This is a genomic window from Arenibacter arenosicollis, from assembly GCF_014397245.1.
Taxonomy (GTDB): Bacteria; Bacteroidota; Bacteroidia; order Flavobacteriales; family Flavobacteriaceae; genus Arenibacter; species Arenibacter arenosicollis.
This window is the reverse complement of sequence record NZ_JACLHY010000027.1, coordinates 1-57671: the sequence shown is the minus strand read 5'-3', so window position 1 is coordinate 57671 and position 57671 is coordinate 1. Positions and strand designations below refer to the sequence as shown.

32 protein-coding genes (1 of these 32 running past the window's edge) are annotated in these 57671 nt (G+C 39.4%); 20 read left to right on the top strand and 12 right to left on the bottom strand.

Annotated elements, in window-relative coordinates:
- From H4O18_RS19070 to H4O18_RS19010, 13 genes are all read left to right on the top strand, one after another.
- Window positions 1–563, top strand: the 3' portion of a protein-coding gene (locus H4O18_RS19070) for a DUF3823 domain-containing protein (protein ID WP_187587618.1). Its footprint begins 130 nt before the window's first position; the window shows 563 of its 693 coding nt (coding positions 131–693); the start codon falls outside the window, past its left edge; the stop codon is at window positions 561–563.
- A gap of 91 nt (window positions 564–654) precedes the next feature.
- The gene (locus H4O18_RS19065) at window positions 655–1689 is read left to right on the top strand and encodes a glycoside hydrolase family 43 protein (RefSeq protein ID WP_187587616.1); all 1035 of its coding nucleotides are present in this window, start codon (window positions 655–657) and stop codon (window positions 1687–1689) included.
- Between the two features lie 227 nt (window positions 1690–1916).
- Complete coding sequence (locus tag H4O18_RS19060; protein WP_187587614.1) at window positions 1917–2996, top strand: cellulase family glycosylhydrolase; 1080 nt, start codon at window positions 1917–1919, stop codon at window positions 2994–2996.
- Window positions 2997–3059: 63 nt separating this feature from the next.
- Window positions 3060–4241 carry an aldose epimerase family protein gene (locus tag H4O18_RS19055; RefSeq protein WP_187587612.1) on the top strand — a complete coding sequence of 394 codons (1182 nt, stop codon included), beginning with the start codon at window positions 3060–3062 and terminating at the stop codon, window positions 4239–4241.
- 72 nt (window positions 4242–4313) lie between these two features.
- Window positions 4314–5225, top strand: a complete 912-nt coding sequence (locus tag H4O18_RS19050) for a glycoside hydrolase family 43 protein (RefSeq protein WP_246474450.1) — start codon at window positions 4314–4316, stop codon at window positions 5223–5225.
- A 64-nt stretch (window positions 5226–5289) separates the two neighbouring features.
- Complete coding sequence (locus H4O18_RS19045) at window positions 5290–6429, top strand: glycerate kinase (RefSeq protein WP_187587608.1); 1140 nt, start codon at window positions 5290–5292, stop codon at window positions 6427–6429.
- Between the two features lie 48 nt (window positions 6430–6477).
- Entirely contained in the window at window positions 6478–7707 is a 1230-nt protein-coding gene (locus tag H4O18_RS19040) for a Tm-1-like ATP-binding domain-containing protein (RefSeq protein WP_187587606.1), read from the top strand.
- 41 nt (window positions 7708–7748) lie between these two features.
- The gene (locus tag H4O18_RS19035) at window positions 7749–9257 is read left to right on the top strand and encodes an MFS transporter (protein ID WP_187587604.1); all 1509 of its coding nucleotides are present in this window, start codon (window positions 7749–7751) and stop codon (window positions 9255–9257) included.
- 61 nt (window positions 9258–9318) lie between these two features.
- Window positions 9319–10179: a phosphoenolpyruvate hydrolase family protein gene (locus H4O18_RS19030; RefSeq protein WP_187587602.1), complete on the top strand. Its 861-nt coding sequence runs from the start codon at window positions 9319–9321 to the stop codon at window positions 10177–10179.
- Window positions 10180–10186: 7 nt separating this feature from the next.
- Window positions 10187–10597: a cupin domain-containing protein gene (locus H4O18_RS19025; RefSeq protein ID WP_187587600.1), complete on the top strand. Its 411-nt coding sequence runs from the start codon at window positions 10187–10189 to the stop codon at window positions 10595–10597.
- A gap of 81 nt (window positions 10598–10678) precedes the next feature.
- Window positions 10679–14020: a PVC-type heme-binding CxxCH protein gene (locus H4O18_RS19020; protein ID WP_187587598.1), complete on the top strand. Its 3342-nt coding sequence runs from the start codon at window positions 10679–10681 to the stop codon at window positions 14018–14020.
- A gap of 17 nt (window positions 14021–14037) precedes the next feature.
- A complete protein-coding gene (locus H4O18_RS19015; RefSeq protein WP_187587596.1) occupies window positions 14038–14757 on the top strand; it encodes a ThuA domain-containing protein in 720 nt (239 codons plus the stop codon).
- 95 nt (window positions 14758–14852) lie between these two features.
- Window positions 14853–16928 (top strand): CehA/McbA family metallohydrolase domain-containing protein, encoded by a 2076-nt coding sequence (locus H4O18_RS19010; protein ID WP_187587594.1) that lies wholly within the window; start codon window positions 14853–14855, stop codon window positions 16926–16928.
- A gap of 76 nt (window positions 16929–17004) precedes the next feature.
- Here H4O18_RS19010 and H4O18_RS19005 read toward each other — a convergent pair whose 3' ends face one another.
- The 4 genes from H4O18_RS19005 to H4O18_RS18990 form a co-directional block, all read right to left on the bottom strand.
- Entirely contained in the window at window positions 17005–18333 is a 1329-nt protein-coding gene (locus tag H4O18_RS19005; protein WP_187587592.1) for a vanadium-dependent haloperoxidase, read from the bottom strand.
- The gene (locus H4O18_RS19000) at window positions 18330–21875 is read right to left on the bottom strand and encodes a VCBS repeat-containing protein (protein ID WP_187587590.1); all 3546 of its coding nucleotides are present in this window, start codon (window positions 21873–21875) and stop codon (window positions 18330–18332) included. The genes H4O18_RS19005 and H4O18_RS19000 overlap by 4 nt, the downstream gene beginning before the upstream one ends.
- A gap of 711 nt (window positions 21876–22586) precedes the next feature.
- A complete protein-coding gene (gene amaB, locus H4O18_RS18995; protein WP_187587588.1) occupies window positions 22587–24113 on the bottom strand; it encodes an L-piperidine-6-carboxylate dehydrogenase in 1527 nt (508 codons plus the stop codon).
- A 2-nt stretch (window positions 24114–24115) separates the two neighbouring features.
- The gene (locus H4O18_RS18990) at window positions 24116–25024 is read right to left on the bottom strand and encodes a DUF1338 domain-containing protein (protein ID WP_187587586.1); all 909 of its coding nucleotides are present in this window, start codon (window positions 25022–25024) and stop codon (window positions 24116–24118) included.
- A gap of 71 nt (window positions 25025–25095) precedes the next feature.
- On the opposite strand from H4O18_RS18990, the gene H4O18_RS18985 reads away from it, so the two are divergent.
- Window positions 25096–25983 carry a LysR family transcriptional regulator gene (locus H4O18_RS18985; RefSeq protein ID WP_187587584.1) on the top strand — a complete coding sequence of 296 codons (888 nt, stop codon included), beginning with the start codon at window positions 25096–25098 and terminating at the stop codon, window positions 25981–25983.
- Here the strand turns inward: H4O18_RS18985 and H4O18_RS18980 are convergent.
- The 4 genes from H4O18_RS18980 to H4O18_RS18965 form a co-directional block, all read right to left on the bottom strand.
- Window positions 25980–29306: a VCBS repeat-containing protein gene (locus H4O18_RS18980; RefSeq protein WP_187587582.1), complete on the bottom strand. Its 3327-nt coding sequence runs from the start codon at window positions 29304–29306 to the stop codon at window positions 25980–25982. The genes H4O18_RS18985 and H4O18_RS18980 overlap by 4 nt on opposite strands.
- A 112-nt stretch (window positions 29307–29418) precedes the next feature.
- Complete coding sequence (locus H4O18_RS18975) at window positions 29419–30939, bottom strand: RagB/SusD family nutrient uptake outer membrane protein (protein WP_187587580.1); 1521 nt, start codon at window positions 30937–30939, stop codon at window positions 29419–29421.
- Between the two features lie 32 nt (window positions 30940–30971).
- A complete protein-coding gene (locus H4O18_RS18970; protein ID WP_187587578.1) occupies window positions 30972–34049 on the bottom strand; it encodes a SusC/RagA family TonB-linked outer membrane protein in 3078 nt (1025 codons plus the stop codon).
- 300 nt (window positions 34050–34349) lie between these two features.
- A complete protein-coding gene (locus H4O18_RS18965) occupies window positions 34350–36044 on the bottom strand; it encodes a transcriptional regulator (protein ID WP_187587576.1) in 1695 nt (564 codons plus the stop codon).
- Between the two features lie 246 nt (window positions 36045–36290).
- Between H4O18_RS18965 and H4O18_RS18960 the strand changes: the two genes are divergently transcribed.
- From H4O18_RS18960 to H4O18_RS18945, 4 genes are read left to right on the top strand one after another with little or no spacing between them, the layout of a single operon-like run.
- Window positions 36291–38312, top strand: a complete 2022-nt coding sequence (locus H4O18_RS18960) for an MGH1-like glycoside hydrolase domain-containing protein (protein WP_187587573.1) — start codon at window positions 36291–36293, stop codon at window positions 38310–38312.
- An 11-nt stretch (window positions 38313–38323) separates the two neighbouring features.
- A complete protein-coding gene (locus tag H4O18_RS18955; protein ID WP_187587571.1) occupies window positions 38324–41353 on the top strand; it encodes an aminotransferase class III-fold pyridoxal phosphate-dependent enzyme in 3030 nt (1009 codons plus the stop codon).
- Between the two features lie 21 nt (window positions 41354–41374).
- Window positions 41375–44518, top strand: a complete 3144-nt coding sequence (locus tag H4O18_RS18950) for a glycoside hydrolase family 2 TIM barrel-domain containing protein (protein ID WP_246474448.1) — start codon at window positions 41375–41377, stop codon at window positions 44516–44518.
- Between the two features lie 58 nt (window positions 44519–44576).
- Window positions 44577–45887 (top strand): APC family permease, encoded by a 1311-nt coding sequence (locus H4O18_RS18945; RefSeq protein WP_187587567.1) that lies wholly within the window; start codon window positions 44577–44579, stop codon window positions 45885–45887.
- 168 nt (window positions 45888–46055) lie between these two features.
- Here H4O18_RS18945 and H4O18_RS18940 read toward each other — a convergent pair whose 3' ends face one another.
- Window positions 46056–46517, bottom strand: a complete 462-nt coding sequence (locus H4O18_RS18940; protein WP_187587565.1) for an Lrp/AsnC family transcriptional regulator — start codon at window positions 46515–46517, stop codon at window positions 46056–46058.
- A gap of 156 nt (window positions 46518–46673) precedes the next feature.
- On the opposite strand from H4O18_RS18940, the gene metE reads away from it, so the two are divergent.
- A complete protein-coding gene (gene metE, locus H4O18_RS18935) occupies window positions 46674–48998 on the top strand; it encodes a 5-methyltetrahydropteroyltriglutamate--homocysteine S-methyltransferase (RefSeq protein ID WP_187587563.1) in 2325 nt (774 codons plus the stop codon).
- A 272-nt stretch (window positions 48999–49270) separates the two neighbouring features.
- Here metE and H4O18_RS18930 read toward each other — a convergent pair whose 3' ends face one another.
- A complete protein-coding gene (locus tag H4O18_RS18930; RefSeq protein ID WP_187587561.1) occupies window positions 49271–50176 on the bottom strand; it encodes an amidohydrolase family protein in 906 nt (301 codons plus the stop codon).
- 635 nt (window positions 50177–50811) lie between these two features.
- Between H4O18_RS18930 and H4O18_RS18925 the strand changes: the two genes are divergently transcribed.
- Complete coding sequence (locus tag H4O18_RS18925; RefSeq protein ID WP_246474446.1) at window positions 50812–52482, top strand: response regulator; 1671 nt, start codon at window positions 50812–50814, stop codon at window positions 52480–52482.
- 248 nt (window positions 52483–52730) lie between these two features.
- On the opposite strand, the gene H4O18_RS18920 is transcribed toward H4O18_RS18925, so the two are convergent.
- Together H4O18_RS18920 and H4O18_RS18915 are read right to left on the bottom strand one after the other, a co-directional pair.
- A complete protein-coding gene (locus tag H4O18_RS18920) occupies window positions 52731–56918 on the bottom strand; it encodes a PAS domain S-box protein (protein WP_187587559.1) in 4188 nt (1395 codons plus the stop codon).
- 188 nt (window positions 56919–57106) lie between these two features.
- Window positions 57107–57514, bottom strand: a complete 408-nt coding sequence (locus H4O18_RS18915; protein ID WP_187587557.1) for a response regulator — start codon at window positions 57512–57514, stop codon at window positions 57107–57109.
- Window positions 57515–57671: the final 157 nt, after the last annotated feature.

Below are 57671 nucleotides of genomic sequence, written 5' to 3'. Positions count from 1 at the left end.
TTGCACGGAACCAAGTTAGGTTTCAATTATGGCAACCGGGTTATGCATTAACTGCGCCAATAGATGTTGCCATTGCTCAAGAAGGTAGCTTTAGTAGCCGTTTGTTTACAGGGGACTACAAACTGTCTTTTGTTCCTGGACAAGGTCCATTTAAGACCCCTTCCGATACCTTGTTTTTCTCTTTAACAGGTGATAAGGCTATGGACATTGAGGTTACTCCTTATCATATGATAAGGAACGCCCAATTCTCCCATGCTTCAGGGACCATTAATGCAAGCTGTAGTGTAGAACAAATTATTTCCGGAGCAGATGCAAAGGCTGTAGAAAGGGTTACATTGATTATTAACAGAACTCAATTCGTTGATGCCAATAGTGGAGGGGAAGGAAGTATGGCCCAGGAAGATGCTGCCGATATTTCCAATATGAGCAATATTAGTATGTCGGTAAATATACCCAGTGATCCAAAGAAACCGGATCAAAGTTACATTTTTGCACGTATTGGTGTTAAAGTTGCCGGAATTGAAGACATGATATATAGCCAAGTACAGAAAATAGAATTTTAATCTTTTTAAATAAACCCCTCGGAAATCATAAATTTTCGAGGGTTCTATTAGAATAATATTCCGTTGTTGAGCAAGATAAAAGAAAACCTAGATGGGAACACTTAAAATAACATATTTATTATCGTTTTTTCTTCTTTTCACTATTTCGGTGTTTTCACAAGACAAAACATTTACCAATCCCTTATTGCCCTCTGGGGCCGATCCTTTCAGTACCTATCACAATGGATATTACTATTACACAAATACTTTACAGAACCGTTTGGTACTTTGGAAAACTAAAAATTTAGCGGCTCTTGACAAGGCTGAAAGTATTATTGTTTGGACACCACCGGAAGGAACGGATTACTCCAAAGAGATATGGGCTCCGGAAGTTCATTTAATAAACAACAAGTGGTATGTCTATTTTGCCGCGGATGATGGTGATAATAAGAACCATCGAATGTATGCATTGGAGAATTCGTCTAAAGATCCCTTTAAAGGAAAATGGGAATTTAAAGGTAAAATTTCGGCTAAGACAGACAAGTGGGCGATTGATGGTAATGTATTCAACCATAAAGGGCAGTTATATATGATCTGGTCTGGATGGGAAGGTGATACCAATGGTCAACAGGATATTTTCATTGCCAAGATGAAAAACCCTTTGGAGATAGATGGGGAAAGGGCGAAAATTTCTTCACCAACATATGAATGGGAAAAACACGGGGATTTGGATGATCCCGATCTTCCCCATGTTAATGTAAATGAAGGGCCACAATTTTTGGCACACAAGGATCGAATTTTCATTGTTTTCTCGGCAAGCGGCTGCTGGACCGATAATTACAGTCTTGGACTTTTGTCATTTAATGGAGGTGACGATTTATTGGATGCTACGGCTTGGGAAAAATTGGAGGAACCAATTTTTACTCAGGCTCCACAAAATGGTGTGTATGCTCCTGGACATAATTCATTTTTTAAGTCTCCGGATGGTAAGCAGGATTGGATTTTGTATCATGCCAATTCTAAATCTGGGCAGGGATGTGGTAGATTTCGCTCTCCAAGAATGCAAAGATTGTATTGGGATACCAGTGGAATGCCATATTTGGGACCACCGTTGCCCGAGAATGTAATTCTAGAAATACCCAAGTAGTAATGCTTTTAAAACGGAAAAAAAATTGTTGAGTTGAGTTAGTTTCTTAAATTATCGGGTCTCTCATACGGCCCGGTAATTTTATCAAATGAAGTGTGCTATACAAAGTTCTGTTTCTATTTTAAAATAGTCATGCTGAAGTATAAAACCATTCTTAACTCCATACATAAAAATAATTCCTTCCAATTCCTAATGGGAGTATCATCAAAACCAATAAAAATTAGCAGATGAAAAAAATAGTACTGATAGTTTCCGCCCTAATCATATCTTATACAGGGATATCACAAGAAGATGTTTTAACCAAGAATAAATGGTCTGTTGAAAAGGCCACGGAATGGTATTCACAACAACAGTGGATGACCGGTGCCAATTTTAATCCCAGTACTGCCATTAATCAATTGGAAATGTGGCAAGAGAGTACCTTCGACGCTAAAACAATAGATCAGGAATTAGGCTTTGCAGAAGGTATCGGGTTCAACACCATGAGGGTGTATCTTCACAGCTTGGCATACAAAGCTGACCCTAAGGGATTTAAGCAGCGTATGGATGCCTATTTGAAAATAGCGAGCAATCACGGTATCAAAACAATTTTTGTTTTTTTTGATGATGTATGGGGCAAAACTCCTAAAATCGGAAAACAACCAGACCCTGTTCCTGGAACCCATAATTCTGGATGGGTACAGGATCCCGGTGACCCGTCATCAACGGAAAAGGAAAACTTCCCCGCACTTGAGGTTTATGTCAAGGATATCCTCAAAACCTTTGGCAATGATGACCGGATTGTCATGTGGGATCTTTACAATGAGCCTGGCAATACGGGAAAACTAACTAGTTCAATGCCGCTGTTAAAGAACGTATTTATATGGGCTAGGGAAATCAACCCTAGTCAGCCTTTAACTGCAGGCTTATGGGCGTGGGATTTTCAAGAACTCAACGCTTTCCAAGCCTTGAATTCTGATATATTGACGTATCACAACTATGAGGATGAAAAACACCATCAACATATAATCAACCTTTTAAAATCCCATGGTAGACCAATGGTCTGCACCGAATATATGGCACGGACCAATAATAGCCGTTTCTCCAATATTCTACCAATTTTAAAAAGAGAAAATATCGGTGCCATCAACTGGGGATTAGTAGCAGGTAAATCCAATACAAAATATGCTTGGAACACCCCGATCAAGGATGGAGGGGAACCAATTGAATGGTTCCACGAAGTTTTTAGAAAGGATGGCACACCATACAGACAGGATGAGGCAGATTTGATTAAAAAATTGAATAAGGAGGTTAATAAGAAAAACTAGCATATAGTAAGGGTCACAAATGCCCATTGTATATGTATGGATATTTCAATAAAATTTAAATAAATGAAGCAAATAAAATGTAGTCGGATCTTGGTTATGTTAGCTGTAATAGCGTTGATGGCTTGTAGGGATGCCAATAAAAAGGGGATAATTCCGGAAACAGCCAAAACAAATTTGCATACACCAATGGAAAGCGCTTTACAACAAACTAATTTTGACACCATCATTGATGGCAAGGCGGTAAAGCTATTTTGGCTGGAAAACAAGGATTTGAAAATGGCCATTACCAACTACGGAGGTAGGATCGTGGCTCTTTGGACTCCCGATCGAGATGGCAATTTTGTAGATGTTTCCATAGGTTATCCCAGCGTTAAGGACTACGTGGAATCTGCCGAATCCTACTTTGGAGCTACAATAGGCCGGGTAGGCAATAGGATTGCAAAGGGCAAATTTTCTTTGGATGGCACCGAATATTCTGTGGTACCGAACAATAATGAGAATGCCCTTCATGGTGGGGAGCACGGATTTCAGGATAAGGTTTGGGATGCCGAACAACCTGATACTAAAACTCTGATCCTGAGATATACTTCCCCCGATATGGAAGAAGGGTTCCCTGGGAATTTAACAGTAAAGTTAACTTACTCGCTAACTGATACCTGGGCTGTTAGAATAGATTACGAAGCCACTACCGATAAAACCACAGTTGTAAATTTGACCAATCATACCTATTTCAACCTCAATGGAGAGGGAAGTGGAAGTATCCTAAACCATTCATTGCAACTTTATGCAGATAAATTTACACCTGTAGATCAAGGACTGATACCTACAGGGGAATTGAGAGATGTAAAGGGAACACCTTTCGATTTTAAAGTTGCCCATACTATTGGTGCACGCATAGAGGAGAAGGATCAGCAATTGACATTCGGTGGGGGGTATGACCATAATTTTGTTTTAAATGGCACCAAGTCCAATGGTATGAACCATGCCGCTACTGTGGTAGGGGATAAATCTGGCATTGTGATGGATGTATACACCCGGGAGCCTGGAGTACAATTTTACTGCGGCAATTTTATGGCTTCGGATAACACGCTAAAATCTGGCGCCAAAGACGATTTTAGGACGGCCTTTTGTCTGGAAACACAGCATTTCCCAGATTCTCCCAACCAACCTGATTTTCCTTCGATTACTCTTCGTCCAGGGGAAGTTTACCATACTGTTTCAGAATATAAATTTAGCGTTAAATAGGTTTTGAGAGCATTCTGTATAATTTTAGTTTCAATTGTTTTTTGGGGAGCTAATGCCCAAAAGTTTATGGATATGGATTCCAGTCAAATCTATTTGGCAGATCCTACTATTTTTTATTATGACGATACTTATTATTTGTATGGCACTACTGGCGATCCCAAAAGGGGTAAGGATAAAGGTTTTTTGGTTTACACTTCCAAAGATTTATCGAAGTGGTCGGGACCAAATGGAGCCAAGAACGGCTTGGCCTTGCAAAAAGGTGATGCTTTTGGGGAAATAGGATTCTGGGCACCACAAGTATTTAAATACAATAATCTTTTTTATATGGCCTATACCGCAAACGAACATATAGCCATGGCCATAAGTAATAGCCCATTAGGTCCCTTTAGGAGCACTTCAAAAAAAGATTTGGAAGCTCCTGTAAAACAAATAGACCCTTACATATTTTTTGATGACGATGACAAAAAATATTTATATCATGTACGCCTTAATAAGGGCAATAGGATTTTTGTCGCCGAATTAAACGACGACCTAATGAGTATAAAACCAGAAACATTAAAAGAATGTATTTCCGGCGAGCTCCCATGGGAAAACACCCAAAATACCAACTGGCCAGTAACCGAAGGTCCCACAGTTTTAAAACACAAGGGACTCTATTATTTGATTTATTCGGCAAACGATTTTAGAAATCCCGATTATGCCGTTGGCTATGCCATAAGCGAAAGTCCTTTAGGTCCTTGGAGAAAAACAGACGATAGTCCAATAATACATAAAGATTTTTTTAATGAGAACGGCACCGGTCATGGAGATGTATTTATAGATAACAAAGGAGACATGCAATATGTTTTGCATACCCATTTCAATGACACTCTAACCCAACCACGAAGAACTGCAATTGTAAAAATAAAATTTATAGAAGAAAAAGTCAGGCCGGATTATTTGATAACAGAAAAAGACGGGTTCAGATTTCTAATAACCGAATAGACAGGGTATGCAATGATAAATTATGCTAAATGAAAATGATTAATAAGAAACAAACCCAAAGAAAATGAATATCGTTGTTGCTCCTGATTCATTCAAAGAATGTTTATCGGCTAAGGAGGTTGCCTCAAATATTGCCTTAGGAATTAAGAAGGTACTGCCGGGTTCGCTAATCCATGAAATCCCCATATCGGATGGTGGGGAAGGAGTTCTGGACGCCCTTCTGAACGGGGTTGGAGGTAAAAGAATTATCGTTCCTGTGTTTGATCCGCTGATGAGACCAATCAAGGCACAGTATGGGATTTTGAAAGATAAAAAAACGGCGGTTATCGAATTGGCGAAGGCTTCCGGTTTGGAATTGCTGAAGGAGAATGAAAAGAACCCATTAAATACATCAACATTTGGTTCAGGGCAAATGATAAAGGATGCCCTTAATAGGGGGTGTAATAAATTTATCATCGGTATTGGCGGAAGTGCCACCAATGACGGAGGAACTGGAATGGTCAGGGCACTTGGGGCCAAATTTACGGATAACAAGGGGGACGATATTCCAGAGGGGGGTGGTAGTCTAAATCAATTGAACACCATAGATCTGACTTATTTTGATAAAAGAATTCAAAGTTGCGAGGTGGTGGTTGCTTGCGACGTTTCCAATCCCCTAACCGGGCCGAATGGTGCCTCTATAGTTTATGGAGGTCAAAAAGGGGGTAGCAAAAAAGATCTGCAAATATTGGATACTAACCTTGCCCATTATGCTTATTGCATTGAGACAACATTGGGAATCGATATCGACCAGATTCCGGGAGCTGGAGCGGCCGGAGGTACTGGTGCAGGATTAATGGCGTTTTTAAAAGGGAAGCTTGTAAATGGGATTGAATTAATTCTACGCACTCTTAAAATTGAAGAGTATTTAAAGGAGGCCAACTTGGTATTTACAGGAGAAGGTAAGATTGATGGACAAACCTTACAAGGCAAGACCATATCCGGGATCGCAGCTTTGGCAAAAGAACACAAGGTCCCCGTAATCGTGATTACTGGAAAAATTGGTGCGGATATAGAGGGTGTTTATGATTTGGGGGTAAATGCAGTGTATTCGATTATTAACCAGCCAATGGAATTAAAAGAAGCTATTAAGCATGCTCCCGAACTTATTCAGGAATCCGCAAAAAATATAATGGCCACCATTAATTGTTTTAATAGAAATTAAGGGCTTCATATTTTTAGAACAACAATGTACAAACACAGTAATACAAATATGCAAAAAGAAAGAAGTGTCATAATGGTTGGTTGTTTCGATACCAAAGGGGAAGACTTCGGATATCTGTATAGCTGTCTTGCGGAGTTGGGGTTGAATGTAATTACCATTAATACAGGGATAATGGGGTCTACTGATTTCTTTCCGGTAAATTTTGAGGCTAAGGAGGTGGCTTTAAGTGGTGGAAATACCCTGACCGATCTTAGGGAAAATAAAGATCGTGGAAGTGCTATTGAAGTCATGGGAAATGGTGCTGCCGCTATTGTTGAAGATCTTTTCAACAAGAAAAAAGCCCATGGCATAGTAGGAATGGGCGGCGGCGGCGGGACTTTTATAGCACTTAAGGCCATGCAACCTTTACCTTTCGGATTTCCAAAATTTTGCATCAGTACCTTGGCAACCAAAGATTTGTCCATACACATAGGCATTAAGGATATCACCTTGATGCCATCTGTTGTTGATGTGGCCGGGTTAAATAGTATCAGCAAGGTAGTAATGCGCCAAGGGGCGGCCGCGATTGTGGGAATGATTAAAGTCTCTGGGTCGACTGATGAAAGACAGAGCAAATCCATAGCTCTTAGTGTTTTTGGAAACACTACACTTTGTGTAGATAAATGTTCGGAATTACTAAGGGCTAAAAATTATGAGGTGTTGGCATTCCATTCCGTCGGTGTAGGAGGTAGGACGATGGAGGGATTGACTATAGATGGATGTATCGATGCTATATTGGATATTACTACAACTGAATTGGCCGATGAACTTTGCGGCGGAATTTGTAGTGCGGGGCCGGATCGCTTAACAGCTGCGGCCAAAATAGGAATTCCACAGATCGTGGTACCGGGATGTTTGGACATGGTAAACTTTGGTCCTTTGGAAACCGTTCCAGAAAAATATAAGGACAGACAATTATTTAGTTGGGCCCCAGATGTAACCCTTATGCGGACCAATGAACAAGAGAACAGAATATTGGGAAAGACTATAGCCGAAAAGATAAATAAGTCCATGGCTCCTGTCATTGTTTTGCTTCCTATGGGAGGCCTATCAAAAATTGGTGGGCCTGGAGAAGTATTTCACAATCCGGCGATAGACCAGGAATTGTTCGGTTCCCTAAAAAGTCATGCAAATAAAAATATCAAAATATTGGAGGTAAACTCAAATATCAATACCGAGAGTTTTGCCACACAGGCGGTAGAATCCTTAATGGAAATTCTAAGGGATCAAAAGAATTAGACAGCGTTAGAATAGCCGACAACATATACTTAATATATATAATGATGGATGTAAATAATATTAACAGAAATCGCTTATTATGGGCGAGTTTTTTTACTATCGTAACCGGTGGAGTTGGCTTTGCTGTACGTGGAGCAATTCTAGTAGATTGGGGGAATCAGTTTGGATTTACCATGACCGAATTGGGCTCCATTACGGGAGGTGGATTTGTTGGTTTTGGTGTAATCATTATTCTCTTTAGTCTTATTGTGGACAGGGTAGGTTATAAGCCTTTACTTATTTTGGCTTTTGTAATGCACTTTTTGTCCTTAGTTGTCACCGTCGCAACTGTATATGTGTTTGAAGCCATGGGACGGGAAGCTGCATATTGGTGCCTATATTGGGGCACGTTTCTATTTGCTGTAGGGAATGGTATATGCGAGTCGGTTGTAAATCCCCTTGTAGCAACACTATACCCAAAAAACAAAACGCACTACTTGAATATTTTACACGCTGGTTGGCCAGGAGGAATGATTGTAGGAGGTTTATTGTCCATTGCCTTTCATAGCTTGGTTTCTTGGGAGATTTTAATGAGCTTCTTTCTAATTCCCGTGCTTATTTATGGCTTTATCATACTTAAGGAAAAATTTCCAATTTCGGAGGCAAGGGCAGCAGGAGTTGGCTTTAGCGAAATGTTTCGTCAACTGGCTTCCCCTTTATTAATTTCTTTGTTGATCTTGATGATGTTGGTAGGTTATGTAGAATTGGGTACTGATAGTTGGATACAGAATATAACAGGTAATATTCTTGAAAATCCAACTAAAGGGGTTTTGTTATTTATATATACATCGGCCCTCATGTTCGTACTTAGGTTTTTTGCGGGACCTATAGTCCATAGAATATCACCTTTAGGATTGCTCTTTGCATGTTCTATACTCGGAGCTATAGGACTGTATATCCTAGGAAACTCCACTTCGGGACTTGTAATGGTATTCGCCGTAACTATTTACGGAATAGCGAAAACTTTCTTTTGGCCCACTATGCTCGGTGTTGTCGGGGAACGATTTCCAAGGGGAGGTGCTGTAACCATGGGTATTGTTGGTGGAGTGGGAATGTTATCTGCAGGTCTCTTGGGGGGACCTGGTATTGGATATAAGCAAGATTACTTTGCTTCCAACAAAATTAAGGTGGAGTCTAATGAATCATATGACCGTTATAAGGCGGAACAGGAAAATGGATTCTTGTTCTTTAGCCCAATTAAAGGATTGGACGGTAGTAAAGTCGCAATCTTAAGGGATAATGGAGAGCAGTTGAATGCAGATATCAAACGTTGGGAAAGCACTGGAAAGGGATTAAGTGACAACGCCAATCTGAGTAATTTGAAAAACTGGTGGGACAATGCCCAGACCAAGGTCAAAATAGACAAGGTGCCTGTGGAACAGGCTGGTTTTTATGGTGCCGGAAGAGCATTGGTGATAACGGCGTTGATACCCTTAACGATGGCCCTAGGCTATCTATTCCTTATACTTTATTTTAGAAAGCGGGGCGGATATAAACAAGTCGAAATTTAAGAATACTAAACAATAGATTTTAAACATAAATAAAAATAAACTAATACTAAAATAGAATTTTATGCCAAATCCATGGACGGGGAAAGGAAACCCCTACACAAAACAAGAAGTTAGAGAAAGGTTGCAAGCAGTTGTAAATCAAAAAAAAGCCATTATTGCGGCCGGTGCAGGAACCGGGATCAGTGCCAAATTCATAGAGAAAGGTGGTGCGGATTTGATCATCATCTACAACTCGGGCAGGTTTAGAATGTCTGGTCACGGTTCAACTGCAGGGATGATGGCCTATGGGGATGCCAATGCTGTGGCCATGGAAATCGGGGAGTTCGAGGTACTACCTGTAGTGGAGGAAATTCCTGTAATATGTGGGGTTCACGGAAGCGACCCACGAAGAAGGATGTGGCACTTTTTGGGAAAAGTAAAGGATATGGGCTTCTCCGGAGTGAATAATTTCCCAACCCATTCCATTATCGATGGCCATTTTAGAAATGTTCTTGAAGAAACTGGAATGAGTTTTCAAAAAGAAGTGGACATGGTGGATCTAGCTACTAAAATGGACCTATTCTCAATCGTATATGTCGGCAAACCGGAAGAGGCCGTACAAATGGCCGATGTGGGTGCCGATGCCATAATTGCACATGTTGGGACAACCGTAGGGGGATCCATCGGGGTTACCAGTGCCACCGCCTCCATGGACGATGCCCTGGAGCGTACCCAAAAAATTGTCGACGCCGTTAAGAGAGCAAATCCCGACACATTTTTATTGGCCCACGGCGGACCGATCAATACCCCTACCGATGTAAAATACGTACTGGAACATTGCAAAGGCCTGCACGGCTTTGTAGGGGCATCCTCTTTGGAAAGAATGGGGATAGAACAGTCATTGACCAATCTGACTAAGGAGTTCAAGGGATTGACCCTATAGTTTGTTTATGGAAAGGAATTGGAAATTCATCAAGGAAAAAGACCAGATGTTCGAAAGGGTCTTCGGGCGAGACCATCACTGGCATTATCATCCCGAAATTATAAAACAGGCCGGCTCCTATATGGTAAAGGTGGTGATGCAAGAAGGCGGGGGACATAATTTTCACGTACACCCCGAAATGCACGAAATTCTTTACGTTTTAAAAGGCACGGCAGAACAATGGATCGAGGATGAAATGCAGCTATTGAAAGCAGGTGAATCAGTTTACATAGGGGCCAATGTGGCACACGGTACTTTTAATGCCGGTCAAGGAGAACTGGAATTTTTGGCCATATTGTCCCCACCCGAAGGGTGGGAGGCCGGCACCGTGGATGTAAGTAAAAACACACCTTATTCGGAATATCGTCCAAGAATCTGATGGACCAAAATAGCAACACTGTCGTGAAGCCCTTCCATTTTGGCTCGGCGACAGTAATTTATAATATTAAACTTTAAAAAAATGAAAAATATAACCGCTTACCTTTCATTGTTATTTTGTGGAATGGTAGTATTATCGAGCTGCTCCGGAGAAAAGGAGCCACCCCCGCCATTGACCTATACGGGTGAGAACCCTAGGGTTCAGAATCCGTTAAGTCCCGAGGATAGCCAAAAGCACATTCAGCTTCCGGAAGGTTTCAAAGCGGAGCTATATGCCGCAGAGCCCAATATTATCAACCCAATAGCCTTTACCTGGGATGAAAGGGGCAGGCTATGGGTGGTACAGTCCAAGGATTACCCCCATGGACTTGCCAATGATGTTGGAGGCGATCGGATCACTATCTGTGAGGACACTAATGGAGATGGCAGGGCCGATAAATTTACCGATTTTGCCACCGAACAAAATCTAACAACGGGAATTACATTGGTAAAAGGCGGTGCCATTGTGTCGCAAGCTCCCAATATGGTTTTCCTGGAGGATACCGATGGGGACGACAAAATGGACAAAAGGACCGTGCTCTTCGATGGTTTCGGAACCTGGGACACCCATGCGGGGCCCTCCAATCTGCGCTATGGGCTCGATAACATGATCTGGGGTTCCGTGGGGTATTCGGGCTTTGAAAACCAGTTTCAGGGCAAACCGGTAGAATTCAAGATGGGGGTCTACAAGTTTGCCAAGGACGGTTCCTATTTCGAACCCGTGGGCCAGTTCAACAACAATACCTGGGGACTCGGTTTTAACGAGAATTTCGAAATATTCGGATCTACCGCCAACAACAACCACTGCTGTTATGTCGGGATTCCTTTGAAACACTATGATTATTTAGACAAACTGCCCTCATGGGCGATAAATGCGGATTTTATACAAGGGCACTATGAAATTACTCCTGCAGATACCATTCCCCTACAGCAGGTAGATGTCCGTGGCGGATATACCGCCGCCTCCGGGGCCAATTTTTATACGGCAGGAAATTATCCGGAAGAATATAGAAATCAAATGTATGTTAGCGAACCTACCGGACATTTGGTACATATTGCAAAAATTGTTAAGGATGGGGCAGGGTACAAGGAGGTCGATGGTGGCAATATATTTGCCAGTACAGATGCCTGGACCGCTCCGGTTTTCGCGGAGACAGGTCCGGATGGGAATTTATGGGTGGCGGATTGGTACAACCCCGTAATCCAGCACAACCCGGACAAGCGCGGAATGGATAACCAGATCTGGAACGCGGACAAGGGAGAGGGCAACGCCCATTTAAATAACCTGCGCGATTACGGGCACGGAAGGATTTATATCATTACCCATGAGGATGGCGATGACCCCGATGTTACGAGCTTGGATCCCGTAGATGGCAAAGAACTTTTGGAGGCTTTGGAAAGCGATAATATGTTCTGGCGGACGACCGCTCAGCGTTTGATCGTGGAGAACAAGAAGGTGTCCCTAATCCCGGATTTGATCAATATGGCCAGCAACACCGATAATGACAAAGGCGGCCTCAATGCCGGCGCCTTGCACGCCCTGTGGACCTTAAAAGGATTGGGGGCACTCAATGGTTCCAATACTGCCGCCATTGAGGTAGTTATAAAGGGCTTGACCAATAGTTCCTATGGTGTAAAACGGGCCGCACTGGCCTTATTGCCCCAAACAAAGGAAAGTAGTGAAAGTTTGGCTTCGTCCGGACTTGTAAGCAGTCCGGATCCCCAGATCAAGTTGGCCGCAGTGCTCCGAGCAGGGGAATTACCGGAATCGAATGCCCTGTATACCGAAATAGAAAAATTGTCCAAGGACAATGCCAGCATTTCTGACAAATGGCTGAATGCCGCGCTAAAGATCTATTTCAGGGAATCAAACTTCGAGTTGGTAGACCCTGCATCGGTTGAAATGATAGTACCCTCGGCGGAAGAGAAAAAAACCACTTGGAACTATACCAATGAAAAACCTTCCGATAACTGGACGAAATTGGAATTTGATGATTCCGATTGGAAAAAAGGAACAGCCAAGTTTGGAGGGGAGGATGTTAATGAGGTGAATACCAAATGGAGCAGCTCCGATATTTGGATGCGACAGGAAGTGATCATTACAGATGAAATATCGGAACCTGTAATCAAAATAACCCATGACGACGATTATGAGGTTTTTGTAAATGGTCAACTTTTGATGTCGGAAGCGGGTGCCAGCGAATCCTACAAGTACATAAAGCTCGATAGCGACAAAGGTGATCTGTTTAAACAAGGAAAGAACTTAATTGCGGTCCACTGTGTGAATACCGGTGGAAATCAACACATTGACCTGGGCATTGGCAAGGTAGGCAAGGTAGAGGCCGATGTAACCTTCGTCCTAAATACCGTAAATCAGGAGATGGCCTTTGATAAAAAGACTCTTCATGCCACAGCGGGTCAGACCGTAGAGATAGTCTTGAACAATAAAGATCAGATGTCCCATAATTTGGTGGTCATCCAACCTGGCAGTTTGGATACTTTTGGGGCCATGGTAGATGGGTTATTGAAGAATCCCGAAGCGGAAAAAATGGGCTATGTGCCTAAATCGCGATATGTACTTGGAGCAACGGATATGTTGACACCGGGCGTCACAGGGTCTGTAACCTTCAAACTTCCAGATACTCCCGGTATATATCCCTATGTCTGTACTTTTCCCGGGCATTGGCGAATGATGCAGGGGGTGATCATAGTAACAGCCCCTGGATCCTATATTTCCGAGAATAAAGAAGCTCTAAAAATAGCTGCAATGGGCGGGGGCGGTTCCCATGACTTCCTAAAGTTTTTTGGTATCGCGGATGGAAAAATCCTTAGTGAAGGAGGCAAGAACACGTTTATGTACACGGAAAATTCAATGGAATTGGGAACCTTACTCCCAACGACTAATATACTGGTATTGAGCAACAACAAACCTTTGGACAAAAATACCAGAAATACCATTATGTCCCGTGTAAACGCGGGGAAAATGAATATACTTATCTACCATCCAAGTACCTGGTACAATTGGGAAGACTGGCCGGAATACAATAAAACCTTGGTTGGCGGGGGCTCCAGGTCCCATGAGGACCTTCAGGAATTTGAAGTAAGGGTCCTTAAGCCGGATCATCCCATAATGAAAGGGGTGCCCTCCAAATTCAGGATCGTGGACGAACTGTACCGTTGGGAAAAGGACCCCGGAGCGGAAATAGAAGTTCTAGCGGTAAGTAGGGGCTTAAAATCCGGAGAGGAATATCCCACGGTCTGGATCGTAAAACATCCCAAGGCCAAGATTGTCGGGAATACTTTGGGCCACGATGAAAGGGCCCATGGATTAAAAGCCTATCAGACCATCCTAAAAAATAGTTCGGACTGGGTTGCCAACAAATAAAGAAAACAATAAGAAATATGAAAAAAGCAGGAATTTTATTAATGTTACTGTTCATTGCCTTTAACGGAACAGCTCAAGATGGAAATTATATCTCCAAGAAAAAGAACGCCAAGAAAATTGTGGTAATGGGTGGTGGTGGTTCCCACGATTTCCTAAAATACTTTGGTATTGCCGATGGCAAAATACTAAGTAAAAAAGGAAAGAATACAGTCAATTATACCGAGGATAATAAAGAATTGGGAAAACTTATCGGTGATACGGATGTTCTTATGTTGACCAATAATAAACCCTTGGATGCAAACGTTAAAAACACGATTTTCCAAAAGGTAAATGCTGGTAATTTAAATCTTTTGATTTATCACCCCAGTACTTGGTACAATTGGAAGGATTGGCCAGAATACAACCAGGAGTTGGTTGGCGGTGGCTCCAGATCACACGAAGAACTCCAAGAATTTGAAGTCAGTGTAATTAAACCAGATCATCCTATAATGAAAGGAGTGCCATCCAAGTTTAGAATTGTGGATGAGTTATATCGCTGGGAAAAAGATCCTAATGCAGAAATAGAGATATTGGCAGTAAGCAGAGGGTTAAAATCTGGTGAAGAGTATCCCACGGTTTGGATCGTTAAACATCCCAAAGTAAAAATCGTTGGCAATACTCTGGGCCATGACGAAAGGGCACATGACCATGAAGCATACAAAGCCATATTAAGGAATAGTTTAGAGTGGCTAAATTAAAACATAAAATGCACTGGTCCCGATTCATCGTCGGGACTTTTTTTTAATATAGATATTGAACGGGCTAATCGAAATAAACAAAAACATCACCACATATGAAATTTTTCCTAATTAAAGGTTTACTCTTATTTGGCCTAGTTATGAATGCTCAGATACCAGTGGTATTCCCGGAAAATCCCTATGAAAACAGTACAATCATAGCCTTGAATAAAAGTGATCTTATAGTCACTTGGCCATTGGACAATGGGAATAATTGTCAATTGGCTATCAACTTGAACGAAGAAGAGCCCCTAATTCGGTCTATTGCCATGGGCAAGAATAATCAATTTAAGGCCATTTCTTCAAATGTGGATCCTGTTTTCCTTTTAAATATCGGAAGTCGTACTTTGAAACCTGAGAATGGTTGGACTATCTTTTTTGATAAGGTACCTACCCGCCCTTATACTTCCCATGTTTTAAATATCAACAAAAGGGAGGCAATCATTACTAAAAATGGAAATAGAACTATTATAAGTATTGGGGATATAAGCGCTCCAAATTTTGAAGGTTCCTTGGAAATAACTATCTATAATGGAATTCCACTTTTTAATATTGCAGCCGTAATTTCAACACAAAAAGATTCAACAGCAATCCTTTATGATGCTGGGCTTATAACGGATAAACCTTGGAACAATATTTCCTTTGCCAATATAAAGGACGAATTTGTGCAAGCTGAAAATATTATTAATGCCAGTACAAACACAGCCGTAAAATACCGTACTATTATTGGCCATGGAAATGAGGGTTCTATTGCTGTCTTTCCACCTCCACATCAATATTTTTATCCTCTTGATGAAGCATTTAATTTAAAATCCGTTTGGCATGGTCCACATTATAGAAATATGGTTTCCAAATACGGTATGGGAATAAGACATGACCCTGAGGGCGATCACAGATATGTTCCATGGTTCAATGCTCCTCCAGAAAGCGAACAGCGACTAAATTTCTTTTGTCTTATTGGTGAAGGGCAGGCCGATAGTTTGTTGGAAGATGTGAAAAAGTATACCCACTCGGACCAATATGTTCCTTTAAAAGGACATAGGACGATGGCAAGCCATTTTCATAATGAATTTATTATGAACGTTGTAATGAAGAATGAGGTCATGCCAGCAGCCCCGGAATTTGTAGAAGTATTTAAAAAAATGGGAGTCGATATCGTTCATTTGGGAGAGTTCCACTACACCGCCCATCCTAAAGGACCAGATGAAATACGTTTAAAGGAATTGAGTGCCCTTTTTGAACAATGCGAGAGATTGTCCGATGAGGATTTCCTCTTATTGCCAGGTGAAGAGCCCAACGAGTTTCTCGGTGGACATTGGATGGCCATATTTCCAAAACCTGTCAACTGGATAATGTCCAACAAAAACAATAAACCTTTTGTTTCCGACGACAAGGTATACGGAAAAGTATATAGAATTAAAGACAAAGTGGAGATGCAACATTTATTGGAGTTGGAGAATGGATTGGTATGGACTGCCCATCCTCGAATTAAAGGATCTACAGGATATCCTGATGCTTACAAAAATGAAGATTTCTTCAAATCCCAACATTTTTTAGGAGGTGCCTGGAAACCCATGCCGGCTGATCTATCCTCTCCCAAATTAGGAACAAGGGTACTGGATCTTTTGGACGACATGAACAATTGGGGAGACAAAAAGAAAATTATTGCCGAGGCCGATCTTTTTACAGTGACTTTGGAAAATGAGATGTATGCCCATATGAACATCAATTATTTACAATTGGATACCCTCCCCAAATTTAAGGATGGTTGGGCCCCTGTTCTTAATACAATGACCACTGGGAAGTATTTTTCAACCACAGGCGAAGTTTTAATTCCTAATTTTAGTCTTAACGGCAAAGGGTCAGGAGAATCTGTAAAATTGAATGCTGATGGCGAGGCAAAAATTCACCTGAATATAGATTGGACATTCCCCCTCAATTTTCTGGAAGTAGTATCTGGTGATGGCCAAACAGTATTTCGGAAAAGAGTGGATTTAAGCAAAACCGGGGCCTTTGGTTCAGAGGAATTTCAACTTTCCCTTAACCTCGGAAATAGAACATGGGCTAGGGTAGAGGTCTGGGACATAGCCGCCAATGGAGCATTTACACAGACTATATATTTTTCCAAATAAGATACCTAATGCTTCTGGCTTTGGATTTCGATTAAGTGTTCAATCCAAAGGATCCACTATTTTAAACATTGGAAAACTACCCTTTGTTTTTTCTTGTATTAAGATTGTTGACGAAGAATTCTCCAATCGCATACCCTTCATCCTGTCCATTGGCTATGGCGGGCATATAATGAATTCCGCCGTAAAATCTACTGATCGCCGCTTCTTCGGCAGCTTTTTTGAACGAACTAAAATTACGTGTAGGCAATCCAAATTCTTCTTCAGTAGAATCTGCAAAAGCAAAATTATCCCCGAACATCTTGGTCAGCATTATTGCCGCACTGGAGGATACAACACTGTGTCCGCTAGTATATTCGGGAAATGGCGGGGTTTGCAGTACAGGTAACCAATTTGGATCAATGTAAATATTGATATAGGTTTCTGGTCGTATTACCGCGCTCCTGTATTTTTCATCCCAGCAGCTAATAAAGGCATCGGCCAAACTTACTGCTAGACAAGCATAGGCCTCGGCGGATCTTACAGCTGAGGCATTGACTTTTTTACATACCAATGAAGTGATGTTCATCCAATGTCCGTTGGGGGAAATTTTCTTTGTAGCGTACATCACATGCCCCCTTACATTCATTTTAAACGGATTACAATCCCAAAATTTTGCTATCTCAATCTCCTCTTCTGTGTTTTTGCGAACTTGATTATATACTGCAATAACATCCCTATAAAAAACACTACTGCTATCTACGGAAAATAATGGTGGTGCTATCGGCTTAAACTGGGCTGCGGAATCGATCAAGAAAGTTCGGAGCTTGTTCCAGTTAGGTTCAATGGCTTTAATATATGCCGGAGGGGTCGGTTTCCAAGAAGCAGAATCATTTTTAACGCTATATTGCGGCAAGGTCCTGGTCTCTTTATATTTGTCCTCGGAAGCCCACTTGAGTATATGTTCGGCTACCTGTTGTCCGTAGGCCATGGAGTTGTTGTATACATCATCAGGTATCCCAATGTCCTTAAATTCCTGGAGAATAATATTTTCAAAATCATCTATCCTTTCCTCGGATATTACAAAGGATTTTCCCGAAGTTAGTATGGCATGTACTGCTGCCAAGGTGAAGCTATATTCCTTTTTCTTGTCGGGAGTTGGAACAATTCCGAGCCCATTCAACTGCCCAGCCAAACTGACATAATCTTTCTGGTCTTGAATTAATGTTTCGTATGCCGCTACGGAAACATAGGCATAGGTGCGACTGGTTACAGGAGGTGAATAAATATCATAGACCATAACATCTGTAACCTGTTTGATGGCTCTATGAACAAAATCGGCGTGTTCCGTTTTTGATTTCCAGTTTTGTGCCCAATTTGAATTTAGGGTACCTAAAATTAATATTCCAAACCAAAATATCCTCTTCATAAAACGTTTCTTTTATTTCCTTTATAATTAATAATTGTGATCTTGGCCATATCTTTTTCAATGGGCAGTTTACGTGTGGATTGTGACATATAAGTAGAACCGTAGTAAAATTCCAATCTTTTTTTCCGTCCATCCTTATATATGATTTCCGCAGAAAAATCATCCACATTAAGATCCACCCAACGATCGATAGTTTTTTGGGTTGGATTATTGCTGCTAAACACTAAAAGATCATCTTGGTTTTGGGTAGCAATTAGTACCGGTTCATTTTTTGCAGTATATAATTGTGCCAGCCCTTTTGCATCTCCAGGGACATGAAAACCTGTATTGGCGGATGGCATAGCGTTAAAATTACCTTCACCGTCTCCTCTTAGGCAAAGGCCATTAAAGGCATCGTGCCTTCCGCTATAAGGATCCATCCCATAATCGTTGCCTACCATTAGAAGATCCAAATTTCCATCTCCATCAATGTCATTGGCCAACATGCCATATACAGGAGCTTCCTGTGCCTGAAGTGGCAGTGGGTGCAATTCAAACTTTCCGTTACCCTTATTTTCAATATAGGAAGTGCGCATTTCAGTGCTCTCCAGGATTATGGCACTCTCCTTGTCAGTTTCATTCCATAAATCGTCCATACTGGCCAAGCCATAAGATTGATAAGTAGGGAACTTCTTTCGCATTGTAATTACCTGGCCAACCAGATCGTCCCTTGAAGCAATGGGAAATGATTGACGGATGCCGTCATCACCGGTCATATAACAGAATACCATTGCATCTAGGGAACCATTATTGTCGATGTCTTTGGCGATTATGGTCATCGGTTCTGTTGGGGTAGCCGTATAATTGGTATTAAGACCCAAATTACCAGCAACATAATCCATGTCACCATCATTATCAAAATCGCCTGCCACTAAACTATTCCACCAGCCGGACTGTTTTTCTATGCCTACATCCACTTTTACCAAAGATGACCCAGTGTTTTTCAAAAATGTTATGGGCATCCATTCTCCTGCCAATACCAGATCGGTTTTTCCATCATTGTCAAAATCGGTCCACAAGGCATCTGTTACCATACCTATATTTTTTAATCCTGGAGAATAGTCATTAGTCACATCAATAAATTTTCCGTTCTCATTTCTTAATAAATAACTTTTTGGTGCCGCAGGATATGCTGCAGATACGACCCGACCTCCCACGAAAAGGTCTAAATCCCCATCACCATCGAAATCTGCGGCCTTTACACAAGAACCGTTTGTGAAATCTGGGGGGAGGCTATTAATATCTCTTTCAAACATTCCTTCACCATTGTTTATAAAAAGACGATCATTACTAATGGCATGATTGGCAGGGATTTCGTAACTCCCACTTACCATATATAGATCTAGATCATTATCATTGTCAACATCTAAAAACAGTACCCCCATATCTTCGTACAAAATATCCTCTTCCTGCAAAAACCTTGAAGAATCCATTGAGAACTTGGCATTGGCATCCTGCATAAAGAACACACCGGGATTATCGGAGGAGCCTCCAATATAAAAATCTTCGTAGCCGTTATTATCGATGTCGCCTACGGCTATTCCGGGGCCAAACTGACTTAATTTATGGGGTAGGGTACTTTGGATATTATAATCTACAAAATCGGTTTCCTTAGGTTTGAAATTTATATTGTAAGTGCTTGCCGAGTTCATGAATAATAAATTGGCCGAATTGTTAGTAGGGATGGAGTTTGGTTTATGGGAATCATTATATTTAAGTGTAAGGGGCGCCCCCAAAGAAATATCTTTTTTTAATTGTTGTTTACCATCAGGCCAATAGATCCTTAACGAATCAATTTTTTTTGCTTCACCCAAACCAAGATGCACTCTTTGGTCGTGCGTAGATAAATAACCTCGAATGGGGTAATGTTCATAATGCAGTTGGCGATTCCCGGAATAGAATATTTTTATGGACGCACCTACACCATTAGTATTAAATTTAGGTCCTTCCAAATTAATAGTGAGATGACTGCCTGTTTTATTGGTAGTGTTTTCATAAATAAATGCTGGTCCATTAATATTATTTATCACAACCTCCAAATCTCCATCATTATCAAGGTCGGCATATGCTGCACCATTGGAAAAGGACAAATGGTCTATTCCCCAAGCCTTGGAAACGTTTTCGAAGATTATTCCATTGGTATTTTTATATGCATAGTTGGCTAGTTTTACGACTGGCAAGGAATCTGTCATGGCCAAAGTAGCACTTTGTGAACTACCACTTTGTCCATTGTCATAGGCTATATAGTCTAAATCCGTAACATCCCTAGGTAGGCCATTAGTAATAATGATATCACGGAGCCCATCATTGTCGAAATCGGCAACCAAAGGGCACCAACTCCAATCCGTTTGATATATCCCGGCCATAAAGCCCATATCTTTAAAAACAGATTTACCATTCTGGTCAGGACCGCTATTTATTTGCAAAACGTTTCTAACATATTGGTGGTTGTAATTGTATTGACTATTGTTGATATAGTTGTAATATTCATTGCCACTGAGCATTCGTTTTTTACGAAGATTGTTTTCCGGAAGCATTTCCAAAGAAATCAGGTCTACATGTCCGTCGTTATTGACATCCACGATATCGGTGCCCATGGCGTTCCAAGCTGTGTGTTTAAAATAGTCGTCCAGACGATTTGTGAAAGTGCCATTTTTATTGTTAATGTAGCACAGGTCGTTGGAAATGAAGTCATTGGCTACATATATATCAGGCCAACCATCGCCATTGATATCCGTAATAGCCGCCGCATGTCCCCAACCTTCCAATCCTATTCCCGCCTCTTTGGAAACATCGGAGAAAGTTTGGTTACCATTATTTCGATATAACCTATCCGTGTTCTTGGCACTGCCATCCGTCAATTTGGCACGGTAATAAATGGGTGTTCTAGGATCATATATTTCATTGGTCACTTGGTACATATCAAGATCACCGTCCCTGTCATAATCAAAAAAATAGGCTTGTGTACTATATCCATTGTCTGCAAGTCCGTAGGCAACTGCGGATTCTTTAAATATGGGAACACCCTGTTTATTAACCCCTTGATTAATATACAGTAAATTAGTTCGACGAATAGGATCCGGCCTAAAGGATGCTGACAAATAAATATCTGGCAATCCATCCGTATTTATGTCCACCACTGATACTCCTGTAATCCATCTGTCGTGTCCATTAACATTGGCAATTTGTGTGATATCCTGAAATTGCAAATTGCCTTTATTCATGTACAATTTACTCGATACCATGTTTCCTGCAAAGTAAATATCCATAAGGCCGTCCTGGTTAAAATCACCAATTCCTACACCACCGCCATTGTAGATATTGGCCTGATTAAGAATATTGAGTGTGTCATTTTCAAATAGTTGATTATTAAAACCAATAGTTGTTTTTGTTTCAGGTAACAATTTAAATAATGTAGGTTTTTCCTGTGCAGAGCCCCAAAAAATTGTTAAAATAAAAAGGGGCAAAACTATAGAATGCCAAATATTTCCACATATTTTCATACTCCAAATTCTTTATGATTAGGTAAAAGGGGTAAATTTATTACTGTCATTATAAAGGTGGAAGCTAGGCATTCCAACCATTTATATGTTAGCTGGTAAATTTATGGATGTTCGTAAGACAGGGAAACCTCATTTTGTTCTATTGTTCGACAATACGTGTCATATAATATAATCCTACCATTTCGTTAGCCTTATCCAATACATTGTTGGTAAAACTCTTAAGATAGCTCTGTGTTGTTTTTAAGGAATTATGGCCAATCCATCGCTGATTACCTCTGTAGGGATTCCCATAAACTTGGCGATGGTTACCCAGGAATGGCGGATGGAATAGGTGGTGAATTCCTCCTAAATTCCTGCATCCGTGTCAATGGATTTGAGATGGCCGTTCATTCTTCTGCGCAGGGACTTGTATTTTTCATAACTCTTTGTGTTACCGTCATAGTTTGCAGGAAACAGATAATCAACCTTTGATTTACCTTCAATATAAAAATTCAAAATTTCCCTTAGCTCATCGGTAATGCGAACGGAACGTTGGTCCCCTGTTTTACTCCTTCCGTGGAATATTGGTCATCGATCGTGTCCTTTGCATGCAGTGTCACTCTCAGTCAATAAAGATAATCTTAAATTAAAATAGTGCTCTGTTTATGTTTTTAACATTTATACAGAGCACTATGATAATATATAATTGAAGTTTTATTTAATTTCTAAAGATTACAAATCAAATTTTATCCCTTGGGCTAATGGTAAATCTGTACTGTAATTTATGGTACAGGTCTGTCTTCGCATATAGGCTTTCCAAGAATCGGAGCCACTTTCTCGGCCACCGCCCGTTTCTTTTTCACCCCCAAAAGCTCCTCCAATTTCTGCGCCTGAGGTTCCTATGTTCACATTGGCAATTCCACAATCGGAACCTGAGTTAGATAAGAAGGTTTCTGCTTTTCTCATGTTCAAGGTAAATATGGATGAGGATAATCCTTGGGGTACGTTATTTTGGATGTTAATGGCTTCGTTCAGGTCTTTATATGAGGTTACATAAAGAATTGGAGCAAAGGTTTCCTGTTTCATAATGGGCATATTTTGATCGGCCTTGATAATAGTAGGCATAACATAACAGCCGGAGGTACATTTTTCTCCATCTAAAACTTGGCCGCCATAAACAAGTTCGCCGCCTTGGTTCTGGGCTTTTTCTACCGTATTTAAATAAGCCTCTACTGCCATGGTGTCAATTAATGGCCCTACATGGTTATTTTCATCCAAGGGGTCACCTATACGTATTTGACCATATGCTTGTTTTAATTTCTCCAATAGGGATTCGAATTGACTCTCGTGAACGATTAACCGTCTAGTAGAAGTACAACGTTGTCCAGCGGTACCCACGGCACCAAAAACAATCGCTGGAACTGCGTGATTTAAATCTGCATCTTCAGCTACAATTATGGCATTGTTACCACCTAGTTCCAATATAGATTTTCCCAAACGTCTGCCAACTGTTTCAGCTACGCTCTTTCCCATTTGGGTAGAACCCGTTGCGGATATTAAGGCTATGTTTGGGTCGGAGGACATTAATTTTCCAATAGCGCGATCTCCTATGATTACATTGGAAATTCCCTCCGGAAGGTCGTTCGCTATTAATACCTTTCTGAAAATTTCCTGACAAGCCATTGCAGAAAAAGGAGTTTTTTCAGATGGCTTCCAAATACATACATTTCCACATACCCATGCTAGTGCAGCATTCCATGCCCATACCGCTACAGGAAAATTAAAGGCGGAAATGATACCTACCACTCCCAATGGGTGCCACTGTTCAAACATTCTATGGCCTGGTCTTTCTGAATGCATTTGCAGACCATACAACTGTCGTGATAGGCCCACGGCAAAATCACAGATGTCGATCATTTCCTGAACTTCTCCATAGCCTTCCTGTAGGCTCTTTCCCATTTCATAGCTTACCAATTTTCCCAGGTTTTCCTTTTCCTTTCTAAGAGCATCCCCAAACTGACGTACAATTTCTCCACGGTGGGGTGCTGGCATCGCTTTCCATATTGGAAATGCAATTTGGGCTTCAGCCATCAGGGACTCATAGTCCTTATTTTCGGCAAGGTTTATCTCACCAATCAATTTACCGTCAACAGGGGACTTGATATTTAGTTTGTCACCCCTACCTACCCAATTTCTCTGCCCACTACTGGCACCGTAAAAAGGTGTTTTTAACCCAAGATCATCTATTACTTTCTTCATATTTACACATTTTTAGTCTGTTCTCTATACGTACTTTCAAATATTTTGTCCGCGTTGGCCGATTCAAATCCATCCCGTCTTTGTTCTCTAGTAAAATTTATTGTCTTACCATCCTGGTATGCTGGTAAGGGAAGGCGTTCCGCGAATTCAACGTAACTTCCTGCTATTAGGGCTTTCGCTCCTCCACTAAATTCTGCCTCTACCATTTTGGCGATGGTGCTACTTTGCTTTAGAAGTCCATCTTTGCTTGTTTTGATCTTACCCCCAGAAGTATTCAATTTTATATCTATGGATTCCAAAAACATATTGAATTTTTCAATGGTATTGTAGGCATTCGGAAGATCATGAACACTTATGGTATAATGGTTTAAATAATACCGGTTATAAATTACCCATGCAGCATACTCGCTTTCATCGGCCAAGGTATTATAATCAACCAAGGTTGGCATATTCCATAATGGTTTATAAAAAAATTGTCCAACCTGCTTGGTGTCGTTCAAGTCAATCTGGTCTACCGGGTCTGAAGTAATATCTCGGGTATACTTTTTTATAATTTTCTGGGCCTCTTCTGAAAGTTCGGAAACCCTGAGTTCGCTCATAAAAATTCGCGGGTAATTGTCTGCAGGTGGTGCATACCAGTAGGCATCCAATTTCTTTCCTTCAAAATAGTAATAATCCCTTTTTTCATATCCGTAATGCAAAAATATTTTTTCGAATGAGTTTATCCCTAAGTTAGGAATACCCAAGGTCCTAAAGGCGATATGATCGTTTACAATTTCATTTTCATCTTGGATAATTCCATGTGAGATCATGGCTTTACTTATTTTCTGCACATCAGGTACACGTTCTCTATAAGGAGTAAACAATGCCTCCAAAATAGTGTCCAGAGCTGTATTTCTCTTTGTTTCCATATCAGATATTATTATTAAAGGAACAAATTTAGTTGTACATTTGATCTTAAACAATTCTTATTACTTCACAAATGATAAGCAACACTAATCAATTGGAACTTCGTCCGTTGCGCTATTTTTTGGTTTTGGCAGAGACATTGCATTATAGAAAAGCCGCCGATATCCTTTTCATTTCGCAGTCGGCATTGAGCCAGCAAATAAAACAATTGGAGGCTATTTTAGGGGTGACCCTATTCGACAGGACAAATAGAAAGGTTGCCCTTAGTAGACCTGGCCAACTATTGGTAAAAGAGGCACAGCTTATTCTTAAACAATTGGAAGATTCCATGGAGCGTTGGCAATTGACCCATGATGGAGTAATAGGGCAATTAAAAATTGGATTCGTAGGTTCGGCCATGCAAATGTACTTACCGTCCATTTTAAAGCAATTTGGAAAGAAATACACCAAAATAAATTTCTATTTGGAGGAGCTTACCAATACAGAGCAGATTAGGGCCTTGGAACATGAGGAGCTTGATATAGGTTTCATGCGTTCCAATATAGTATCACCAGATCTTCGAATCAAATCTGTTTATAAGGAAAATTTTTCACTGGTTTTACCTGAAGATCATTTTATAACAAAAGACAATTTTAAGCATATGGGACAACTTTCTGAGGAGTCCTTTATTCTTTTTCCCAATGAAAACAGCCCGATGTATTTTCAACAGATACAGAATTTATGTGCAGATCAAGGGTTTAGTCCCCGTATATCCCACAAGTCCATACACGGTCCTACTATTTTTAAGTTGGTGGAAAACGGTATGGGAATTTCCATTGTTCCCAATTCGCTTCGTGATGAACATAATTATAAGATTAAATTCTTGGAACTTGACACGGTGCCACATAGGACCGAGCTTTTTGCCGCTTGGAAAAAAAATAATACCAACCCTGCCTTGCATTATTTTTTGGAATTGATTTAGTTGATCTTAATCAATCTAAGTGAATCATTATTTTTGGCCACTAGGAGGGAAGTAACTTTGGAGTTCCCAGAACGAATGGCCCTTATTTTCTTTATATCTCCGTCAATAAAAAGGCCACTTTTGGAATATGGTATAGCAATAAATAGCGATTTACCTATTCCCTTCAATAGCATACCTATGCTGGCATCGTTTCTAGGGGTTTCAACTTCGGTCTGATACAAGTTCCCTGTAACCAGGATATCATTTATACCATCGCTATCAAAATCTTGAATATGGATATCATTTATGGCCGATACCTGTACCTCATTAGGCAAGTTATGAATATTAAACTGACCATTTCCTAAATTTTCCAAGTATACAGATGCAAATGAACTGACTTTCAAATGCAGGGCTTCTTTTAATTTTACTTCGTCATATACTTGATCAAGCTTCGCCGAACCAAAACTATCGTAAGTTGGAAATTTTTCTTTAATGAATGGCATTTGCTGGGAAGAACATTCACGCCCTCGTAAGGGAAATAGGTTTCCCCTGTCGTAATATCCCAAAACTATATCGTTGGTTCCATTATCGTCAAAATCTGTGGAGTACACCTCAAAAGGGGCATCTTGGGAGGCCTTATACTTGGAATTCAAACCCAAATTTCCCACCACAAAATCCATATCCCCATCCCCATCCATATCCGAAGCTTCTATGCAATTCCACCAGCCTTGACTTTGCGGTAAAATGTCCGGACTTGGTTCCAATCGGCCATTCTTATTTTTGTAAAAGCTGATTCCGGTCCATTCCCCCACTACAATCAAATCTGTTTTGTTGTCTCCGTCATAATCCGTCCATATGGCATCGGTTATCATTCCTGCATCTTGTAGGGCAGGTGCCTTTTTTATAGTAACATCTTTGAAAAAACCATTTACATTTTCCAATAGTTTACTGGTCTGGGAGTAAGGATATTTATGTGGAAACATGCGACTGCCCACGAATAGGTCTAAATCACCGTCTTCATCAAAATCGCAGGGTTTTACAGTACTGCCGCTAATAGTCATTTTGGGTAGTCTATCGTTCGATTTACTAAAATTACCTCCATTATTAATGTATAAACGATCCTGGTACATAGCATTATCAGCTTCCCACTCATTTCCACCGCTTACTACATATAAATCCAGGTCTCCATCATTGTCGGCATCAAAAAATTCAGCGTCCACATCTTCGAATTCCTTGTCTCTGGTCCAAGTAGTACCCTTCCAAGGGCTGAAAGAACCATTCCCTTCCTGGAGATACAAAACCCCTGCGTATCCTTTTGCTCCCCCTATGAAAAAATCTTCTAAACCATCATTATTTACATCCCCAGGGGTAAGGCCAGGACCAAATTGGGACATTTTGTGAGGAAGGAGAATTTCAAGGGAAAAGTCATCGTATTCATTTTCAATATGGACATGTTTAGCTCCCATTTCTTCAGTGATATCTCTAAAAATAGGCGATGCAATGTTTTTAGTGTTTTGATCATAGGTTACCGCATTCTTATATTCTACCGTTATTTTTTGATTTAGGTGCAGGTTCGTAAATGTTTCACTTTTCCCATCGGGCCATGTAACGATGGCATTTTTTATAATACTCTCTTGGCCCAGGCCGAAATGTAATATTGGCTCCACTGCGGATTGATAGCCCCTGGTTGGGTAGTTCTCGGCCATTTGAATACCTTTTTCAGTTTCTAACAAAATTTTAGTACCAATACCAAATGGATTGTTGTTATTTCCTTTAAACTGAAATTGAACATAATTTACGGATGCATTGTTTCTTAAGACCGTAGCCTCCTCATCTATGTTGTTGATTACCAAGTCCAAATCCCCATCTAGGTCCAGATCGGCATAGGCTGCCCCGTTGGAAAAAGTTGGTATGTCCACACCCCAATCTGTCATTGCTTTTTCAAAAGTTAAGTCGCCCTTATTTTTGAAAAAATAGTTGTGGGTTTTCCTCTGTGGTGTTTTATTTACCAGTTCCTCTATCACTTGGGACATATTCTCACCATTTTTTTGGGCCTCTTCCAAGCGCTTGATCTTGTATTTTCTAAAATCATTATTCCTAAAATCCCTTTTAAGTCCATTGGAAATGAAGAGGTCTTTTAACCCATCATTGTCAAAATCGGCAAAAAGGGGCCCCCAACTCCAATCCGTATTGGAAATACCTGTAAGTTGCGCTATGTCCCCAAAGGTCCCATTACCATTATTCATTTGAAGTGCATTGTACATGTATTGGTAATGGAATCCATTTTCAACAGCATGATTAAAAGCCTTGGGATTCATGCCACTCATACTGGTTTTAATACCATAATTGTCCTCAGCAACCATGTCCAAGGAAATAATGTCCAAAAGGCCATCATTATTGAAATCGGCAATATCGGTTCCCATGGAAAAATGTGAAGTATGTCCCATAGAATTCTTTAGATTTTCTGAAAATGTGCCATCCCCATTATTGTAATAGAGATAGTCCTGCTCTATATAATCGTTGGCGACATATATATCAGGCCACCCATCCTGGTTTAAATCTCCTATGGAAACACCTAGTCCAAAGCCCAAAGAATTATTCAATATTCCGGCCTTACTGGAAATATTAATAAATTTGCCATTATCATTACGGTAAAATCGGTCTCCGGACAATTCGTTATTTTCATTCTTATATTTTTCAGGGTTATCAGTGTTTATTGGGGATACGTTGTGATTCAATAAAAACATATCCAAGTCTCCATCCCTGTCGAAATCGAAAAAAGCAGCTTGGGTACTGTAACCTGAAAAATTAAGTCCATATTCCTTAGCGGCTTCCGTAAAGGAGCCTTTCTTGTTGTTTATGAACAAGAGGTTTTCTCTATTTTCGGCCTTTCCTTTACCAGATTTGCATACATAAATATCCAACCAGCCATCGGCGTTCACATCGGCCATGGTAACCCCAGTTGTCCACCCAAATGTACCTGCTACATTTGCCGTTTTGGTAATATCTTCAAATTGAAAATGTCCATTGTTTTTATATAGCTTATTTTCCTTTAGATTGGAAGTGAAATAGATATCTGGCAAGCCGTCATTGTCAATATCACCTATAGCGACACCACCTCCGTTATAAAAATACTCATAGACCATACTATTCATGGCACTACTTTCAGGTATTTCGTTTACGAAGCTTATTCCCGTTTCCCCTGGGTAGGTAGCAGTGAACAAGGGTTCTTCCTCAGTATTAATGACTCTGGATTTATTTTCCCTCCCGTTGTTACATGACTGTAATACTAAGACTACTGACAGTAAAATATAGAATTTCGAATTACTCAAATATAGATCCATCTTCAACAGGTTTTTATTACAGTAATAAAATGTAAACACCTAAAGATAATTAAACCTTTAGGCGCTTACGTTAAAAAAAACTAACTCAAAATCAACTCTTTATTATCTTTTGCTACCAGCCTGTATTTTGATTAAGGTTTGAATTGATATTCAATTCTTGCAGGGGTATTGGAAATACAATATGCTTATCGGTAAAATTATCCGCATTGGGCTTGCCATGGTTCAACATAGTGGTTTTAATCGATTCCGTAGCGGTACTGCCACGCTGCCATCTGTAAAGGTCAAACCAACGAATACCAAACTCCATGGCCAATTCTACAGGTCGTTCGTGGTGTCGGATCTGATTTCTTAATTCGTCTTTGCCCATGCTGCCCAAAGGAACCGCATTACTCCTAGCTCGTACTTTATTTATCTCGATTATAGCCTTGGGAGTCTTATTGTTTTCATTTAAGGCCTCTGCATACATTAAAAGCACATCTGCAAAACGGATTATTGTAACATTTGTACCATTGTAAAAGTCCTCATCAACATTGAAAGAGTATTTTTTGAAATATTTTGGATGGTTTAAATCCAAAGCAACATCGCTGTAGGATATGTTTTCACCTGCTTCCATACTATACATTTCAGAATTGGGGTCATCAAAGAAAATACTTTCATAAACCCGCTCACTGGGATCTCCGTTGGCATCAAGATCGGTTTTCATTTCATCTACAAGCCACTGCGATGGAAACAATAGTTCCCAACCGCCAAATGCAGCAGGGGCAATTTCAAAATTGAAAACTTGGCGTTCATCATTACCATTGGAACGATCACCTGAAAACTGTACTTCAAAAATACTTTCAGGTCCATTTTCTGAATTTCCATTGAAGTTATCTGCATAGTTATCAAGTAGATCATAATCCATGCCTACAACTTCGGCCAATTTTGTTTCTGCTTCGCCCCATTTCTCTTGAAATAAATAGGCCTTGCCCAATAGTGCTTTAGCTGCACCTTGGGTAGCTCTACCTTTCCATTCTGAAGGGTGTTCTAACAACAATTTTGGTTCTGCCTCTATGAGATCCTTTTCTATTTGTGCCCAAACCTCGGATTTAGGGGCTTGGCTTGGAAATAAATTATCCAAATCCACCTCAAAATTTAACATAAGAGGCACATTTTCAAATCCAGTGGCCAACCAAAAATAATAATAGGCTCTTAAGAATTTAGCCTCGGCTACAATTACATCCTTAGTTTCTTGTGACAGGGCTTCCATTTCTGGTACTTGCTCCAGAATTTGATTGGCACGACCAATACCTGTATAAGCCGCTTGCCAAATATTATAAGGCCCGCTCTCCTCAGTGGTATTACTAAAACTGGCCAAGGTTCTCCCGTAAGTTTCTGCAGTATTGTTTATTATATCATCACCACGGTACGCCATTGCAACATAGATTTCCTCAAAAAAGGTCCATTTGCTGCCATCTGCCCCGTGTAAGGCACCATAAGTTGCGGTTAGGGCCTGTAAGGCGTGGCTTTCAGTTTGCCAAAAACTCGAATCGGTCAAGGTTTCCTTATTTGCCACTTCTATAAAATCGTCGCTACAGGATATCAAAGAGCTTATTGTTAATAAAGCAATCAGTATATATCTATTTTTTTTCATTATCGTAATTTTTAAAAATTTAACGCTGTCCATTAAAGCGATAGGTTTATACCTAAAATAAATGATTTGGATAGTGGGTAAAATCCTCTGTCCACTCCCTTGGTAAATGTTCCTCCATTTCCAAGTCCTGGATCGAAACCGGAATAGTCCGTAACCGTAAATACATTGTTTGCAGTAACGTATAACCTCATTTTGGAAATGGTCAATTTGTTAATTACGGATTCCGGCATGGTATATCCTATCTGAATGTTCTTTAACCTAAAATAGGAACCGTCTTCCAGAAAGTAGCTGGAAGGCCGAATGTTGTTGTTAGGATCTCCAAATGCATTTCTAGGAATACTGCTTCCCGCATTCTGGGGTGTCCAGGCATTTAATAAATCGGGTGACATATTTTGCCTATCGGTTCTATACAACCACATTTTAACACCATTGTAAATTTCATTTCCTTGCGTACCTTGAAAAAACATACTTGCGTCGAAATTTTTATAGCGCCCCGTAAGGGTAATCCCATATTCAAAATCTGGAAGACCGCTGCCCAAGAACTCTTTGTCATCATCATCCAATGCACCATCCCCAGAAGTATCCAAGAATTTTAAATCTCCAGGAGCCGCGTTAGGTTGAATACCATGGGCATCTATCTCTGCTTGGTTTTGGAATATTCCATCTGCTTTGAACAAGTAAAATCTTCCGATTTCACCACCCACTTCAGTACGCGTGGTCGGGAAATTGTTAAACTCAATGAAACCATCTGTAAAGGATTCGTTGGCCACCCCCAGTTTAGTTACCTTGTTTTTGGAACCGCTAATATTTGCAGTTATGTCATATGAGAAATCCTTATTGTTCTCACTGCTGTAAGTAGTAGAAAATTCCCAACCTTTGTTTTCTAGATTACCCCCATTGGTCAGTGGGAAAGTTGTAATCCCTGAACTTGCAGGAATTGGAACCGACACTAACATATCCGTAGTTTTGGAAATAAAGTAATCAAAAGAACCTTTAATACGGTTTTGTAGGAATCCGATATCCAAACCGATATTGGTTGTTGCCGTTTCTTCCCATCTAATGTCCGGGGTTGGCAATGAAGTGCTAATGGCACCTACAACTATGGGCTGACTGGCGCCTTCACCAAAGGGATAGTTTAGTTGCTGCCCACCTGAAGAAATCCTAGATAGAAATAAATGCTCTGGGATAAGTTGATTTCCTAAAGTTCCGTAACTAAACCTAGGTTTTAACATACTGATCAGGTCTGATGAGAAAAAATCCTCATTATGTACAGCCCATCCCAAGGATACGGAATAAAATGTTCCATATTTATTGCTTTTGCCAAATCGGGAAGATCCGTCACGTCTTACACTAGTCTGCACATAGTATTTGTTGTCGAAGTCATAACTTAATCTTCCAAAATACGATTGCAATGAATTTGTTGAATTGAATCCAAAGGAAGATTCATCTCCTATACCGGCACTCAATGCCAATAGTTGATCGGAAGCAAGTTCATTGTTACTGCCGCCTACAGATCTAAACTCACTTTTTTCCCTGGAAATACCTAACAATACATCAATGTCGTGCATCCCAAAGGATTTATTGTAATTTAAAGTGTTATTTAGTGTCCAACTGGTAGTTCTGGATCTATTCTCTGTCAGGAATGGATTCTCATTGACTGCCTGTGGACCAAAGTTATATGTAGGCAGAAAGTCTGAGAAATGTGTATTCTCTATGTTGGCCCCATACTGAAATTGATAGCTTAAGCCCTCAATTATTTGAAGTGTAGCCGCAACATTGAATTGCATATAGTCATCCTGGTTTCTGCGGTCTTCCAATTCTGTTGTCCCAATAGGATTGCCCGATCCCAGTCCAGCTGCCGGAGTGGCAAATCCATTTGTGGAATTCGGATCATAAATAGCCTTGTGCGGTAATTGGGAATAAATGTCCAAAAACGGAGAAAAACTCGCGTTTCCACTTCCTATGGGTTCAAATATACCTTTGGTATTTTCCCTAGTGTAACTTATGCCCGGAGCAATTTTAAGACGGTCGTTGAGCAATTGAAAATCCATATTAAAACGAGTACTCAATCTGTCAAATCCCGTATTGATGACCGTCCCTGAATTTTCAAAATAACCGCCAGAAAAACTGTATTTCATTTTCTCAGTTCCTCCGGAAATTCCCACATCGTGCTTTTGCTCGAAAGCGTTCTGCAAGTATGCATCTACCCAATTTGAATCGGAAAATTGTTGATTGCCGGTTAGATACGGAGCTGGGGTTTCACCGACATTGGAATACGCTTCCAATTTTATTTGGTTGTGTTGATCCCTATTGGCCACATCTACATTGTTCTTTACGGATTGTGTACTTAGATAGGAATTAACAGTAACTCTCGGTTCTCCGGTTTTACCCCTTTTTGTGGTTACAATTATTACCCCATTGGATGCTCTTGATCCGTAAATCGTGGCTGCCGATGCATCTCTAAGAATACTGATGTTCTCTATATCCGCTGGATTCAAATAAGACAATTCCCCTGGTATTCCGTCTATAACAAACAAGGGGTTATTGTTTCCAATAGTCCCTAGGCCCCTTACTCGTATAACAGGATCCGCTCCGGGTGCTCCGGTAGCGGTAGACACATTAAGTCCAGCAACCTGTCCTTGAAGGGAGGTCCCAACATCCGCTGTTGGAATTTTTTGGATTTCAGCCACATCCACTGAGGAAATGGCAGCTGTTACCTCGGTCTGTCTCTGGGTGCCATAACCTACCAAAATTACCTCATCCAAACTTTGTGCATCCTCCTCAAGAATTACATTTATTACCGTTTGGCTGCCCACTACAAATTCCTTGGTAATAAAACCAAGATATCTGAAAATTAAAGTGGTTTCAGGTCCGGCTATCTCAATGGCATAGTTTCCGTCAAAGTCCGATTGAACTCCGATGGTTTGATTGCCTTTAACGGTAACCGAGGCGCCTGGCAGTGCGACTCCCGTATTGTCGGTAATAGTTCCGTTTACTACCTTGCCTTGTGAAAAAGATCTAGTGGTAAACCCGAACGAAGCAAGCATAAAAAGCAATAAAAACAAATCGTTAAAACGATGGTTTTGATTTTTTGATTGTTTTTTTTTCATATTATTAAGTTTATGTTAGTCATTGCCCGTAAACCAAATTTTGGCATGAGCTTAAGAGTTATCAAATATTATTTTATTATTACATAAAACCTCATATATCACCTTTACATGACCTTTACATCCTGCTTAAAGGCCTATAAATAAGCCTAATCAATCATACATGACTGTATTTGAAAATTGAAAAAGGGGAGCTGGGTTTTATTGCGGAATAGCAATATCCCTCACTTTGCTTGGAAACAAGCGGGGAGTAGATTTGTCTACTTTGAAAGGTAAGATTATAAATGAAGTTATATTGAAGACTTAGATGTTTTCCAGAAAACTAACCAGGTTTTCTTTTTTATCGATAATTAGTTTTTTCCTCAATCGATGCCTGCCTATTTCTACAGAATTTACAGAAATGTTGTTGATATTTGCTATTTCTTTTGAGCTGAGTTTGAGCTTAACTTGAACGGCAAGTTGTATGTCCTTATCAGTTAGGTGAGGGTATTTTTCTTTAATTCTAAATAAAAAGTCACTTTGTAGCGTTTCTACGTTTGTATGAAACCTTTGTATATCTTCGTTAATATCAAACTTAAAGCTATATTCTTTTATGAGTGTATTAATGTCCTTTTTTAATTGATTTATATCAGTAGATTTTAAGCTTTTAAAAGAATTTGTAAGATCCTTGTAAATGGATGTTCTTTGGGATATGAACAAAGCTAGATTGGTTAGTTCCTTCATGCGGAATTCCAATTTGTGCTCAAGATTTTCTTGCAAAAGGGATTGTGTTTTTAATTTTTCTAATGACAGCTTATGACTTTGTTGATAAATTGCTTTCTTCTTTTTAATATTGTTCCATAATGAAGCTATGATCAGCAAGGCAATTATTGCCAATAATAAGGATCCAATTAGGACGGAATTTCTTCTTTGCGTCTCCAAATTTCTCTGTTGCTCCAATAATTTAATTTGGGATGCTCTTCGTTCGTCCTCATAACGAATCCTCATATCCGTCAGTTTTTCGCTTTTATTGCTCGAAAAAATTTCTGAATTCCCTTCTGCGTATTTCTTATAGTAATTTAATGCCTCTTTATAATCTTGTTTTGCCAAAAAATAATCGGACATAATTCTATCATTTTCAACTATCCATTCCTTATTGTCCATTAATCCCTCCATAATTGATCTTGACTCTTTCAATTGCCGGTAGGATTTATCATAATTGCCCAGCTTTAGATTTACTATGGAAAGTTCGTTGAGAATATGAACCTTGTTTTGTTGGTCCCTAATTTCATTTGAAATGTCCAAAGAAGATTCTAAAAATGTTTTGGCAGAGTCGGGTTCATTTATTTTACGATAACAGATGCCCATGTTTTTCATGGTCTCTGCGATCCTATCCTTATTGTTGAACTCTTTTTTTAATTTTAGGGAATTTTTGAAAAATGATAATGCCAAATTACAATCTCCCTTGCGTTCATGAATCAACCCCAAACTGTTATAGCTGTATGCGATTCGTTGTCTGTCGCCTATTTTTTCGTGAATTTTTAAAGCTTCCGTATGGTATTCAAGAGCCTTGTCAAAATACCCTATGTCGAAATATAACCATCCTAAAGTACGTAAGGAAAAGGCCAGGTCATAAAGGTTGTTCAAACCTTTCCTGATCTCCAATGATTGCAGACCATATTGTAATGCCTTATCGTAAAAATCATTGAACAGGTATCCTTGGCAAAGGTTGATAAGGGCTAAACCTTCTTGGTTATTATCATTGGCTTCCCTTGATAACAGTAAAGCTTCATAGGCGTATTCTATTGTTTTGTTGGGGTCTATGGACCAATAGATTTCTGCAACTCTATTTAGTAATGGTATTTTATCCTTTCCGCTTGAGTAGGGTAATAAAGTTAGTAGACTATCTAGCTCCTTTTGAGAGTCGCTCGGATTTTCATCCCAAATATTAGTTTGGGAATGCACAGTAGTACCTATAAATAGAAGTATAATTAAAATAGGTTTTATCAATTTTTCCATGTGCTAGGATTTAAAAATAAAAAGAACTGGGTTTATTACTAAAGGTGGTTGCAAGAATTATGCTATTTACAAATATCTAAATTATAACGTAATCTCCTTTTTAATAAAGTCCAAATAATGGGACCAGTAAAGGTCAAGTAAAGGTCGTTTTTGGGTTATTAAGGGAAATTAATTGAAAATTTGCTCAAATCCCATTTGAGAAAATTAATGATGGTTTAAAAAAGGAAAACTTCCAACAAAGAAAATATGCATTTATATAAGATGGTTAAGAATATTATGGTACTGGTATTGGGTGTTAGCTGTTATAGTTCAATAGGGCAAGTTAGCACTGATGGTAAAAGCAATTATCTAAACTTTAGTGAAGATATTTTGGATTTCCATATTACACCAAAGGATTCTGTAGATAGGTCTGGTTTAATGTTTTCAGACCAGGGTTCCTGGTTCGGATTTGGTTATTCCGATTCGATAGGAACTATGACAGATTTTTCCGGGCCTTTTCTAATGACACAGCAAAATGGCGTTTGGTCAAGTAAATCCTTAGCATCAATTAAAATTGCTATAGGCAGTCATCTCATTAATTTTAAAAAGGAAAACATAATAGAGCAGAAAAGCTATTCAAGCCATTTGGAACAAACTTTTTTTGCGGATGGGGTTGAATTAAAAGAAACACTTCTGTTTTTAAACGGTCATACAGCTTTAATTAAATATGAGTTTACAAATACGTACCAACGCATCATTCAATTAACATATCATTGGAAAAATGAACCTTTATTGACTAATAGTTTAAAGTTGTCTTCCCAAAGAAATGTTCTCAAAATAAGTTCAAACATAAGTACTGCTTTGGGGGTCATTACTTTTCCAAAATCTACAATTATCAATAATTTGGAAAAAGGTTTTTCTACAGAATTTCAAGAATTGGAACTCAAACCCAACCAAACCAAAGAAGTTGTAATCGCACAAACATTTATTTTTCCAGAATACTCTTGGGAGGAAGAAAAGAAGATAATAAATATTTCAGATTTTGATTCAATTTTAAATAATCGGAAGCAAGAAAAAAACGATGAACTAAAAACACTAATTGAAAACAGTAAGCCACAGTTTAAGGATAATAAATATGCAAGAGTATTGGCCAAGGCCCAACTTACGCTTCAAAACAATTGGCGGATAGCCGCTGGGGAACTAAACCATCAGGGATTGTTTCCGAGCTATCATTATGAATGGTTCCATGGATTTTGGTCATGGGATTCCTGGAAGCACGCTGCCGGCCTTTCCCGATTCGCCCCTGAGCTTGCCAAAGATCAAATAAGGGCAATGTTTGATTATCAGGCGGACGACGGATTTATTTTGGATTGCATCTATAGGGATACAACCATTGAAAATCACAATTATAGGGATACCAAGCCTCCTTTGGCTTCATGGGCTGTAGTCCAAATTCTGCAGAAGGACAGAGATATTAATTTTGCTGAAGAAATGTACCCTCAACTGATAAAGTACCATAATTGGTGGTATGCCAAACGGGACCATGACCAGGATGGTTTATGTGAATATGGATCTACGGACGGTACCGTGTTGGCTGCCAAATGGGAAAGTGGAATGGACAATGCCATACGTTTTGATTCCTCTGAAATATTAAAAAACTCCTATAGGGCATATTCCCTAAATCAAGAAAGTGTAGACTTAAATGCTTATTTATATGCTGAAAAATTGTATTTGGCCCAATTGGCTGAGGCCTTAGGTAAAAAATTGGAGTCAGATGAACTTAAGTCCAATGCTGAAAAGTTGAAACGGTTGATTCAGGACCAATTTTATGACAAGCAGGATGGGTGGTTTTATGACACTAATTTAGAAGGTACACAGTTTATAAAGGGCGCTGGAAGTGAAGGTTGGACTGCTTTATGGGCTAAGGCTGCTTCCCCTGAACAAGCGGAAGCTGTAAAAACCAAAATGATGGATGAACAAAAGTTTTATACCAAAGTCCCCTTCCAGACCATGTCCAAGGACCACCCTAAATTTGACCCTCTAAATGGGTATTGGCGTGGACCAAACTGGCTAGATCAGGCCTATTTCGCAATAAAGGGACTTCGGAATTACGGATATGATCTGGAAGCGGACAAGGCTACAATCCAAATAATGGAAGGTGCTGATGGACTTTTGGAAAAAGGAAAATCCATTAGGGAAAATTATCATCCGATCACAGGGGAGGGTAGGGAGGCCCATAACTTTAGTTGGAGTGCGGCACATATTATATTGATGTTGACTGAGGACTAAAAAAAATATCAATGGAATATAGCAAGATTATAATAACTGCAGATCAGGCCACAAATATTGCCCTTGAAAATTTTGACATTCAAGGTTCGGCCAAACCACTGCCCGGGGAAATCGATTTTAATTTTAAGATCGATGCATCGGATGGACAGCAGTATATTTTGAAAGTCTCCCGACCTGACGAGAACGAGGATTATTTGGACTTTCAACAGAAATTGCTGCTCTACGCCAGCGAACACGCCAAGGATCTAACGTCTCCCCAGGTCGTTCCGGATAGGCAGGGGAATCTGATTTCTGAGATCAGGGACGATTATGGGCAGATCAGGAAGGTACGCCTTCTGTCCTGGATATCAGGCAGGGTCTGGAGCGGGGTGAACCCGCAATTGGATGGGCTGCGCCATAGTCTGGGGGAACAATGTGGGAGACTAACCCGGGCCCTGCAAGGTTTTGACCATCCCGAGGCCCACAGGGAATTTGTCTGGGATGTGGCACAGGGCGGTTGGACCACAGAATATCTTGACCTTTTTAAGAATGGGGACAAAGAAGTCATCTCCTATTTTCAGAATCAATTTAAAGAGGCGCAGCCCGGTTATTCCAAGTTACGCAAGGCAGTGGTACACAATGACGCCAACGACAACAATGTTATAGTTTCCGGGGACCTGATCGATCCCCATGTGATCTCCGCCATAGATTTCGGGGATTCGGTCCATACGCAGATCATCAACGATCTGGCCGTTGCCTGTGCATATGCCATCATGGGGCACAATGATCCGTTGGAGGCCGCATTGCCTATTGTACGGGGCTATCACCATGCCTTTCCTTTGGAAGAAACGGAACTGGAACATTTGTTCATGGCCATCGCCATGCGCTTGGTGATTTCCGTAACCAAATCGGCCATCAATAAAAAGGAGGAACCGGACAATAGCTATCTGTTGATCAGCGAAGAACCGGCCTGGGAACTGCTCCGGAAATGGAGGAACATCAATGCGGATTTTGCCTATTTTAGTTTTAGGGGGGCATGTGGATATACCGCCCATCCCAATGAAGAAAAATTCTCGGCCTGGGCCAAAAAGCAATCCCTTTCAATTGATAAACTATTTCCCACTGTAGGTCCCAACACGGTGTACCCCTTGGATCTTAGTGTGTCCAGTAAATGGATAGGGCATGAAAAGGACTTTAACGATCTGGACTATTTTCAGTATAGACTTAATAAACTACAGGAAGAACATCCTTCCAAAATATTGGCTGGCGGCTATCTTGAGCCCCGCCCGATCTACACCACTTCGTCCTATGATAAAAAAGGGAACAAAGGGAGGGAAAGTAGAAGCATTCACTTGGGAATCGATTTTTGGTTGCCAGAGGCTTCACCGGTACATGCCCTTTTTGACGGGGAAGTGGTCACAGCTGTAAATGATGCAGGGGACAAGGAATACGGCGGACTGGTAATTTTAAGGCACCGGGAGGAAGACTTGGAATTTTATACCCTATACGGACATTTATCGGTGGGCAGTGCTACCCGGCATAAGGTTGGCGTACAATTAAGGGCAGGCGATGAAATTGGTGTCCTGGGCAGTTGCACAGAGAACGGCAATTGGTCCCCACATCTGCATTTTCAGATCATGCTTTCCATGCTCGATTTTAAAATTGATTTCCCCGGAGTAGGTTATTACGGTCAGCTCGACCTATGGAAAAGCCTGTGTCCGGATCCAAATATGTTGTTTAAGCTAAAGGGCTTATCAGGGAAGCACACAGCGGGCAATGATGAAATCATCGCCTATAGAAAACAACATTTGGGAAAAAGTCTGAGCCTGCAGTACAAGGTGCCCATTAAAATGGTGAGGGGTGCGGGGCAGTACCTAATGGACCAATATGGTAGAAAGTACCTGGATACCGTTAATAATGTGGCCCATGTGGGGCATGAACATCCAGCCGTGGTAAGGGCAGGACAGGAACAAATGGCGTTGATCAATACCAATAGTCGGTATTTGCACGAAAATATAAATGAGCTGGCCAAAGAGCTGTTGGAGACTTTACCACCAGAATTAAGTGTGCTCCATTTTGTGAATTCAGGTAGTGAGGCCAATGAGCTGGCTATCCGGATGGTAAAGTCCGCTACCGGGCAGCGCGACATAATTGCCTCCGAGGTGGGATATCATGGCAATACCAATATGTGTATCGATATCAGTTCGTATAAGTTTGATGGCAAAGGTGGCCAGGGCGCTCCGGAACACACCCATATTTTTCCCCTTCCCGATGCCTTTAGAGGGAAGTACAGAGGAAAGGATACAGGCGAGCAATATGCCATGGAGGTTAGGCATCAAATAGATAATATACAGGCCAAGGGAAGGGGAGTTGGAGCCTTTATCATCGAGCCGATCATTAGTTGTGGGGGACAGATAGAATTACCGAAGGATTTCTTGGCAAAGGCATATCAATACGTTGGGGAAGCGGGCGGACTCTGTATTTCAGATGAGGTGCAAGTGGGTTGTGGCCGTATGGGCACTACATTTTGGGGCTTCCAATTGCACGGGGTGGTACCCGATATCGTGACCATAGGGAAACCCCTTGGCAACGGACATCCCCTGGCTGCCGTGGCCTGTACCCAAGAAGTAGCGGAAAGATTTGCCAATGGAATGGAGTATTTCAACACCTTTGGGGGCAATCCGGTTTCCTGTGCCATAGGCGCCGAGGTTCTGAGGGTGGTGAAACGGGAGAAGCTCCAGTCACATGCCTTGGCGGTTGGAAACTATCTTAAAAAGGAACTAATAGATCTGGCGAAGAAGTTTCCCATTATTGGTGATGTTAGGGGCCAGGGACTTTTCTTGGGAATCGAGTTGGTGGATGAAAAAATGGAGCCTTTGGCTGCCCAGACCGATTATTTGGCCAACCGTATGAAAGATCACGGTATCCTTATGAGTACGGATGGCCCGGACCATAACATATTAAAAATCAAACCTCCTATGGTCTTTACCCAAGAAAATGCCGAGGAACTTATTTTTTATCTCAAGGGAATCCTTGCCGAAGATTTTATGATAAACTATTAATTTTTTGATACAATATTATTGATGAGATTACAACTTTTAATATTTCCTTTTGTTCTTACTTTTTTGAGCTGCAAACAAAAAGAATTGACCTCCGTTCCAGAACAAGTAAACCATTACAATCATCAGATTTTTGAGGAAAACAAATTACTCCCGAGAGCTACTTTTTTTGGTTTTGAAACTAAGGTGAAACCGGATAAGGAAAACTCGAGGCGCTTTTTGAATTTAAATGGAGACTGGAAATTCAATTTTGTAAAAGACCCCAAACAGAGACCCACAACTTTTCAAAATATAAATTTTGATGATAGTGATTGGGACACAATCCAAGTTCCTGCCAATTGGGAAGTAGAAGGCTATGACCATCCCATATATTTGGACGAACGTTATCCGTTTGACACCAAATGGCCCAATGTACCCACAGATTACAACCCTGTTGGTACATATCGCAAAGAAATTTGGCTTACAGATGAATTTCTGGACGAAGATATTATTCTACATTTTGCAGCTGCAAAATCTGCCATGTACGTATATGTCAATGGCCAATATGTGGGCTATTCCCAAGGTAGCAAGACACCAGCGGAGTTCAACATTACAAAAAACCTAACTGTAGGGAAAAACCTGATTGCCCTTCAGCTATTTAGGTGGAGCGATGCCAGTTATTTGGAAAGTCAGGATATGTTACGTCTTAGCGGTATTGAAAGGGATGTTTATCTGTATAGCAGGCCAAAAGTTCATATTATGGATTATTATGCCTATACCAATTTAGATGACACTTATAAGCATGGCATATTTAGGGATACCGTGTTTCTTCAAAACAATTCTGGAGAATCTGTAAATAGGACATTACACTTGGAGGTTTTGGATGGTAAGTCGATTGTCTACAAAACTGAGGAATCAATCCAAATTCCAGCCTCTTCGAAAATCAATTTTCATTCAGAAACAGTTATTGAAAATGTAAAAACATGGTCGGCGGAACTTCCTAATTTGTACCAACTAACAATTTCATTGGAAGACCCTAAGAATCTAAAAAACAATCAGTACATAAGACGAAATATTGGTTTTAAAAGGGTGGAAATCAAGAACAGTCAAGTTCTATTAAACGGAAAGGCCATTTACATTAAAGGTGTGGACAGGCATGAAACCGACCCCTTGACAGGGCATGTTGTATCCAGGCCGTCTATGGAAAAGGATATTATGCTCATGAAACAAAATAATATTAATGCCGTGCGCAGTTCGCATTACCCAAACGATTCCTATTGGTTAGATCTTTGCGACACTTACGGATTATATGTGGTTGACGAAGCCAACATTGAAAGCCATCCACTAGCCATAAGCGAGAAAACCCAGATAGGAAATGAAATGAGTTGGTTACCTGCACATATGATGCGTACCCAAAGGATGTATTATCGCGATAGGAACCACCCCTCCATATATTCTTGGTCCTTGGGTAACGAAGCTGGGGAAGGTGAAATTTTTAGATCTACTTACAAATGGTTGAAAAGTCACGACGACAACCGGATCGTACAATATGAGCCTGCTGGAAAGGAGGATTATACAGACCTGTACTGCCCAATGTATCCTAAACCCGAATATCTTATCGAACATGGAAATTCGGATTCGGACAAGCCATCAATAATGATAGAATATGCACACGCCATGGGCAATTCTGTGGGAAATTTACAGGATTATTGGGATATTATTGAAAAACACCCCAACCTACAAGGAGGGTTCATTTGGGATTGGGTAGATCAGAGTCTGGAACTTAAAGATAAGGATGGCAAACCCTTTTTTGCATATGGTCATGATTATCACCCTGATTTACCAACGGATGGAAATTTTTTAAACAATGGACTGGTGGATCCTTTCCGCAATCCACATCCACATCTTTCTGAAGTGAAAAAGGTATATGAACCGGTTCAGTTTAGATATTTGGGAAATGGAACTATTGGAATTGAGAATAAAAACTTCTTTGCAGATTTTTCAGATAAGGAACTAAATATTAAGGTATTAAAAGATGGGGTAGAGGTATTCCAAAGTTCAGAAAAAATGTTGGAAGTAGGCCCCCAGGAATATAGTAAAATTCAAATTAAAAATTTTCCTGATTTCAATGATTTCAATGATTTAAATAGGGAATACATACTCGAAGTAAGCCTTGTTCAAAAAAATAATTCGGCCTTAATACCACAAGGATATGAGTTGGCCTGGGATCAATTTGTGCTTCATAAAGGAGCATATGTTTCAATGCCAATTACAAAGGCCCCTATTTTAAACATGAAATTTACTGGGCAAACCATCGAAATAGCAAACGATATTATTAATCTTATGATTAACGGGAACAGTGGAGAAATTACTTCATGGACATTTATGGGAAAGAAAATTACGGACCAACCTATTCGTCCTAATTTCTGGAGACCTCCAACCGATAATGATTTAGGGAACAGAATGGATAAATGGGCAGAAATATGGCAGGATGTCAGCTATAACTATTCTGCCGAGTTGGTAGGGCGACCGTCACAATCACATATAGGGGTTGTATATAGGGTTGCCTATTCTCTTCCAAACAAGGTAGCCGAGGTAGTAGTTGATTATGAAATTTCCAATGGAGGAATTTTGACAATTGATTATCACTTTGAGCCCAATCAAAAAAATCTTCCCAATATTCCAAGGTTAGGAATGTATCTGACGCTACCTAAGGATTTTAGTGATGTTTCTTGGTACGGCAAGGGTCCTACTGAGAGTTACTGGGATAGGAAGACCGGAGTTAAAATAGGGATTTATAAAGGAAAGGTGATAGATCAGTTTCATAGATATATGAGACCGCAAGAAACTGGAAATAAAACGGATGTTCGTTGGATGAACGTTTCTTCAAATGATTTGACGCTAAATTTAAAAAGTAATGTGCTGTTGAATTCCAGTGTTTGGCCCTTTACGATGAAGGAAATTGACTTCAATAAGGATCAGGCCGGGATTTCGGCTTCTGGCCTAGTTCCAGTTACAAAAAGGCATGGAGCCGATATTAGAATCGGAGAGACGGTACAGTGGAATGTGGATTTATTGCAAATGGGAGTCGGAGGTGATAATTCATGGGGAAGGAACGTGCACGTGGAATATACTATTCAACCAAAGTCATATAGCTATTCTTATTCGATAGAGCCATTTTTGAGATAGCTTAATATTAACCACAACAGTACCTAATGTTTATCATTGTATAATTGAATGTTAATCTATGAAAGAGCCAGCTGACGAATTAAAAAGAAATATAGGAACTTGGGGCCTAAGTGCCAATTTGATCAATATAATGATTGGTGCCGGAATATTCGTTTTGCCTGCCGTTGTGGCTGCAGGCCTTGGTTCAGCAAGTGTATTGGCTTATCTTTTTTGTGGATTATTGATTTCTTTAGTCATGCTGTGTTTTGCCGAAATTGGCAGTAAGATAACCGATACAGGTGGGGCATATGCCTATATTGAAGGAGTCTTTGGCAAGTATTTTGGTTTTATTGCGGCTGTTCTTTTTCTAGTGGCAACTATATCCGCAGATGCAGCAGTTGCCAATACAATTGTTGATATTATGGGTTCTATCAACCCCTTTTTTAAGGGAGGAATTATTAAAACATTTTTCTTTCTTTGTCTTTTTTCAGGCCTAGGATACATTAATGTAATTGGGGTCAAGGAAGGAATAAGATTGGTGAAACTAATTACCATTACTAAAATTGCTCCTTTAATGGTGTTGATTTTTTTGGCATGGTCGAAAGTAGACATTGTAAATCTGGTATGGGATTTTACCCCAACGGTTATGGATGTTGGAGAAGTATCCTTGATACTATTCTTTGCTTTCCAAGGTGCGGAATCTGGTCTTTCGGTAAGTGGAGAGGTAAGGAATCCCAATAAAACTATACCAAGGGCCATACTGATAAGTATTACGGTGGTATTGCTAATTTATATAATGATCCAAACTGCTGCCCAGGGAGTATTGGGGGAAACATTGGCCAGTTTCCAAGAAAATCCATTGGGCGAGGTGGCAAGCAAGATTTTTGGACCAATAGGGTTTACTTTGATAACCATTGGAGCTGTAGTATCCATGTTCGGAAATTTGAGTAGTGAAATATTGAGTATGCCAAGGATGCTATATCGGGCCGCAAAGGATAAAGTAATTCCAATTGAAATTGCATCTCGAGTTCACAAGAAGTTTTCTACGCCATATGTGTCAATTATAATTTATGTTGGACTGTGCTTTTTATTTGCTTCATTAGGTGGATTCAAGCAATTGGCAATTCTATCTAGTGCCTCTATTCTACTTATTTATTTGGGAGTGGCAATTGCTGTGATAAAATTGAGAAAAAAAGAAAATAAGGAAGATTCTGAATTGTCCAAAGACTCATTTAGAATCCCAGGAGGATATCTTGTCCCAATTTTGGCTGTTTTGGTTATTTTATTCTTTTTATCCAATCTGTCATTTAATGAATTGGCGGGTATAGTCGCATTTATAGTCTTCTTATCGATTATCTATTATTTTGGATACAATGTCTTAAAAAAGTAATTAACTGTTGTGATGTCATTTTATATGAACTCTATGGACGACTACTTTATATATTTCCTCACAAATAAAAAGTACATAACAATGTAAATGATAAGCCTTCTAATAAAAGAAGCTTATTCCCCAATAAAAAAATAGTCATAAGCCCCATCCATTACTTTAGCCCTCCCATTAAATTGGCACTGAATAGGTATTTTTTATTTCGCCCATGACAAAAGTACTGTGTGCACTACCAATGTTTTTTATTTCCCCAAGATGATTTAAGACAAAATCCTGATAGTGCTTCATATCCTTTACCATTACTTTTAGCAAGAAGTCATAATCTCCAGATACATTATAGCATTCAGTAACCTCTTTAATTGCTATAATATCCTTAACGAATTTATGGCCAATTTCCCGGGTGTGCTGTTTAAGGGTAATATTACAAAATACGGTGAGCCCTTTGTCCAGTTTTTCCGCATCAAGAACAGCCACAAACTTTTTTATATAACCATTTTTCTCCAAACGTTTCACCCGCTCAAAAACAGGAGTAGTGGATAAATTTACCTTATTCGCCAATTCTTTGGTCGTTAAGTTGGAATTGGTCTGCAACAAATTTAAAATCTGATAATCAATTCTATCCAAATCATTCATAGAATATTATTCTTTTAATTCATTAATATTTCATCTAAAAAGATTAAACAGCTATTATACCTATAATTCATAGTGTTTTCTTCTAAATAATGGAACAAATTTAGAATTTACAATCTAAAATACAAGCTTTGTAAGGAATTATACAAACAATAAATTATGAAAACAAACCTTTTAGGTTACCCTAGAATTGGGGCGAACAGGGCTTTAAAAAAAGCCTCTGAAAAATATTGGCAAGGGGCTATTTCTGCCGAAGAATTGAATCAAGTAGGTGAAGGAATTCGTAAAGAAAACTGGTTATTGCAGCAAGAAGTTGGAATAGATATGATTCCATCCAATGATTTTTCCTTTTACGATCAAGTATTGGATGCTACCATGACCTATGGTAGTATTCCCAAAAGAATTGCTGGAATAAAAAAAAACAAATCGGATTTAGATCTATACTTTGCCATGGCAAGGGGACTGCAACAAGACGGTTATGATGTAACCGCATTGGAAATGACGAAATGGTTTGACACCAATTATCATTTCCTGGTCCCTGAATTTACAAAAGACCAATCCTTTGAACTGTATTCCACTAAGGCCGTTGATGAATTTAAGGAAGCCCTTTCTTTGGAAATATTAACCAAGCCAGTGTTGATTTCTCCTGTTACATATCTTTTTCTTGGTAAAGAAAAGGAGGGTGGTTTCCATAGAATGGACCTGTTAGATAAGCTAATGCCCATTTTTTTCGAATTACTGGAACAATTGATTTCCGCTGGTGCAAAATACGTTCAATTGGACGAACCTTGTTTGGCACTAGACCTTGGTGATAGAGAAAAGAACGCTGTAAAAAAACTATACTCCAATATTGCCGAAAAGTACCCTCAATTAAACATAATACTAACCAATTACTTTGACTGTTACGGGGACAATTTAGAAATGGTATTACAACTTCCCGTTTCTGGGCTTCACCTTGATCTGGTCAGATGTCACTTACAGTTGGATGATATTTTGAAGTCACCTTATTTTGATGGCAAAAAGATATTATCCTTAGGGTTGGTGGATGGAAGAAACGTTTGGATGAATAATTTCGAAGATTCTTTAGTTATAGTAAAAAATGCATTGGAAAAAGTAAATACCGATAACCTTTGGATTTCAGGTTCTTGTTCATTTTTACATTCCCCTTGTGATTTAGATTTGGAAAAGAATGAGGAAAATCTTCCCGGAAATATAAAGCAATGGTTGGCCTTCGCAAAACAAAAAGTTAAAGAACTGGTTGTCTTGAAAGAATTGGTATTATATCCAAAGTCAGAATGGGCAATTAGAAATCTTGAAGAAAATAAACGAATTTTCGAAGCAAGAAAATACTCAAAGTCCATACATCACCCTTTAACTAAAAACCGAGTAAATAAATTATCCTCCAAAGACAGTAAGCGCCACAATGTTTTTCAAATTCGCAGGGCCAAACAGGTTAAAAAGTTAAATCTCCCGTTGTACCCGACTACTACCATTGGTTCCTTTCCGCAGACCCAAGAAGTTAGAAGTTGGCGAGGTAGACTCAAAAAAAAAGAGATAAGCTTGAAGGAATATAATGAATTCATTAAGAAAGAAACGGAAAGTACCATTAGTTTCCAGGAGGATATCGGTCTGGATGTCCTAGTGCATGGTGAGTTTGAGCGAAATGACATGGTCGAGTACTTTGGTGAAAGGCTAAATGGATTTGCCTTTTCCAGTTATGGATGGGTCCAAAGTTACGGTAGTCGATGTGTAAAGCCACCAATAATTTTTGGCGATGTTTATAGATCTAAGCCCATGACCGTTAAATGGACCTCCTTTGCCCAATCCCTGACAAAAAAACCTGTTAAAGGAATGCTTACAGGTCCAGTGACCATATTGCAGTGGTCATTTGTCAGGAATGATCAGCCTCGGGCCACCACTTGTAAGCAAATAGCTTTAGCTATAAGGGATGAAGTCAAAGATTTGGAACAATCAGGGGTTAATATCATTCAAATAGACGAACCCGCTATAAGAGAGGGACTTCCCTTACGCCAAGAGCATTGGGATTCATATTTGAATTGGGCAGTGGAATCCTTCAGGATTTCTTCAAGCGGGGTAGAGGACAGTACACAAATACACACCCACATGTGCTATTCCGAGTTCAATGATATAATAAAGAACATAGCGGATATGGATGCTGATGTTATTACTATTGAGACCTCCAGATCAGAAATGGAATTACTGGATGCTTTCGTCAAGTTCAAGTATCCCAATGAAATAGGTCCAGGAGTTTATGATATACACTCAGCAAGGATACCCACTGAAAAAGAAATGGAATTGTTGTTGTTAAAAGCAACTGAACTTTTGCCTCAAGAAAATATTTGGGTGAATCCTGATTGCGGACTTAAAACTAGGGATTGGCCTGAAACAGAATCCGCTTTGATCAATTTAGTAAATGTAGCCAAAAAAATGCGCACCTTATCATTAGCAACTTCTGCTGAATAGTACTATTTAAAAAAATATGTTTTCTAAAAAAAAATGATCAGCATTAAACCAACGTGTTATTCCCCTAAATATAATTTAGGGGATAGTACTTTTGGTGGCTTATACAAACCAATTAAATTAAAGAACTCTATTTGTATCCACCAAATGATAAATTTCTTAATTGTACTCGGGATGTGTTTGACCAACGCCGCTTTATTCCATTGCTTCTGTTATAGGTTAAATTTAAATCTTGGCCTAAAAAACGATCTTCTAGTCAGTTGTTCCTTAACCTACTAGTTCATTTTAAGAAAACTAACGGCATTATTATACAGGATGTCTCTTTTTTGTTCGTCCGTTAAGAAATCAGCTTCTTTGATAGCATCGATTCCCTTCCCAATCATTTCAGGCCAGCGCATCTGATCTGACCCGAACATCAATCGTTTTCCGAGACCAGCTTTAATGAGCCGTTTCAAATAATCATAAAATGCGCTTTGAGGAATAATCCAAGTGATTGTAGATAAATCTCCATATAATTGTGGATACTGGTACATCATGGCAATCATTTCATCCAGAAAAGGATAGCCGGAATTTTCCACAAAAATCCTAAGTTTCGGGTGGTTGACCAACACCTCCTCAAGTAAGAGTGGGCTACCCGCAACGGTCCGAAAACTGGGCAGTGGCGGACCAATTCCTTCAGTGTGAATGAGTACGGGAACATCAAATTCCTCAGCCAATGCAAAATATGGATCAAGCCTGGGATCGTTGGGAGGCATACCAATAAGTTGGGATCCAATCTCACCAACTCCCCCCATTCGTTTGGCTTTTAGCTCCATTCTAAGTTCATCCAAGGAAGTCTTTGCCGGATCGAGAATAAACGAGGATATAATGAAGCGACCGGGTGCTGCTTTTGACCACTCCTGTAGCAGATTCAGATCAATATCACTTAGAAACCCTTTAACAATGTTATAGCGATCCATTGCTTCGAGCGTCTTTTCAAGGTTATCAGATGGACCATCCGTAGCCTGTCCCTTTCTATCGCAGGGCTGAGGCAGACAAGGAGCTGGAGCACCGGCCGGCAAATCCAATGGGGCACCAGTGTGCATATGCATATCGATAATGGGAAGCCGGTCTTGACCAAATAAGTTGATCGATAACAATCCAAAAAACAAGGAGATCGAAAGGACATGTAATGTTTTCATTGGTATTGATTTTGTTTGTGAAATCGATAATGTTGAATTTCAACTTTTATCAAGGTATATACCCAAATACATGATAGCTCAAAAAATGGGTTTCTGATCAATCCGAGGGAGGAGGGGGGGGGGTAAATAAACGTCTGTTTTATTATCGTTTATTTTTTGTGGCGAAATACTTTTTATTATTATACCCGACAATTATCGAAGAATGAAGTTACGAAATTCTAAGGATTTTTTACCCTTTTTCATGTTAGAACCTAATATTAGCTTTTCTAAACATCTTGCATCTCCATTTACTCCGGTGATAGCGTTGAAGTCATTGGGTAAAGGAAACTTAGGCCAATAAAGAAAAGTTCTGGTTTCTAATTTAGTATGCCCTATACATAGTAGGCTCATGTCTTTTCCAAGGTCCTTTAACAGACAGTTCTATAAGGTTAGCTATCTGCATGATCTTATTGGGACATTCTATATTACCGACTTCATTGTTAAGATATTAGGACAAAGGCTTGATCTAAAAAAGGAACGTTGAGCATTTTCAAAAAATTCTTGAATTGCAAAAACTGATGGTTTGATGGTAGATACAAGCTGTTTTGTTTTTAACAAACGTTAATTATATTTACGATTCTTTAATCCCCGAAACTATGTCTGAATTCTCTTTAAGAAGAGTGCAACTTGTCTTTACCCTTTCATTATTGACCACAGTAATCTCCCTAATTTGGTTTTTTGTAACAAGAAGCTTGGATATGCAGGAATTGAGCGTTTACCTTATGGCAGCTGTTCCTTTTTTTATCCTTTCTGCTATTATCTCAAAAATGGGAAATCTTACCTTGGCTAGGTGTATCTATTTAATCATTTTTAATTTAGGAGTTGCACTGACGGCCTCCTTTGTTGGTAAGGCTGGTAGTGCAGAATTTATATTGCTGTTTTCCGTGGGTCTTCCATTTGTATGGTTTTCCTTTAGAAGGGAAAGATTCCTCATAGGTTTCTTCTCTGGGATGTCCTTAATATTTTGGTTCCTTTTGTACTTTACGAATTTTGACCTCTTTACCACTGTACATATGGATGCGGAAAAGTCGGGGATGTATATATATCCCATTTCCATTTTAACCACCATTGTCTTGGTAACCTTTCAATTGATATATTTCTCATATATAAACAATGGATTTTATTCCAAAATACATGATCAAAGGGAAGAGGCCATTGAGGAATCAAATGCCAAGTCCAAGTTTTTGAGTATGATGAGCCATGAGATTAGGACTCCCCTTAACGCAATTACCGGCCTATCACATATATTGGGAGATTCCAATCCACGGGAGGATCAAAAAGAGAATATAGATGCCTTGAACTATTCGGGAAAAATATTGTTGAACCTGCTCAATAATGTTTTGGACTTTAGTAAAATGGAATCCACTAAAATTGAGCTTGACCCCATTCCAACCAATATTATGGCCGCAGTTAGGCAGATAAAAAAAATTCACGAGCCCAGTTGTCTGCGTAAAGGAATTACCATGGAATTGGAAATTGATGAAGAACTTCCCAATGTTTGGCTGGATATTGTCCGCTTTAATCAGGTAATCAATAATCTTATTTCCAACGCCATTAAGTTTACCGACAAAGGGAGTGTTACCTTAAAAATTGTCAAGCAAGAAGAATCCAATGGTACCGTTCTTATGCGTACGGAAATTTTGGATACTGGAATTGGTATATATAAAGAGCAACAGGAAAAAATATGGCAAGCATTTACCCAGGCCTCCAGTAGTACAAATCGCTTATATGGTGGCACCGGACTTGGCTTGCCGATTGTTAAGAGTATAGTTCAGGCCATGGGTTCCATGGTAAAAGTTGAAAGTGATCCAGGAAAAGGAAGTCGCTTTTATTTCGATTTGGAATTAAAATTGGCCTCGAGCGGAGAGTTGGATCAAATTATCCATAAAAAAGTACACGATTTAAAGGGAAAAAAAATATTGTTGGTTGAGGACAATCTCATTAACGTTATGGTGGCCAAGCAGATATTGGAAAAGGCTAATCTAGTAGTAGATGTGGCCTATAATGGTCAAAATGCAGTAGATATGGTTCAGGAAAATAACTTCGATACTGTACTAATGGATATTCAGATGCCTGTAATGGACGGTTATACCGCTTCCAGGGAAATTAGAAAATTCAATAGCACTTTGCCTATCTTGGCGTTATCGGCCTCAGTATTCCTGGAAGTGAAAAACAAAATATTACAAAGCGGTATGAACGGCTTCATTTTTAAACCTTTTGATCCTGAAAACCTGCTCAATAGAATAGAGGAAGTTTTGGATAACTAATCTTTGATATTCCGCCTGGTAATTATCTCATTATTATTTTTATAATCAGGAAGTATTCAAACTAAAAGTATATTGGGAATCATTGCTGTAAAATCTTTAGAAGTGAAATACATTACGAGCAAAAAACTGACTTACAATTCGAGGTAGTATCGATTCTTGTAACCCCTTAAACACATTGAGAATTTTATAATAAACATAGGTCCACGACTATACCAGGCAATGACCAATTACCCTTAAAATTTTTATTTTTAAGGTTTTTGATTTGCAATTACAGCCTGGGATTTATGGACAATTTCCTGGATTATGGTATCCAATTCCACCGCAGAGGAGTATACATGGTCAAGTAATAGATTCTTTTCATTCTCATCTACAGAATTTTCATTGAGCAAATCTATGATCCCCATTAATCGGGCCAATGGGGCCCGTACCACATGGGATTGTGTCCATGCGATTTCCCTTAATTTTTCATTTTGCTGTTCAACGGCAATTTGGCTCTGAAGCTTTTCGGTTATATCCCTTACATATAGTGAATAAGCGTTTTCCGAATGATAAACACTAATTTCCAGCCATTTGTTCCATTCTGAAAAATATTCTTGAAAGTAGGCCGCTTCTTCTTTTTTAAGGTCCATGTAATGTTTTACAAAGACTTTGGGGTCCACAATATTCTCAAAGGCCTTCCAAATATTATTTCCGATTATGTTTGCTTTTTGAACACCAAATAATTCCTCCGCCATTTTATTCCAATAGGTTACCACCCAACCATCGTCAACTGAAATAAAGGCATCCCCAATACTCTCTAGAATACTGTTCTTTTCATTGTTGGCCGATTCAACTTCTATTTGAGAAGTTTTTAGGTCATTGATATCTTGAAAACTTCCAAAAATTCTTACACACTCGTCATTGATAAAATCTGGTTTTCCAATCATTCTAACCCAGCGTTGGTTCCCATTTGCCGTAACTATTTCAAGTTCCATATCCCAAGATTTTCCTCTTTTTAAGGCATTTTCTATATGTAATAGAACTATTTCCCGAGTTTCAGGATTTTGGCAGTATCCCAGTACACTTTCAATGGTCGGAGAAAAACTTACATCCACTTCATGGATTTTTTTTGTCATTTCGGACCAATAGATATGGCCTCTCTTTAAATTCAGTTCCCATGCCCCTATAAGGGCTAAGTCCGTTACTTCATTAAGAATATTTTTAAGCTCCCTGTTTTCAGTAATATCCTTGGCCACCGCGTATATGGCATCTTCCTCTGGAATTGGCCTAGCCGTCCAACTAAGCCAAATTATATCTCCCTTTTTAGTGATATAACGGTTCTCAAAGTATTTATAGGAATTGCCCTCGTATAAGAACATTTGTTGGTTTCTAGTTTTTTCCCGATCCTCGGGATGAACGAACTCAATAATTTGTTTGGAAAGTAATTCCTCCTCGGAATATCCCAAAAGCTTTGAAGTAGCCGGATTTATTTTTTTGAAATACCCATCATATCCAGCCTTGCACAAAATATCAGGAGCAAAACTAAATATATGATCAAGTTCATTTTCAAGCAGTTTTCTTTTTATTTCAGCAGCCAAATGGTTTGAGATCTCCTGGCAGCGTTCACCTTGTAAAATTTGGCGCTTAGATTTAGCGTCCAATCCCAAATTAAGTACACCAAAAAATTTTTCATTGTGAACGAGTGGTATGCCAACAAGGCTTGATACTCCCGAATCCTTAAGAATTCCACTTATTTCTATCCCCTTTAATTCCTCGGTATCCCATATTTCCATTACCTCCCTTTGCCATACGGAGTAGGCCAAGCCTTCTGTACATTCAAAAATGGTATCACTTCGCTCGCCCTTGGATGACAGGTTTTCAGTATTCCTATTAAGATCATTGACAAAGAGTTTTAATTGGGTGTTTTCCGAATTAGGCAGCCATATTTCACCAAATGCATATTCACCGAAGTCAGCTAAATAACTCAAAACGCTTAATAAACATGATTTCAGGTCCTTTTCATAACTGAACAATACACTTATGTCAATTATTAAATTTTTTAAAAGCTCCTGGTTTTTTTGTTCACTTACGTCCCGCTCAATGGATATCCAGTGTGTGAACCAGCCTTTTTCATCTGCAACAGGAGTTAAGGACATGTTTACCCAAAATTCCTCACCATTCTTTTTGTAATTTACTACAGTAATTTCACATGGTTCCCATCGTCGCATTGCCCTACCCAATCGTTTTAGTTCCGCCTTATCCGATCTCGGTCCCTGTAAAATTCTAGGTGTTTTACCGATTACATCTTCAGGAGTATATCCTGTCATTTCAGTAAAGGCATCATTAACGTACAAAATTCTAGGTCCTGGCCGATCAAAAGGTTCCGCTTCAGTAATCAATACCGCATCCTTGGTGTTTGTTACCACGGATTCCAACAATCTCAAATGTTGTTCTTCCTTTTTTCGTTGGGTAATATCTTGTAAAGTGCCCTCAAACTTCTTAGTACCATGATCGTTACCTTGAACAGGCTGTCCCAACTGATGTATCCATTTTACAGAGTTATTGGGCAATACAATTCTGTACACAAAGTCATAGTTTTCATTCTGTGCAATTGATCTTTTGTTTTGATCAATAAAAGCTTCACGGTCATCGGGATGAATGGTGTCCAAAAAGGAATCATAATTAAATTCATTGGAATCCTGATTCCTTTCCCAAATTTTATATACTTCCTCGGAGAACGATAAGGTTAAGTCATCAAAATTCCAATAGCCAAGTTTGGCAATAACCGAGGCCCTTTTTAATTTTTGTTCCGATTGTCTTAGTTCTTCTAAATATTGTTCCTTATCGGTTACATCGGTGCAATTGACCAGGATGCATTTTACTCCATTAATGGTTACATGTTGCCCAACAATCTCCATTTTCACCAATTCACCATTCTCCTTTTTGTGTACATATATTCCAGAGTTAAGGGTTTTATCCTGCAATTGGAACTCCCTTATACCTTCCAATAATTTATTCACTTCCTCCTGTGGCCTTAGGTCCAGGGCGGTCATAGTAGTATACTCCTCCCGAGAGTAACCATAAAATTTCAACATGGCCTCATTCACATCCAAGATTCGTAAACTCCCTGTCTCCAAAATATATTTAGGGTATGGACTGGAATTAAAAAGCAAACGGTGCTTTTCCTCGGAAGCTTTTATTTTCTTATTTGTCAGTACCCTTTCGGTAATGTCCCTGGCATTGACTACCACACCCTGAATCATGGGGTCATCCTTTAAATTGATGAGTAAAATTTCTAGCCATTTCCACGTACCACTTTTGTGTCGATATCTAAAAGGTTTGGATACAAAAGGTTCATTTATCAAAAATTTTGAAAAATAATTGGCTACTTTCTCCCTTTCCCCATCATGGACAAAACTAAAAAAGCTTTTGTCCATTAATTCCTCGGTCGTATAGCCCACGGCCGATTTTAAGGTTGAATTGGCGTATGAATAATTTCCATTTAAGTCAACGACTGCCATCCAGTTATATCCGGCCTGGATTACGGAGGTAAACTTTGGATTTATAAGTTCAATTTGTTGCCAAACCTTCTTTTGGGTAGTTATATCCTGTATGTCACCTTCAAAGAAAATAAGTTCGTTATCATCATTGATCTTAGAATTATTGACCTCAATATTAATAAAAACAAGGTCACCGGATTTGTGAACTACCCGGCATTCAAATTCATTTTGTGTAAAATCATTATTACTCCACTTTTGCCAAATATTTCTCAATTTATCTTGATCTAAAAAGAAGACCAGATCGACCCAATTATCAATCGACTCCAGCTTGAGCTCATCAGGTTTATAGCCAAGCATATCAAAGAACAAGGGACTTAACCACAGGTTATTGGTTGCAATATCGAACTCCCAACTAGCGGTCCCATTAACTTCGGAGTAATTACTTAGGTTAATGTTAATGTTGTCAAAGAAAGCATTGGGAGATAGGGTTTTTATCTTTTCCTTCTGAAGTGTAATAAAGGGAACCGTTTGATTGGCCAATGCCTTGATCAGTTCTGTTTGTTGTTTACTGAGGGTTAAGGTTTCCTGAGTATGGAAACAAACAATGCCCAAGGTAGTTTTATCAGAATCAACTAAAGTGGCTATGATCAAATTCACGGGAGGAGCTTTGTCCAGGTTTGCGGAACTATCAATTAATTCATCAAATTTGATCTCCTTTAAGTCAAGTAATTCGTTAGGTGACATGTCCAGATGGTCCAAAACTTGTTTTTCTATTTGGGATAGGGAATGTTCACCATTAAATTCACTTTCCAATCCGATAGGCAACTTTAAAAATTCAATCTTGATCGAAGGGGAATCGATGACAAAAGAGGCCAATTGACATATTTCATTATAGTTCCTTAGTGGAACCTCCAATTTTGGAAACGTGGGGAACAATTCAATTCTTTTTCTAAACACTACAAACTGTTGTTTAATTTAAAGAAACCATTTTGATACATGTCATTGACAAGGGTGTATAATAATTTCGTAATGACCATTATATTATAATACTGGAATATACCTTTACTTATTTCGTAATTCCGATAGATAAGTTGAACTACATAACCAACTTTAAATAATTGTCTATCGGAATTTAAGAACTACGATCAATTTACAAGACTTAACCAATAATATTTCACTTCTTTAATTACTCTTAAAAACTCTTTTATTTCCAAGGGTTTATTGAGGTAACAATAACTATGTTTATTAAAGTGTGGATGCAATTCGGAACCCGAAGAAGTCAATATTATCACGGGGATATAAATATTAGTTAAATCGCTAATTTTGGATAAGAGGTTAACTCCGTTAATTATAATCTGATCCTCATTTGCAATAATTAGATCCGGAATTTCATTTTTTTTATTCTGTAGTATACTTCCAATATGCAAAATGGCTTCAAATCCATCTTCGAATAAATTTATATTGCAAAAATCTCCATTTTGCTGGAGGCAATCCTTGATCAGTATGGCATCTAGCATACTGTTTTCAATTAATAATACATTCTTTGGATACATTTCGGGGGAATAGTTAAATTATCACTAGATTTAGGTATGATACTTTAACTCCAAATATTGTTATTTATTCTGTTTAATCGACAATAAATCCGTGTTTTTTCGTTGAAATGGTGGACTTTCCAACTACAGCTTATCCTGAACTCCAGTTTATTTATCA

Coding starts and splice junctions, on each gene's coding strand:
- H4O18_RS18955 (WP_187587571.1), top strand. CDS start 38,324: ATGGAATATAGCAAGATTATAATAACTGCAGATCAGGCCACAAATATT.
- amaB (WP_187587588.1), bottom strand. CDS start 24,113: ATGAAGAAAGTAATAGATGATCTTGGGTTAAAAACACCTTTTTACGGT.
- H4O18_RS18945 (WP_187587567.1), top strand. CDS start 44,577: ATGAAAGAGCCAGCTGACGAATTAAAAAGAAATATAGGAACTTGGGGC.
- H4O18_RS19035 (WP_187587604.1), top strand. CDS start 7,749: ATGATGGATGTAAATAATATTAACAGAAATCGCTTATTATGGGCGAGT.
- H4O18_RS18950 (WP_246474448.1), top strand. CDS start 41,375: ATGAGATTACAACTTTTAATATTTCCTTTTGTTCTTACTTTTTTGAGC.
- H4O18_RS18925 (WP_246474446.1), top strand. CDS start 50,812: ATGTCTGAATTCTCTTTAAGAAGAGTGCAACTTGTCTTTACCCTTTCA.
- H4O18_RS19045 (WP_187587608.1), top strand. CDS start 5,290: ATGAATATCGTTGTTGCTCCTGATTCATTCAAAGAATGTTTATCGGCT.
- H4O18_RS19010 (WP_187587594.1), top strand. CDS start 14,853: ATGAAATTTTTCCTAATTAAAGGTTTACTCTTATTTGGCCTAGTTATG.
- H4O18_RS19065 (WP_187587616.1), top strand. CDS start 655: ATGGGAACACTTAAAATAACATATTTATTATCGTTTTTTCTTCTTTTC.
- H4O18_RS19030 (WP_187587602.1), top strand. CDS start 9,319: ATGCCAAATCCATGGACGGGGAAAGGAAACCCCTACACAAAACAAGAA.
- H4O18_RS18985 (WP_187587584.1), top strand. CDS start 25,096: ATGATAAGCAACACTAATCAATTGGAACTTCGTCCGTTGCGCTATTTT.
- H4O18_RS19000 (WP_187587590.1), bottom strand. CDS start 21,875: ATGAAAATATGTGGAAATATTTGGCATTCTATAGTTTTGCCCCTTTTT.
- H4O18_RS19060 (WP_187587614.1), top strand. CDS start 1,917: ATGAAAAAAATAGTACTGATAGTTTCCGCCCTAATCATATCTTATACA.
- H4O18_RS19055 (WP_187587612.1), top strand. CDS start 3,060: ATGAAGCAAATAAAATGTAGTCGGATCTTGGTTATGTTAGCTGTAATA.
- H4O18_RS18975 (WP_187587580.1), bottom strand. CDS start 30,939: ATGAAAAAAAATAGATATATACTGATTGCTTTATTAACAATAAGCTCT.
- H4O18_RS19025 (WP_187587600.1), top strand. CDS start 10,187: ATGGAAAGGAATTGGAAATTCATCAAGGAAAAAGACCAGATGTTCGAA.
- H4O18_RS19050 (WP_246474450.1), top strand. CDS start 4,314: ATGGATTCCAGTCAAATCTATTTGGCAGATCCTACTATTTTTTATTAT.
- H4O18_RS18970 (WP_187587578.1), bottom strand. CDS start 34,049: ATGAAAAAAAAACAATCAAAAAATCAAAACCATCGTTTTAACGATTTG.
- metE (WP_187587563.1), top strand. CDS start 46,674: ATGAAAACAAACCTTTTAGGTTACCCTAGAATTGGGGCGAACAGGGCT.
- H4O18_RS19040 (WP_187587606.1), top strand. CDS start 6,478: ATGCAAAAAGAAAGAAGTGTCATAATGGTTGGTTGTTTCGATACCAAA.
- H4O18_RS19005 (WP_187587592.1), bottom strand. CDS start 18,333: ATGAAGAGGATATTTTGGTTTGGAATATTAATTTTAGGTACCCTAAAT.
- H4O18_RS19020 (WP_187587598.1), top strand. CDS start 10,679: ATGAAAAATATAACCGCTTACCTTTCATTGTTATTTTGTGGAATGGTA.
- H4O18_RS18960 (WP_187587573.1), top strand. CDS start 36,291: ATGCATTTATATAAGATGGTTAAGAATATTATGGTACTGGTATTGGGT.
- H4O18_RS18965 (WP_187587576.1), bottom strand. CDS start 36,044: ATGGAAAAATTGATAAAACCTATTTTAATTATACTTCTATTTATAGGT.
- H4O18_RS18930 (WP_187587561.1), bottom strand. CDS start 50,176: ATGAAAACATTACATGTCCTTTCGATCTCCTTGTTTTTTGGATTGTTA.
- H4O18_RS18980 (WP_187587582.1), bottom strand. CDS start 29,306: ATGGATCTATATTTGAGTAATTCGAAATTCTATATTTTACTGTCAGTA.
- H4O18_RS19015 (WP_187587596.1), top strand. CDS start 14,038: ATGAAAAAAGCAGGAATTTTATTAATGTTACTGTTCATTGCCTTTAAC.
- H4O18_RS18915 (WP_187587557.1), bottom strand. CDS start 57,514: ATGTATCCAAAGAATGTATTATTAATTGAAAACAGTATGCTAGATGCC.
- H4O18_RS18990 (WP_187587586.1), bottom strand. CDS start 25,024: ATGGAAACAAAGAGAAATACAGCTCTGGACACTATTTTGGAGGCATTG.
- H4O18_RS18940 (WP_187587565.1), bottom strand. CDS start 46,517: ATGAATGATTTGGATAGAATTGATTATCAGATTTTAAATTTGTTGCAG.